At 65.8% G+C, this 56,887-nt stretch carries 53 protein-coding genes (1 of these 53 cut by a window edge); 23 read left to right on the forward strand and 30 right to left on the reverse strand.

The window, feature by feature from the left end:
• The 3 genes from HWN72_RS25485 to HWN72_RS25495 all read right to left on the reverse strand — a co-directional run.
• On the reverse strand, positions 1-655 hold a 655-nt coding region (locus tag HWN72_RS25485), incomplete at its 3' end, for an aldo/keto reductase (RefSeq protein ID WP_211151693.1).
• A 285-nt stretch (positions 656-940) separates the two neighbouring features.
• Complete coding sequence (locus HWN72_RS25490) at positions 941-3,082, reverse strand: TonB-dependent receptor (RefSeq protein WP_155986362.1); 2,142 nt, start codon at positions 3,080-3,082, stop codon at positions 941-943.
• 319 nt (positions 3,083-3,401) lie between these two features.
• Positions 3,402-3,701: a hypothetical protein gene (locus HWN72_RS25495; RefSeq protein WP_155986358.1), complete on the reverse strand. Its 300-nt coding sequence runs from the start codon at positions 3,699-3,701 to the stop codon at positions 3,402-3,404.
• 29 nt (positions 3,702-3,730) lie between these two features.
• Here HWN72_RS25495 and HWN72_RS25500 point away from each other — a divergent pair, with 29 nt between their 5' ends.
• A complete protein-coding gene (locus HWN72_RS25500; protein WP_036527808.1) occupies positions 3,731-4,729 on the forward strand; it encodes a dioxygenase in 999 nt (332 codons plus the stop codon).
• A gap of 133 nt (positions 4,730-4,862) precedes the next feature.
• Here HWN72_RS25500 and HWN72_RS25505 read toward each other — a convergent pair whose 3' ends face one another.
• Together HWN72_RS25505 and HWN72_RS25510 are read right to left on the reverse strand one after the other, a co-directional pair.
• Positions 4,863-6,197 (reverse strand): uracil-xanthine permease family protein, encoded by a 1,335-nt coding sequence (locus HWN72_RS25505; protein ID WP_162177406.1) that lies wholly within the window; start codon positions 6,195-6,197, stop codon positions 4,863-4,865.
• A gap of 17 nt (positions 6,198-6,214) precedes the next feature.
• Positions 6,215-8,596, reverse strand: a complete 2,382-nt coding sequence (locus tag HWN72_RS25510; protein ID WP_051586994.1) for a glycoside hydrolase family 3 C-terminal domain-containing protein — start codon at positions 8,594-8,596, stop codon at positions 6,215-6,217.
• Positions 8,597-8,838: 242 nt separating this feature from the next.
• Between HWN72_RS25510 and HWN72_RS25515 the strand changes: the two genes are divergently transcribed.
• The 6 genes from HWN72_RS25515 (at position 8,839) to HWN72_RS25540 (ending at position 13,459) form a co-directional block, all read left to right on the forward strand.
• Complete coding sequence (locus HWN72_RS25515; RefSeq protein ID WP_081799118.1) at positions 8,839-9,540, forward strand: GntR family transcriptional regulator; 702 nt, start codon at positions 8,839-8,841, stop codon at positions 9,538-9,540.
• A gap of 63 nt (positions 9,541-9,603) precedes the next feature.
• On the forward strand, positions 9,604-10,002 hold the full coding sequence (locus tag HWN72_RS25520; RefSeq protein WP_051586996.1) for a RidA family protein: 399 nt from the start codon (positions 9,604-9,606) through the stop codon (positions 10,000-10,002).
• Between the two features lie 20 nt (positions 10,003-10,022).
• Positions 10,023-10,868, forward strand: coding sequence for an alpha/beta fold hydrolase (locus HWN72_RS25525; RefSeq protein WP_036527830.1), 846 nt, complete (start codon positions 10,023-10,025; stop codon positions 10,866-10,868).
• Positions 10,869-10,904: 36 nt separating this feature from the next.
• Positions 10,905-11,771: a fumarylacetoacetate hydrolase family protein gene (locus HWN72_RS25530; protein ID WP_036527813.1), complete on the forward strand. Its 867-nt coding sequence runs from the start codon at positions 10,905-10,907 to the stop codon at positions 11,769-11,771.
• A 17-nt stretch (positions 11,772-11,788) separates the two neighbouring features.
• Complete coding sequence (locus tag HWN72_RS25535) at positions 11,789-13,051, forward strand: sugar MFS transporter (protein ID WP_211151694.1); 1,263 nt, start codon at positions 11,789-11,791, stop codon at positions 13,049-13,051.
• A complete protein-coding gene (locus tag HWN72_RS25540) occupies positions 13,052-13,459 on the forward strand; it encodes an EAL domain-containing protein (RefSeq protein WP_289357069.1) in 408 nt (135 codons plus the stop codon).
• Between the two features lie 172 nt (positions 13,460-13,631).
• Here the strand turns inward: HWN72_RS25540 and yaaA are convergent, their stop codons facing one another.
• The 5 genes from yaaA to HWN72_RS25565 form a co-directional block, all read right to left on the reverse strand.
• Positions 13,632-14,384: a peroxide stress protein YaaA gene (gene yaaA, locus HWN72_RS25545; protein ID WP_211151695.1), complete on the reverse strand. Its 753-nt coding sequence runs from the start codon at positions 14,382-14,384 to the stop codon at positions 13,632-13,634.
• A gap of 81 nt (positions 14,385-14,465) precedes the next feature.
• The gene (locus HWN72_RS25550) at positions 14,466-15,203 is read right to left on the reverse strand and encodes a FadR/GntR family transcriptional regulator (protein WP_211151696.1); all 738 of its coding nucleotides are present in this window, start codon (positions 15,201-15,203) and stop codon (positions 14,466-14,468) included.
• Positions 15,204-15,244: 41 nt separating this feature from the next.
• Positions 15,245-16,186 carry a sugar kinase gene (locus tag HWN72_RS25555; RefSeq protein ID WP_309141590.1) on the reverse strand — a complete coding sequence of 314 codons (942 nt, stop codon included), beginning with the start codon at positions 16,184-16,186 and terminating at the stop codon, positions 15,245-15,247.
• A complete protein-coding gene (gene manD / locus HWN72_RS25560) occupies positions 16,174-17,382 on the reverse strand; it encodes a D-mannonate dehydratase ManD (RefSeq protein ID WP_211151697.1) in 1,209 nt (402 codons plus the stop codon). Before manD ends, HWN72_RS25555 begins: the two co-directional genes overlap by 13 nt.
• A gap of 304 nt (positions 17,383-17,686) precedes the next feature.
• Positions 17,687-18,580: a helix-turn-helix domain-containing protein gene (locus HWN72_RS25565; protein WP_036526514.1), complete on the reverse strand. Its 894-nt coding sequence runs from the start codon at positions 18,578-18,580 to the stop codon at positions 17,687-17,689.
• Between the two features lie 149 nt (positions 18,581-18,729).
• On the opposite strand from HWN72_RS25565, the gene pobA reads away from it, so the two are divergent.
• The 5 genes from pobA to pcaD are packed head-to-tail and all read left to right on the forward strand — an operon-like array spanning position 18,730 to position 23,678.
• The gene (pobA, locus tag HWN72_RS25570; RefSeq protein ID WP_008833443.1) at positions 18,730-19,911 is read left to right on the forward strand and encodes a 4-hydroxybenzoate 3-monooxygenase; all 1,182 of its coding nucleotides are present in this window, start codon (positions 18,730-18,732) and stop codon (positions 19,909-19,911) included.
• A 42-nt stretch (positions 19,912-19,953) separates the two neighbouring features.
• Positions 19,954-20,670 (forward strand): protocatechuate 3,4-dioxygenase subunit beta, encoded by a 717-nt coding sequence (gene pcaH / locus HWN72_RS25575; RefSeq protein WP_008833444.1) that lies wholly within the window; start codon positions 19,954-19,956, stop codon positions 20,668-20,670.
• Complete coding sequence (gene pcaG / locus HWN72_RS25580; protein WP_211151698.1) at positions 20,660-21,355, forward strand: protocatechuate 3,4-dioxygenase subunit alpha; 696 nt, start codon at positions 20,660-20,662, stop codon at positions 21,353-21,355. The genes pcaH and pcaG overlap by 11 nt, the downstream gene beginning before the upstream one ends.
• Positions 21,352-22,497 (forward strand): lyase family protein, encoded by a 1,146-nt coding sequence (locus HWN72_RS25585; RefSeq protein ID WP_211151699.1) that lies wholly within the window; start codon positions 21,352-21,354, stop codon positions 22,495-22,497. The genes pcaG and HWN72_RS25585 overlap by 4 nt, the downstream gene beginning before the upstream one ends.
• 2 nt (positions 22,498-22,499) lie before the next feature.
• Complete coding sequence (gene pcaD / locus HWN72_RS25590) at positions 22,500-23,678, forward strand: 3-oxoadipate enol-lactonase (protein WP_036526518.1); 1,179 nt, start codon at positions 22,500-22,502, stop codon at positions 23,676-23,678.
• Between the two features lie 369 nt (positions 23,679-24,047).
• Here pcaD and HWN72_RS25595 read toward each other — a convergent pair whose 3' ends face one another.
• The 4 genes from HWN72_RS25595 to HWN72_RS25610 all read right to left on the reverse strand — a co-directional run bounded on the left by HWN72_RS25595 (position 24,048) and on the right by HWN72_RS25610 (position 31,326).
• Positions 24,048-26,816, reverse strand: a complete 2,769-nt coding sequence (locus tag HWN72_RS25595) for a bifunctional aconitate hydratase 2/2-methylisocitrate dehydratase (protein WP_036526519.1) — start codon at positions 26,814-26,816, stop codon at positions 24,048-24,050.
• A gap of 229 nt (positions 26,817-27,045) precedes the next feature.
• The gene (locus tag HWN72_RS25600; RefSeq protein ID WP_036526522.1) at positions 27,046-27,285 is read right to left on the reverse strand and encodes a hypothetical protein; all 240 of its coding nucleotides are present in this window, start codon (positions 27,283-27,285) and stop codon (positions 27,046-27,048) included.
• A gap of 113 nt (positions 27,286-27,398) precedes the next feature.
• The gene (locus HWN72_RS25605) at positions 27,399-30,200 is read right to left on the reverse strand and encodes a TonB-dependent receptor (RefSeq protein ID WP_248006340.1); all 2,802 of its coding nucleotides are present in this window, start codon (positions 30,198-30,200) and stop codon (positions 27,399-27,401) included.
• Between the two features lie 76 nt (positions 30,201-30,276).
• The gene (locus HWN72_RS25610) at positions 30,277-31,326 is read right to left on the reverse strand and encodes a tyrosine-protein phosphatase (RefSeq protein ID WP_036526524.1); all 1,050 of its coding nucleotides are present in this window, start codon (positions 31,324-31,326) and stop codon (positions 30,277-30,279) included.
• A gap of 321 nt (positions 31,327-31,647) precedes the next feature.
• On the opposite strand from HWN72_RS25610, the gene HWN72_RS25615 reads away from it, so the two are divergent.
• Complete coding sequence (locus HWN72_RS25615) at positions 31,648-32,793, forward strand: TetR/AcrR family transcriptional regulator (RefSeq protein WP_051586881.1); 1,146 nt, start codon at positions 31,648-31,650, stop codon at positions 32,791-32,793.
• Positions 32,794-32,904: 111 nt separating this feature from the next.
• Here HWN72_RS25615 and HWN72_RS25620 read toward each other — a convergent pair whose 3' ends face one another.
• The 11 genes from HWN72_RS25620 to HWN72_RS25670 all read right to left on the reverse strand — a co-directional run bounded on the left by HWN72_RS25620 (position 32,905) and on the right by HWN72_RS25670 (position 42,434).
• Positions 32,905-33,105, reverse strand: coding sequence for a hypothetical protein (locus tag HWN72_RS25620; RefSeq protein WP_197524502.1), 201 nt, complete (start codon positions 33,103-33,105; stop codon positions 32,905-32,907).
• Positions 33,106-33,166: 61 nt separating this feature from the next.
• Positions 33,167-34,036: a 3'-5' exonuclease gene (locus tag HWN72_RS25625; RefSeq protein ID WP_051586882.1), complete on the reverse strand. Its 870-nt coding sequence runs from the start codon at positions 34,034-34,036 to the stop codon at positions 33,167-33,169.
• A 49-nt stretch (positions 34,037-34,085) separates the two neighbouring features.
• Entirely contained in the window at positions 34,086-36,428 is a 2,343-nt protein-coding gene (locus HWN72_RS25630) for a membrane-bound PQQ-dependent dehydrogenase, glucose/quinate/shikimate family (protein ID WP_211151700.1), read from the reverse strand.
• A gap of 76 nt (positions 36,429-36,504) precedes the next feature.
• Positions 36,505-36,747 carry a biotin/lipoyl-containing protein gene (locus HWN72_RS25635; RefSeq protein WP_008830797.1) on the reverse strand — a complete coding sequence of 81 codons (243 nt, stop codon included), beginning with the start codon at positions 36,745-36,747 and terminating at the stop codon, positions 36,505-36,507.
• A gap of 9 nt (positions 36,748-36,756) precedes the next feature.
• Entirely contained in the window at positions 36,757-37,749 is a 993-nt protein-coding gene (locus HWN72_RS25640; protein WP_211151701.1) for an alpha-ketoacid dehydrogenase subunit beta, read from the reverse strand.
• A 15-nt stretch (positions 37,750-37,764) separates the two neighbouring features.
• Positions 37,765-38,769: a thiamine pyrophosphate-dependent dehydrogenase E1 component subunit alpha gene (locus HWN72_RS25645; RefSeq protein WP_036526528.1), complete on the reverse strand. Its 1,005-nt coding sequence runs from the start codon at positions 38,767-38,769 to the stop codon at positions 37,765-37,767.
• A 31-nt stretch (positions 38,770-38,800) separates the two neighbouring features.
• A complete protein-coding gene (locus HWN72_RS25650; protein WP_036526529.1) occupies positions 38,801-40,099 on the reverse strand; it encodes a M24 family metallopeptidase in 1,299 nt (432 codons plus the stop codon).
• Positions 40,096-40,554, reverse strand: a complete 459-nt coding sequence (locus tag HWN72_RS25655; RefSeq protein ID WP_036526531.1) for a cupin domain-containing protein — start codon at positions 40,552-40,554, stop codon at positions 40,096-40,098. Before HWN72_RS25655 ends, HWN72_RS25650 begins: the two co-directional genes overlap by 4 nt.
• Positions 40,555-40,582: 28 nt before the next feature.
• A complete protein-coding gene (locus tag HWN72_RS25660) occupies positions 40,583-41,344 on the reverse strand; it encodes an SDR family NAD(P)-dependent oxidoreductase (RefSeq protein WP_036526532.1) in 762 nt (253 codons plus the stop codon).
• Positions 41,341-42,120 (reverse strand): SDR family NAD(P)-dependent oxidoreductase, encoded by a 780-nt coding sequence (locus tag HWN72_RS25665; RefSeq protein WP_036526533.1) that lies wholly within the window; start codon positions 42,118-42,120, stop codon positions 41,341-41,343. Before HWN72_RS25665 ends, HWN72_RS25660 begins: the two co-directional genes overlap by 4 nt.
• Positions 42,117-42,434, reverse strand: a complete 318-nt coding sequence (locus HWN72_RS25670) for a putative quinol monooxygenase (RefSeq protein ID WP_036526536.1) — start codon at positions 42,432-42,434, stop codon at positions 42,117-42,119. The genes HWN72_RS25665 and HWN72_RS25670 overlap by 4 nt, the downstream gene beginning before the upstream one ends.
• Before the next feature lie 20 nt (positions 42,435-42,454).
• Between HWN72_RS25670 and HWN72_RS25675 the strand changes: the two genes are divergently transcribed.
• Entirely contained in the window at positions 42,455-43,942 is a 1,488-nt protein-coding gene (locus HWN72_RS25675) for a tetratricopeptide repeat protein (protein ID WP_036526538.1), read from the forward strand.
• A 212-nt stretch (positions 43,943-44,154) separates the two neighbouring features.
• Here HWN72_RS25675 and HWN72_RS25680 read toward each other — a convergent pair whose 3' ends face one another.
• Positions 44,155-46,485: a TonB-dependent receptor gene (locus HWN72_RS25680; protein ID WP_036526540.1), complete on the reverse strand. Its 2,331-nt coding sequence runs from the start codon at positions 46,483-46,485 to the stop codon at positions 44,155-44,157.
• Positions 46,486-46,736: 251 nt separating this feature from the next.
• On the opposite strand from HWN72_RS25680, the gene HWN72_RS25685 reads away from it, so the two are divergent.
• Together HWN72_RS25685 and HWN72_RS25690 are read left to right on the forward strand one after the other, a co-directional pair.
• Positions 46,737-47,447 carry a TetR/AcrR family transcriptional regulator gene (locus HWN72_RS25685; protein WP_036526542.1) on the forward strand — a complete coding sequence of 237 codons (711 nt, stop codon included), beginning with the start codon at positions 46,737-46,739 and terminating at the stop codon, positions 47,445-47,447.
• Between the two features lie 19 nt (positions 47,448-47,466).
• Positions 47,467-47,946, forward strand: a complete 480-nt coding sequence (locus tag HWN72_RS25690; RefSeq protein ID WP_162177389.1) for a nuclear transport factor 2 family protein — start codon at positions 47,467-47,469, stop codon at positions 47,944-47,946.
• Positions 47,947-47,982: 36 nt separating this feature from the next.
• On the opposite strand, the gene HWN72_RS25695 is transcribed toward HWN72_RS25690, so the two are convergent.
• Both HWN72_RS25695 and HWN72_RS25700 read right to left on the reverse strand, forming a co-directional pair.
• Positions 47,983-48,759, reverse strand: a complete 777-nt coding sequence (locus tag HWN72_RS25695) for a ThuA domain-containing protein (protein ID WP_211151702.1) — start codon at positions 48,757-48,759, stop codon at positions 47,983-47,985.
• Entirely contained in the window at positions 48,756-50,201 is a 1,446-nt protein-coding gene (locus HWN72_RS25700; RefSeq protein WP_008830784.1) for an SRPBCC family protein, read from the reverse strand. The genes HWN72_RS25695 and HWN72_RS25700 overlap by 4 nt, the downstream gene beginning before the upstream one ends.
• Positions 50,202-50,346: 145 nt before the next feature.
• Between HWN72_RS25700 and HWN72_RS25705 the strand changes: the two genes are divergently transcribed.
• From HWN72_RS25705 to HWN72_RS25725, 5 genes are all read left to right on the forward strand, one after another.
• Positions 50,347-51,126: an SDR family NAD(P)-dependent oxidoreductase gene (locus tag HWN72_RS25705; protein WP_036526546.1), complete on the forward strand. Its 780-nt coding sequence runs from the start codon at positions 50,347-50,349 to the stop codon at positions 51,124-51,126.
• Positions 51,123-51,944, forward strand: a complete 822-nt coding sequence (locus tag HWN72_RS25710; RefSeq protein WP_211151703.1) for an SDR family NAD(P)-dependent oxidoreductase — start codon at positions 51,123-51,125, stop codon at positions 51,942-51,944. Before HWN72_RS25705 ends, HWN72_RS25710 begins: the two co-directional genes overlap by 4 nt.
• A gap of 75 nt (positions 51,945-52,019) precedes the next feature.
• The gene (locus HWN72_RS25715) at positions 52,020-52,799 is read left to right on the forward strand and encodes an SDR family oxidoreductase (RefSeq protein WP_036526549.1); all 780 of its coding nucleotides are present in this window, start codon (positions 52,020-52,022) and stop codon (positions 52,797-52,799) included.
• Between the two features lie 16 nt (positions 52,800-52,815).
• Entirely contained in the window at positions 52,816-53,325 is a 510-nt protein-coding gene (locus HWN72_RS25720) for a VOC family protein (protein ID WP_036526677.1), read from the forward strand.
• A gap of 154 nt (positions 53,326-53,479) precedes the next feature.
• Entirely contained in the window at positions 53,480-53,758 is a 279-nt protein-coding gene (locus HWN72_RS25725) for a hypothetical protein (RefSeq protein ID WP_155986283.1), read from the forward strand.
• 34 nt (positions 53,759-53,792) lie between these two features.
• On the opposite strand, the gene HWN72_RS25730 is transcribed toward HWN72_RS25725, so the two are convergent.
• Positions 53,793-54,590 carry an SDR family oxidoreductase gene (locus HWN72_RS25730; protein WP_036526552.1) on the reverse strand — a complete coding sequence of 266 codons (798 nt, stop codon included), beginning with the start codon at positions 54,588-54,590 and terminating at the stop codon, positions 53,793-53,795.
• A gap of 257 nt (positions 54,591-54,847) precedes the next feature.
• Here HWN72_RS25730 and HWN72_RS25735 point away from each other — a divergent pair, with 257 nt between their 5' ends.
• Together HWN72_RS25735 and HWN72_RS25740 are read left to right on the forward strand one after the other, a co-directional pair.
• On the forward strand, positions 54,848-55,375 hold the full coding sequence (locus tag HWN72_RS25735; protein WP_036526554.1) for a VOC family protein: 528 nt from the start codon (positions 54,848-54,850) through the stop codon (positions 55,373-55,375).
• An 18-nt stretch (positions 55,376-55,393) separates the two neighbouring features.
• On the forward strand, positions 55,394-56,344 hold the full coding sequence (locus HWN72_RS25740) for an aldo/keto reductase (RefSeq protein ID WP_036526555.1): 951 nt from the start codon (positions 55,394-55,396) through the stop codon (positions 56,342-56,344).
• 116 nt (positions 56,345-56,460) lie between these two features.
• Here the strand turns inward: HWN72_RS25740 and HWN72_RS25745 are convergent, their stop codons facing one another.
• Positions 56,461-56,887, reverse strand: partial view of a TonB-dependent receptor gene (locus HWN72_RS25745; protein WP_036526556.1) — the 3' portion only. It continues 2,009 nt past the right edge of the window; only the last 427 of its 2,436 coding nucleotides appear in the window; the start codon falls outside the window, past its right edge; it ends in the stop codon at positions 56,461-56,463.

Consider the following 56,887-nt stretch of genomic DNA (forward strand, 5'->3'; position numbering starts at 1 on the left):
TAAGCAACCCTTGCGCGAGAGGAGAGAAAGCGATGCACCCCATCCCCGCATCACCAAGCACCTCTTGCAGTTCCGTTTCAATCGAACGGTTCAGCAAAGAATAATTCGGCTGATGTATGACCAGATGAACACCCATGGCAGAGAGGATACGCACGGCCTCCTTTGTTTGCTCGGCCGTGTAGCTCGATATTCCGACGTAAAGCGCCTTTCCCTGTCGATGCAAGTGAGCCAACGCCCCCATCGTTTCTTCCAGCGGCGTATCCGGGTCGAACCGATGGGAATAAAAGATATCGACATAGTCCAGGCCCATGCGCTTCAAACTCTGTTCGCATGAAGCAATGAGATACTTTCGTCCCCCGCCACCTTGGCCATATGGTCCCGGCCACATGTCCCAGCCTGCCTTGCTTGAAATGATCAATTCATCACGATGCGAGGCAAAATCAGACGCAAGCAGGCGACCGAAATTCTCTTCCGCAGACCCGTATGGTACGCCGTAATTGTTCGCGAGATCGAAATGGGTTACCCCTCGATCAAAGGCTCGCCGCAACATGGCACGGGAGGTCTCGAAGACATCGGTTCCCCCGAAATTCTGCCATAAGCCCAAGCTAATAATCGGAAGATCCAGCCCGGACCGCCCGCACCGGCGGTAGATCATGTGTCCATCGTAACGATCAGGATTGGCATTCCAAGGTGTCGTCAAGGACATAGCGTTATTTCTCAACGTTCGAGCAGTTATCTTTTGCCAATATATCTCGTATATCTTGATACATCGCGAAACCTATTAATGTATGAAAAGTACTTAATCATAAAACCCTTAACATAACGCAAATTTATTGGCATTAAAAACAACCTGCCCTCAATGAAGTGCATCCTCCAAAAAATATCTTCAGGGGCACACCCCTGAAGACTTAGAGGTGGGAATGAGAATGAACTTTCGACTTCAGAAGTCGAAGCTGGCGCGGATCCCATAAGTGCGCGGCGCGGCGTACTGATAGGCAATCTGCGTGCTGGCCGGGCCGGTGCCGGTCAGGATCAGCTTGTCCTCCAGATTGCGGACATAAGCTTCCACCGACCATGCCTTGTCGGCGGGCTTGTAGGTCAGCATCAGGTCGGACTTGGTGTAGCCGCTCTGCTTCTCCGAATCCCAGTTGTAGAAGCTGAAGTAGGACTTGGATTCGATGTGCGTCTGCGCCCGTGCGGTCAGCGTGCCGAAGCCCAGGTCGAAATCGTGGCTGTACCCGAAGTTCGCCGACCAGCGCGGCGCCTGTGGCGGCACGTTTCCGGCAAGCTGGAGATTGCCGTCGCCGTCCGCCACCGCGAAGTCGGTGTACTCGGCGTGGACATAGGCGACATAGGCATCGAAGTGATCGGCCGGGGTCGCCAGCCAGGTCACGTCCGCTTCCACGCCCTTGTAGCGCGACTTGCCCGCGTTGTAGACGTCGATCGAGGAGAAGCCGTCGTCGCGGATGATGAACTGCGAGACCTGCTGGTCCTTGTAATCGTACCAGAACGCATCGACGTTGACCTGCAACGTGCCGCCGAAGAAGCGGTTCTTGAGGCCGATCTCGTAGGACGTGATCTTTTCCGGACCATAGGCCGAATTGTCGGTGAAGCCGCCCGACTTGAAGCCGGTGTCGAACTTGAAGTACGCCATGTTCTGCGGCGTGAACTGGTAGTTCAGCCCGGCGTGGTAGGTGGTGACCTTGTCGCTCGAACGGCCGTACTGGTCGCCGCTCTCGTAATTGATCGCGCCCGTCTCGAGATAGGCATCGCCATCGGTCGAGGTGTACGAGCCGGAGCGATGCTTCTTGTCATGGGTGTAGCGGATACCCCCCTCGACTTCGAGCTGGTCGGTGAGCTTGTAGGCCGCCTGGCCGAACACCGCGCGCGAAGTGGTGACAGTGTCGGGATAATAGTAGCGCGCCAGCAGCACGTAATCGCCGATGACGGCATTCTTGCCTGGATAGTCGCGGAACTGCGCGTCGACCGAGTTCTTTTCGCGGAAGTAGAAGCCGCCGACCTGGAAGCGGAATGGCCCGTCCAGTTGCGAAGTCAGGCGCACTTCATGGTTCCAGGTCACGGGCTTCTCGTGCTGGAAGAAGGTCATGTTCTGGCGATTGCTGCCGTAGACCGGCTCGTCGAGCGCGTTGCGGGTGTAATCGAGGTTGCGGTAGCCGCCGAGGTAGGTGACGGTCGCGAAGTCGAGATCGTAATCCGCGTTCCAGCGCAGGAAGTAGGTGTCGCCCTTCACGTAGGCGCCATCGGTCTGCGACCAGCTCTTGCCGTCGCCGGGGATCGGCGGCTTCACCGTGATGTCCGGCTCGCCGTCGGCGCCGGTGACCGGGGTGATGCCCTGACGCACGGGGCCGACGCCGCCAAGGTGCGAATATTCGCCGATCAGGTCGATGGTGAGCCGGTCGGTCGGCTTGAACAGCACGCTCAGGCGCGCGGCCTTGCTGCGCTCGTCGTCGCCGTCGCGGCCGACCGGGTTGTTGCGGTAGCCGCTGTGGTCGCGGGTCTGGAACGCGGCGCGCACCTGCAGCGTGTCGGTGACCGGCAGGTTCACCATGCCCTGGGTGATGAACGTGTCGTAGTTGCCGATCTCGCCCGAGACGTTGGCCTCGAAGTGGTCGACCGGCTTGGCCGAGACGATGTTGATCGAGCCGCCGGTGGAGTTGCGGCCCAGCAGCGTGCCCTGCGGTCCGCGCAGCACCTCGATCCGCTCGACGTCGAACATCGTCGCGTTGAGGCCCAGCGCGCGCTGGAAGTAGATGCCGTCGATGCTCAGCGCCACGGCCGGATCGCCGATCTCGCTGGTATCGCGGCTGGAGACGCCGCGCACGGTCAGGATCGTCTGCGCGCCGTTGTTGGAGAAGTTGAAGCCCGGCGCCACGCCCGCCAGATCCTGCAGGTTGCCGACGCCGTTGGCCTTGATCGCCTCCGCATCGATGACCGAGATCGCGAGCGGGGTCTTCTGCAGCAGGGTGGGACGCTTCTCAGCGGTCACCACGATGTCGCCGAGGCCGGTTCCGGTGTCGGCGGATGCTTCGGCCGATTGCGCGGACGCCGCCTGCGAGCCCATCAGCGCGAGCGCGCATGTACTTGCCGCGAGCAGAAAATTCCTGGATCGATTCATTGTCGATTAGCCCTCGTGTTGGTGCCGGATCGGCAGCCGCTTTCCCTGACACGCGCTGGCAGCGCGTGATCTCGTGTTGGTCGGAAGATGTTGATGTGTCCGGGCTGGTCCCGGCTCGCTTTTTTCCCGGAAGCCGCAGGCGGCTCCATCGTCCTGACTGTGACCGTGCACGCAGGTTGCCAGCGCAGGCGGCCTGCCTGCCGGTCCTTAATGCCGTCGTCACACTGAATACAATCTACTAATAAAGATCGGTGTCAACCGAAAATCATGGAACTGCAGGAATTCCCGTTAACACCATGATTATATATGTTTTCTGCAATATTTCGTAAAGCGCGGTGCGCAGCATTGGATGCGAATCCGAGCCGATCTTCGCCCTGGAAATCGCGATATCCGACGCCGGATAGCCCGGGAATAGGTCATTTGACGCAACTGTCAGCACCGCTACCGGCGGACGATCCTGCAACAATTGTAGTTTGTATAAAATTCTTGCACTCGCGCGCGTTGTCTGGAAGGTTGTCCCCGCAACGGCCGATCGCTCCGGATGTGTGGCGACCGCCAGGCTCAACCGTTCACGAAATCCCGAGGAAAATTCATATGGCCAGAATCGTTGGTGGTATCAGCATGTCCCACGTGCCGGGGGCGCTCGGCTGGCCCGATGCCCCGCCCACCGACCAGCGCGCGCGGCTTACGGCCATTCACGAAACCCTGCGCGAGCGCCTGGAGGCGGCCAAACCCGATGTGATCGTTGCCTTCCTCGACGACCATTTCGAGAACCACTTCCGCAACCTGCTGCCCTCGCTCGGCGTCGGCATCGCGGATTCGCACGTCGGTCCGGCGGAATACATGATGGAAGCGCTGCGCTTCGACGAACAGCACGCGATCCCCTCGGACCCGGCGATGGGCGAGCATCTGCTGCGCGAGCTGGTGCACCGCGGCTTCGAGGCCGCGCGCATGGGCGCCATCGAATACGGCAACAACCTGATGATGCCGCTGCGCTTCATCCAGCCCACGTTCGACATGCCGGTGGTGCCGGTCTACATCAACGTCTTCTCGCCCCCGCTGATGCCGTACTGGCGCGCCTACGACCTTGGCCTTGCCGTGCGCGCCGCGATCGAGGCGATGCCGGACGACCGCCGCGTGTTCCTGCTCGCCACCGGCGGTCTCTCGCACTGGCCGCCGGTCTGGACCGAAGGCGCGCCCGAGGACGATGAATTCCTGCAGCGCATGAAGCGCTACCAGACCGAGGGCAAGGGCAGCCTGGTCGACGATCCCGGCCTCTATTCGGATCTCGCCAAGTACGAGATCGAGATGATGGGCAAGATGCAGTGGCCGCTCGGCTTCCAGCACCCCCTGCTCAACGAGCACTGGGACCGCGAGATGCTGGAGAAGTTCGAGGAAGGCGATATCGGCTACATGCGCGCGCTGACGTACGACGAAGTCGAGGAACGCGGCGGCCATGGCGGTCACGAAGCATTGAACTGGGTCGCGCTGATGGGCGCGATGAACGGCGCCAAGGCGGATTACATCGCCTACGAACCGGTGCCCGAATGGATCACCGGCATGAGCTACGCCGCTTACGACGAGCCTGCGTGAAGCAACGATGACGGGGCGAAGAGGGAGGAGACCTTCGCCCCGTCATCTCCCGCGAGACCGGTTGCGCGCCGGCCGGTAGCGGGATGGCGAATGCCCGTGCAGCCTTGGCGGCGCGCGGGCTTTTTCCTATTCGTCAGGCAGCGCCCTGCGCTTCGCGCTCGATCAGCGGTCGCACGATGTCGTTGACCAGCAGATTGAGCACGATCAGCAGCATCGAACCGATCACCATCGGCTGCGACAGCAGAGGCAGCAGGTAGGCGGGCAGCCGCGCCTTTACCGGGTCGGGCAGGAACAAGGCTCCCGAAGCGAGGATGAAGGCGGGCGCGGCGACCGCGATGTTGAGGTCGTCCCACTCGATCTCGCGCGCCATCTGGATACCGTTGACGGCGATAATGCCGAACAGGATCGTCGAGACCGCACCGATCACGGGCGCGGGAATGCTTGCGATGAGGAGCGCCAGTTGCGGCAGCATGCTCAGCGCGATCGCCAGCGCACCCGCCGTCATCGTCACGAACCGGCTGCCCACGCGCGAGACGCGGATGATGGCGATGTTCTCGGGATAGGAGGTCGTGCCCAGGCCGCCGAACAGCGCGCCCGCCGCGCAGCCCAGATACTCGACGAACAGCCCCTGGTTGGCGACTGCGCGCGTCAGCGGGCGCCCCGCCCAGCTGCACAGCACGGAATACATGCCCACCGTCTCTATCGAGGCGTGAAGGAACGCGAAGACCATCACGAAGACAGCTGCGGGCACCACTTTCAGCCCGAACGGCGCGAGGGCGGGCAGACCCAGCGGCGTGACCTCGCCCAGCGCCGGAAGCTGCCACTGCCCCATCAGCGCAGCCGCCGCCGATCCGGCAGCGACACCGATGACGAGACCGCCCTTCTTGACCAGCCCCTGACCGCCAAACACGAGGCAGGCGATCACTGTCAGCGCCGAAAACGACGCCAGCAGGAACGACACCAGTTGGGGCGCAGCGGGGTCCGGACCGAACCAGTTGGCCAGCCCGACGCTCGACAGCTGCACGCCGACGATGACCAGCAGCATGGCATAGACGATCGGGTTGGCGGCACTGCGCGTCAGCCTGCCGATAAGGTCCAGCCCCGGTATCGGCAGCGCCAGCAGCGCGAACAGGCACGCCGCCGCCAGCATCGATCCATACACCGCATCGAGCCCGTAAGCTTGTGCGACCGCGATCGTCGTCATCAGGAACACGCCGGTCGGCCCCTGCACCACCGGCAGCCGCAACATCCGCCCCGACTGGAGCAGCGTCACGACGCCGGTGGTGAAGAGGCAGGCCTGGACGATGTGGCTGGTCTGGATCAGCGACAGGCCCAAAATCGTGCCGATGATGGAGGGAAACACCCATACCCCGGTCAGCGCCAGCAGATGCTGTGCCGCAAAGAACAGAGTCGGCGCAAAGCCGATCCTGTCTTCGAAGCCGACTTCCAGCGCTGGCGCGCTGCTCACTGGGGCGCCTGCCATCGTCAGCTCACCGGCTCGGCGGCGGGGGCGGCCATGTCCGGCTCTGCGTTGATGCGCGCGACGATCTCCGCGATCTCCGCACGGTCCAGGTCCTGCCGGAAGAAGTAGTTCAGCGTCGTGCGAATACCGAAGAACGAGGTGCTGGTATAGGCCAGCATCGCTTTCGCCGCGTCGGGGGTGAGGTCCAGTTTCTCGGCCAGAAACGCCTCGAAATGGCGGCGCGCGACCGGGTTGGCGAGGACGTGTTTGGGCTCGCTGTCGATGCGCAGCGGGCGGTGATAGACATGCGGGAGCACCACTTCCGCCTCGCCGGTCACCCGAATATCGCGCGAGGATGCACCCGCCTCGACGCGGATGCGGCCCGCTTCGAGGCGCCACTTGTTCAGCTCCGGATCGAAGAAGCACAAGTCGCGCGCGGCGACGCGCAGGCGAACCTCGCGCGTTTCGCCCGGTGCCAGGGCGACCTTGGCGAAGGCCCTCAGTTCGCGGTCGGCGCGATGAACCTTGCTGTCGGGGAAGCCGAGATAGAGCTGGACGATCTCCTTGCCTGCGACCGCGCCGGTGTTGGTGACGCTGAGACGCACATGAAGGTCCTCTTCGGCATCCAGCACCGGCGTTTCGACGACGAGGTCTGAATAGGCGAACTGCGTGTAGCTGAGCCCGAAGCCGAACGGGAACAGCGGTTCCACCTTGCGGCGGTCGTAATGGCGGTAACCGACGAAGATGCCCTCGACATAGCGGTGCACCCCGCCCTCGCCCGGATAAGTGAGGAAGCCGGGAATGTCCTCCATGCGCTGCGGGAAGGTGACGGTCAGTTTCCCGCAGGGGTTGCGCAGGCCGAACAGAATCTCGGCCAGCGCGCCGCCCATGCCCTGCCCGGCGAAGAAAGTTTCTACCACGGCGTGTACATTACCCAGCCAGGGCATGACGACGGCATCAGGGTTGGTGAGCACGACGACCACGGGCACGCCGGTATCCGCCAGCGCCTGGATCAGCGCATCGTGTCCGGCGGCGAGCGCCAGATCCTTGCGGTCGGCGCCCTCGCCGTCCTCGGTCGAATCGGTGGTCACGAAGACGACGGCAACGTCCACCCCGGCAACGCCCGCGACCGCCTCGGCACGCAGGGCTTCCAGTTCGGCGCCGTCGTGATCGTAGCCGCGCAGGAAATCGACCTGCACGCCCTCACCAGCGATGCGCACGATTTCGTCGAAGGGAATGTCGACGCGGGTCGGCGCGGTGGTCGCCGAGCCAGAACCCTGGATGACGGGCCGCTTAGCCCCCTCGCCGATCACCGCGATCCGGCTCAGGCCTTCACACTGCAGCGGCAGCATGGCGTCTTCATTGCGCAGCAGGACGATCGATTCCGCCGCCATCGCGCGGGCGACTTCGTGGTGTGCATCGGGATCGAAGGGGGTCACCGGCCCGGCCTTTTCGGTCGCCATCTCGACCAGTCGCAACACGCGGGCGCAGGCACGGTCGATCGCCTCGGCGGGCAGGCTGCCGTCCTCGATCGCGGCGAGCAGCGCGCGGTGCCGGCTGGCGTTCTCGGGCATGTCGAGGTCATTGCCCGCCAGCAGCGAGGCGGGACGGTCCTTGATCCCGTGCCAGTCGGAAACGACGACGCCTTCGAAGCCCCATTCGTCACGCAGCAGGTCGGTCAGCAACCAGAGATCAGCAGACGTCTGCACGCCGTTGAGGCGATTGTACGAACTCATGACCGTCCACGGCTGCGCGCGGCGCACGACGCGCTCGAAGCCCAGCAGGTAGATTTCGCGGAGCGCGCGCGGATCGACCACCGAATCCATCGTGGTGCGCTCAACTTCGGAATTGTTGCAGGCGAAGTGCTTGAGCGAGGCGCCCACGCCGTTGTCCTGCAGGCCCGAAACGACGCCGGTGGCGAAATCGCCGCTGACGACGGGGTCTTCCGAATAGTATTCGTAGCTGCGCCCGCCCAGCGGCGTGCGGCGGGTATTGATGCCGGGGCCGAGCAGGATGTTGACGTCGAACGCGCGGCATTCGGCCGCCAGCGTCGCGCCCAGCGCGCGGGCCATGTCGACATCCCAGCTGCACGCGATCGCCGAACCGTTGGGGAAGCAGGTCGCCGGTCGGGTCGTACCGAAAGCGGCTTCCATGTCGCGCGCGCGGGTGTTCACCACGGCAAGGAACTGTTCGAGATCCTGCCCGCCTTCCTGCGCATCGTCGATCTGCTCGGTGGAATAGCGCACGCCATAGGCGCCGTCGGTCATCAGCAAGGCCGGAACGCCGCGTTCGGACAGCGCACGTGTACGCCACATGCCATGGCCCGTCAGCAGCGCCGCCTTGTCGGCCGGGGTCATCGCGGCGATCGTGTCCATCACCGTTTTCGTCACCGTCATCGTGGTCATCGCTGGTCCTGTTTTTGCGTGATCTGGCGGCAATTCCGAAAGGTGGATCGGATCGCTCTTGATTTTGAATACAATCTACCGTAATGATTCTTGTCAAGGGCAAACCACCTAAGTGGCTGCCTCGGCACTCAGGTTGCGAGTGTCTTCGCCCTGAAATCAAGGATTTTCGAGAATATACATTGTCGGTTGACGCTGAACCTCCGCCACGTCATATATGAATACAATCTACACCGGAGAGTTCAGTGGCTACTACATTTGAGGTGGGCGAGAACCTGTCCCTGCCCGAACGCCTCTATCGATCGCTGCGGCATGCGATCCTCGACGGCACTTTTGCGCCGGGTGAGGAACTGCGCCAGGAAGTGCTGGCCAGTCAGTACAGCGTAAGCCGCGTGCCCTTGCGTGAGGCGCTCAGCCGCCTTCAGGCCGAGGGTATGATCGTCCTGCGTCCGCGCCGCGGTTTCGCGGTCAATTCGCTCGACCTGATGGAGATCATCGAGGTCTTCGAATTGCGCATGGTGGTGGAACAGCACGCGATGGAAGTCGCATCGCGGGCCCGCAGCGAAGCGGACGTGCGCGAAGTGGGCGCGTTGTTGGACCAGATGGAAGGACTGGACCCGGCGGAGGAAGGTCATCAGGCGACCTGGCTCGATCTCAACCGCCAGTTCCACAATCGCCTGATCGCCAGCGCCGGACGCGAGCGCATGGCCGCGACGGTCATCAACTTGCGTGATGCCACCGAGCCTTACGTGCGCGTGGAAGTCAACGTCACCGGCCATGTCGATGACGCCGCCGACGAACACCGCGCGCTGTTCGACGCCTTCAAGGCACGGGATTCCATCCGCGCCGGCGAACTGGCCCGCGAACATTGTCTGGGGACGATGAAACGTCTCGTCGAAGGCATGCGGCTGCGTCAGTCCGACGCGAAGCGGCCGGGAAGAAGATAGCAGCGATCCGCAAAGATCGCCTTCGATAACACGCATCAAGAAAGGTTCTGTTTCGTGCTCGATATGACGATCTACAATCCCAAGTCTCTTGGCACGCCGATGGGCCAGTACTCGCAGGTGACGCGGGTGAAGGCGGGCGAATTCCTGTTCATTGCCGGCCAGCTGTCCGGCAATGCCAACGACGAGATCGTCGGCGAAGGCGATTTCGAAGCGCAGGCGACGCAGGTCTTCGCCAATATCCACGCCGCCCTGACCGACGCCGGTGCGGGCTGGGAGAATGTGGTGCAGTTCACCACCTACCTCGTCCACTCGCAGGACATTCCCAATTTCATGGACTTTCGCCTGAAGAACTTCCCGCAGTTCTTCACCAACGGCATCTATCCCCCCAACACGCTGCTGATGATCGATCGCCTGGTCAAAGAGCCGTTTTTGATCGAGGTCCAGACGGTCGCAGCCCTGTGAGCGGGGGAGTGAGCGGCGCGATGAGCACGAAAACGCGCTTCGAAACCACCGGCTTCACGTTCGAGGACATCCACGTTTCCTACCGGGTCGGCGGGGCGGGCTATCCACTCCTGCTGATCCACGGCTCCGGGCCGGGTGCCTCGACCATCGGCAACTGGCGTTCGGTGCTCGAACCGCTGGCACAGCGCTATCACGTCCATGCGATGGACCTGATCGGCTTCGGCGGGTCAGACCGCAAGCCGCAGGGGCCCTATTTCGACTTCCCGCTCTGGCTGCGCCAGTGCCGGGCCATGATCGAGAAGATGCCGGGCGAGAAGATCGGCATCATCGGGCACTCCATCTCGGGCGCGCTGGCGCTCAAGCTGGCGGCCAGCGAGCCGCGCGTCGGGCAGGTGCTGACCACCGGTACGATGGGGGCGCCCTACCCCCTGAACGACGCGACGGTGACGTGCTGGACGTTCCCGGAGGACCGCGAGGCGCTGATCGCGGCGGCGCGCACACTGATCGCCGATGACACGCTCATCGACGAGACGTACCTGCGCAACCGCGAGGCCGTGCTGCGTATGCCGGGCTACGGCGCCTATTTCGGCGAGATGTTCTCCGGCGACAAGCAGCGCTTCATCAATGCCACGGTGCTCACACAGGCGGAAATCGACGCGATCCGTTGCCCGCTTACGATGCTGCACGGGCGGCAGGACCAGGGCTTCCCGATCGAGCCGCTCACCATGGCCTTGTCAGCAAAGCTACCGCACGCCGACGTCCACCTGCTTGCCGGGTGTTCGCACAGCGTCGCGATGGAGCGGCCCGAAGCCCTGCTCAACGCGGCCAACCACCTCTTTCCCCATGAGATTTCCCAGGCGGCCTGACCCGCTGCCTTCCGACATCGCCACAAGGATACAGACATGAAATTCATCACCTTCGCCGTCGGCGGAACGACACGTCTCGGCGTTCTTCAGGGTGACGCGGTGGTCCCCGTCATCGGCGACATCCAGGCCATCATCGCCGGCGGCCCCGCCGCGCTCGCCGAAATCGAAGCGCAAGTCGCAGCCGGCTCCGCCGCTGCCGTGCCTCTCGCCGATGTGGACGTGCTCGCCCCGATCGAGCGGCCACTGCGCAACATCTTCTGCGTCGGCAAGAACTACTACGACCACGCGATCGAGTTCCATTCGAGCGGCTTCGACGCCAGCGCAGGCAAGGATGCGCAGCCCGAATTCCCGATCATCTTCACCAAGGCGTCCACCACCGTCGCCGCGCCGGGCAGCGTCATTCCCGGCCACCTCGATCCGACCGCCTCGGTCGACTACGAGGGCGAACTCGCGGTGGTGATCGGCAAGGGCGGACGCGGCATCGCCAAGGCCAAGGCGATGGAGCACGTGTTCGGCTATACCATCGTCAACGACGTCACGTCGCGCACGCTGCAGAACCGCCATCGCCAGTGGTTCATTGGCAAGAACCTCGACGGCTTCTGCCCGATGGGCCCGACGCTGGTGACCGCCGACGAAGTGCCCGATGTGGGCGCGTTGCAGCTGGTCACCGCGGTTAACGGTGAAGTGCGCCAGAACGCCAGCGTCTCGCAGCTGATCTTCGATATCCCCACCATCATCGAGACGATCTCGGCCACGATGACGCTGGAGCCGGGCGACATCATCGCCACCGGCACGTGCGCAGGGGTGGGCATCGGCTTCGATCCGCCGCGCTTCCTTCAGGCAGGCGATGCGGTAGCCGTTACGATCGAGCCGATCGGCGTGCTCGAAAACTCGGTAGGCTGACGCAGGAAGGGGTAGCGATGCAGGTTTCCAACTCAGGTCCGTTCGCCGCCCCGGCCGCGACGACCCCACTTTCGACCCCGGTTTCGACGGGCGTGCTCGCAGGTGCGATCACGACGGTCTACTTCACCGGCGGCGTGGCGACGGTTCTCGTCGACACGCTGGTTCCCAAGTTCAAGTCGCTGTTCGACCTGAGCTACACGCAGGCGATGCTGACGCAGTTCAGCTTCTTCCTCGCCTATCTCGTCGTGTCCGGCCCGGCCGGAATGATCACCGCGCGGATCGGCTTCGTGAAGGCCGCCGCGCTGGGCATCGCGACGATGGCGGCGGGGTGCCTGCTGTTCGCCCCAGCCGCGCTGATCGGATCGTACTGGGCGTTCCTCGTCGCGCTGTTCGTGCTGTCGGGCGGCACCAACATCTTCCAGCTCTGCGCCAATCCGATCATCGCCTCGCTGGGCAAGCCGGAGCGGGCGCACAGCCGCCTGACGCTGGGCCTAGCGTTCAACTCGCTCGGCACAGCGGTTGCACCGCTGATCGGGGCGGCGACGATCCTTGCGGTCTCTGCCATTCCCGCCGGAAAGATCGACCACCATGACGCCGCCGCCGTCCACGCCGCGCAAGTCGCCGAGGCGCAGATCGTGCAGCGCCCGTTCCTTGCCATCGCGGCGCTGCTGGTGCTGGTGGCGGCGATCTGCTGGGCGCTGCGCGGCAAGATCCGCCTGCCCCTCGACCGGACGGAGAAGACAAAACGCACCAGCCAGCCCCTCATCGCCTGGCTGCAGGGTAATCCCAAGCTGGCGCTCGGCGTCGCGGCGATGTTCCTGTACGTCGGTGCCGAAGTCTCGATCGGCAGCATCCTCATCAACTATCTCGGCCTGCCCAAGACCCTGGGGATGGCCGAGGCATCGGCGGCCGGGTTCGTCGCGCTCTACTGGCTGGGGGCACTGGCCGGCCGGTTCGTAGGCTCCTTCGTGCTGCGGGTCGTCTCGGGCGGGCGGCTGCTGGCGATCCATGCGGGCGTGGCGATGGTGCTCATCGCCTGTTCGCTGACGCTCACTGGGTCGATCTCGGCAGGCGCGCTGGTCGCGGTGGGCCTGTGCAACTCGATCATGTTCCCCACCATCTTCACCCTGTCGATCGAAGGGCTGGGCGAGGAAACCCCGCGCGGTTCGGCGCTGGTTTGCATGGCCATCGTCGGCGGCGCCGTTGTGCCGCTGCTGAGCGGGCTGGTCGCCGATGCGGCAGGCCTGGAACTGGCGCCGATCGTGCCGATGGCCTGCTAAGTGACCGAATCGCTGTCGATCGAGCGGAACACGCGGGCGCTGCTGACGCTCAACCTGCTACGGACTTTGGGCTTCCGCATCGCGCTCGACGATTTCGGCACCGGCTACTCGTCGCTGTCGATGGTCAAGAGCTTCAAGTTCGACCGCATGAAGCTGGACCGCAGCCTCGTCATGGACCTAGGGCAGGACCCGGCCTCGGTGGCGGTGCTGGAAGCGGCGGTCACCATGGCCCGCCACGTCGGCGCCGAAGTGGTCGCCGAAGGGATCAGCGAGGCGCACCTTATCGGCGCGACGAAGTCGGCCGGGTGCACCCACCTTCAGGGCTACTACTACAGCAAGCCGATCGAGGCGGGCGAAGTCCTCGGCTACTTCGCGAATGCGGGGAACGATCTCGCGCAGGTAGCGTGAGAGTCTGTTTGGAAATTCGCTACAGGCGAATTTCGCGGCACCGGCCCGCTCCCCCACCCGACCACCCTCAGGATACTACCGTTGGGTGGTCGGGTGGGGGAGTGGGCCGGTGCCGTAAGGAAATGCCCGGATGGGCATTTTCCATGAACTGCCGAAGGCAGCGGCGCCCCCGTCAGGCGCGCGTGAAGCGCCAGCGGTCGGCCTCGCTCTCCTCGGCATCGAAGCGGTAGCCGTCGGTGTCGAAGCCGCGCATCGCATCGACGTCGGTGATGTGGTGCTCGCACATCCAGCGCGCCATCATCCCGCGCGCGCGCTTGGCGTTGAAGCTGATGAAGCGGGGACCGTTGGGGCCGGGCTCGCGGAACTCGACCTCGATCACCCGGATGCCGGAAAGGCGCCCGGAGACGGAGGCGAAGTATTCCTGGCTGGCGAGGTTGAGCACGACGCCCGATCCTTCCTCCGCCACCTGTTCGCGCAGCAGCGCGGCGATGCGGTCGCCCCACCAGTCGGTCAGGCTCTTGTGGCGCGGCGCCCAGCGAGTGCCCATTTCCAGACGGTAAGGCTTGATCGTGTCGAGCGGGCGCAGCAGCCCGTAGAGGCCCGAGAGCATGCGCAAGTGATCCTGCGCGAAAGTCACGCCCGGTTCGTCCAGCGTATGCGCCTCGAACCCGGTGTAGACGTCACCGGCGAAGGCGAACAGCGCCTGCCGCTCGGGCAGTTCGGGGAAGTCGCGAAAACGGTCGGCGTTCAGCTTCGCCAGACGCGGCGAGATATGCATCAGCTCGGAAAGGCGCTTCTGCGTGAGGTTCGCGGCCGAGCGCGCAAGGCTGGTCGCCTCCTCCACGAAGTGCGGGGTCGAAACGGCGAGCGGCGGGAGCACACGCTCGAAATCGAGCGTCTTGGCGGGGGACAGAAGGGCAATCATCGCGGCTTGCGGTAGCGAGCACCGGCAGGCGCGTCAAATGCCCTTCGATGCCCGCTTCGGCACCAGGCCGCCGCCGGCCGGCTACGCGCGGATGCGGCGGCGTTTTTCGCCGATCTCCTGCCTGGCCTTCTCGATCAACTGGAGTTCGGTGACGGCCAGCAGGTCCTCCGAAACGCGCATCAGATGGGCGCGCATGGCGGAGCGCGCCTGCTCGGGATCGCGCTGGACGAGCGCGTCGTAGACCCGGCGGTGCTCGTCGGGGCGCGGGTTGATGCCGACCTGCCGCGCCTGCTCGAACATGTGGCGACACAGCGGCGACTGTTCGCGCAGGTCCCACAGGTGTTCGACGGTCTGGGCCACCAGCGAGCTTTGCGTGCCTTCGGCGATCGCCATGTGGAACTGCCGGTCAAGCACAAGCTCTTCCGCCGTCGCGGGATCGAGTGCCTCCATCCGTTCGAGGATTTCGCCGACACGCGCCACTTCCTCGTCGGACATGACGGTCGCGGCGAGCGCGGCGGCCTCACCCTCGAACATGATGCGCGCCTCGATCAGTTCGAACGCGCCGACGTTGAGTTCGGCCGGAGTGCGGTCGGCAGGGATTTCCTCGGCCACGTAGACGCCCGAGCCATGGCGCACTTCCACCAGTTGCCGAATCTCGAGCGCGATCATCGCTTCGCGGATCGTGGGACGGCTGACCTGGAATTGCTCGGCAAAATCACGCTCCGCAGGCAGCCGGCTGCCGGCCGCATATTGCCCGCTTCCGATGCGCTGTTCGATCTCTTGCGCCACGCGCTGATACAGTTTCAAGCGTTCCGCCATCCCCGATGAATGTCACAAGCCGCGGGCGCCCGCAACATGTCTTACCAATTTTCCGGTGCGATATAGGGCGCTGCCGGGTCCCGCGGGGGGATCGCGCCGCGTCGCATGACGTTCCAGCCTGCCATCCGGTGCCCGGCGAGTGCCGCCTCCGCAACCGGAACGCCCCGCATGCGAGCATCGAGGTAGCCGCCGTTGAAGGCGTCTCCGGCGCCGCTGGTATCGACCGGGCTCAGGGCGTTCGGCACCGGGCAAACCGTTGCGTCGGGCAGGAGGCAGCCTTGCGCGCCCAGCTTGACGACGACCTCGCCGCAACCGAGCCGCCGCCAGTGCGCAGCGACCGCCTGCGGCGAGGTTGCGCCGTCCAGCAGCGCCTCGTCCTCGAAAGTCGGCAGGCCGATGTCGGCAAGGCCGATCGCCTCGTCACGCATGCGCGCCGCTGCCTCGGGAGATTCCCATAAGCGCGGGCGGTAGTTGCCGTCGAAGGCAACCAGACCGCCGCAATTGCGCACCCGCCCGGCCAGGGCGAGCAGGTCCCGCCGCCCCTGCGGCGGCAGGATCGCCAGCGAGATCAGCGAAAAGCACAGAAGATTGGCTGTTTCGGCAACGTCCATCGCGGCATCAACGGCTTCCAGTTCGAACAGCGCCCGCGCCGCGCTGGTTTCCCGCCAGTAAGTGAAACTGCGCTCGCCCGCAGGGTCGGTGGTGATGGCGTAGAGCCCGGCCTGCCGCGAGGGATGCGTCAGGACGAGACCGCAATCGACCCCCTCCGCCGTCCATGCCGTGCGCAGTCCATTGCTGAAGGCATCCGTGCCCAGCGCGGTCATGTAGGCGACGTCATGCCCGGCGCGGGCGAGATGAATGGCGGTGTTCAGCGTATCGCCGCCAAACCCCACGCCCCATGCTCCCGCCGAGCCGGACAGTTCCACCATCGCCTCTCCGAGGCAGACGATCCTTGCCACGCTGCCGGCTCTTACCAGTTCCACATCGTCCCGTCCTCGAGCCGGGCGACCGGCAGGTAGGCGGGCTTGTAGGGGTATTTCGCCGCCAGTTCCTCGTCGATGTCGACGCCGTGGCCGGGGGTCTCGCCGCAGAACAGCTCGCCCGCCGCGAAGCGATAGTCGTGCGGGAAGACCGCGTCGGTTTCCTCGGTGTGGCGCATGTATTCCTGGATGCCGAAGTTCGGAACCCAGGTGTCGAAGTGCAGCGCCGTGCCCATCGTCACCGGCGAGAGGTCGGTCGCGCCGTGACTGCCGGTGCGAATTTGGTAGAGCGCGGCAAGATCAGCGATGCGGCGCAGGTGCGTGACGCCGCCCGCGCTGACGATCGTGCAGCGGATGTAGTCGATCAGCTGGTTCTGGATGAGGTCCTTGGCGTCCCAGATCGTGTTGAAAATCTCGCCCACCGCCAGCGGCGTCACCGTATGCTGGCGGATCAGCCTGAACGCCTCCTGGTTCTCGGCCGGGGTCACGTCCTCCAGCCAGAACAGCTGGTACGGCTCCAGCATCTTGCCGAGGTTCGCGGCTTCCTGCGGGGTGTAACGGTGGTGACCGTCATGCAGCAGGTGATGGTCGAAGCCGTACGTCTCGCGCAGCTTCTCGAACAGCTTGGGCACGTAGTTCAGCGCCTTGCGCGTGTCCCAGCCGGTGACCGACGGAAGCGCGGCGTCGGCCGGCTCGTAGAACAGCTTGCCGCGCCCGACGCCGTAGGCATCCTTGATGCCCGGCACACCGGTCTGCGCGCGGATCGCCTTGTAGCCGAGATCGATGTACTGGCCGACCGCATCGACCGTCTCGGCAATGTCGGCGCCGTTGGCATGACCGTAGCACATCACGCCGTCGCGGCTGCGGCCGCCGAGCAGCTGATAGAGCGGCATGCCCGCCATCTTGGCCTTGATGTCCCACAAGGCGACGTCGACGGCCGCGATCGCGCGCATCGTCACCGGGCCGCGGCGCCAGTAGGCACCGCGATAGAGATACTGCCAGATGTCCTCGATCCGGCGCGGGTCCATGCCGATGATGCACGGAACCACGTGATCTTCGAGATAGGCGACGACGGCCTTTTCGCGCCCGTTCATGGTGGCGTCGCCGATCCCGTACACGCCCTGATCTGTCGTGATCTTCAGCGTCACGAAATTGCGACCAGGGCAGGTCACGATGACCTTGGCCGAAATGATCTTCACAACGTTCTCCCTTGAGAGCCGGGAGGAGCAACGCCCCCTGACTCGCCTTGCTTCTCTTCCATATTGGCCCTACCTCATCGACGCAATACATCAGATAACTAGCTTGCGTGGAATAATGCCGGGGCGTTAGCCGTCACGCCATGCCCGGCATAAGGAATACCATCAGGCGCTTTTCCTTCGGCCGAAAAATGACCTGACCAATATAAAGGCTTCTTCCGGCTGCAATTCTGAATGCACTCCTCGATCGCTGCACTCGCAATGAAAATCGAGGATCGTAGCGCCGTCATTCCCGCGAAGGCGGCATTCAATCGAGCAGGACCACGGCCCGGGAAGCAAATTTCGTGCGGTAGGCGCGCGGAGACAGGCCGAGCTTGCGCTGGAAGAACCGGCTGAAATAAGCCGGATCCGCGAAGCCGACCGAGAACCCAATCTCCGATATGGACAGGTTCGTGTAGAGCAGCGCCCGCTGCGCCTCCAGCAAGGCCCGCTCGTCGAGCATCTCGCCGGGCGAGCGTCCCGCCACTTTGGCGCAGGCAGCACGCAAGGCGGTCTCGCTCACCCCCAGCGCGGCGGCGTGGCTCGAGATCGGCTCGCGCAGGCGGAACCGCCGCTCGATCCGTTCGCGCAGGCGCGCGACGGTCGAGGCGTGGACACCTGCGCGCGCTCCCGCTGCCGCCGGCGCGTCCATGCTGCGGATGGCGACCACTAGCAGGGAGAGCATCGCCGCGCTGACCGCCGCGCGGTGCCCCACCGAAGCCCAGTTCAACTCGCGCACGAGGTCGGCGACGATCCGGCGCACGTGCTCGACTTCCCCGGCCGCGAAGCCGACCGCCCTTGGCCGCGCGAAGAGGTCGGCGAGGGTTTCGTCAGCAGCGTTGAGGTCGGCGACGTAGCTGCTGCCCACGGTCACGACGAAGCCCTCGCTGTCCTCCAGCCATTCGAAGCCGTGCACGGTCGATGCAGGCACAAGCAGGAAGCCCGGCGCCTCGATCCGCAGCAGGGCGCCGTCCGCCTTCATCGCTCCGCCGCCGGAGAGTAGAACGAAGATGTGGTTCAGCTCGAAATGCGCGTGCGGTTGGATCGTCCATTCGCTGGGGCGTGACCGGTCGACCAGCGCTTCGACGTGGACGAAGTCCTTGTGCACCAGCCTTGGCGCTTCTCCGTAGAGGTAGAAGGAAGGGACCGTATGCTTGCTCAAGAGCGCTTACCTTGCGGGCTGTCGTTTCATCCAAGTAATATGTCGGCGCTGCCATGTCCATCGGGGCCCGCGGGAGTAGGATGGCGGCACAGCACGGAGCTGCAGCGGCCCACGTCAACAAGCCCCTGACAGCTCAGGAGAGGATTTTCATGCGCACCAGCGTTGCCATCATCGGCGCCGGCCCGGCCGGTATGTTTCTCGCACATCTGCTTGCGGCAGAGGGCATCGACGCCATCGTCATCGAGCGGCGGGACCGGGCCTACGTCGAAGGCCGCGTGCGCGCGGGCGTGCTCGAACAGGTCACCACCGACCTGATGCACCGCCTCGGCCTCGGCGAGCGGCTCGATCGCGAGGGCCTCGTCCACGGCGGCACGCAGATCTCGCTCGACGGTTCGCTGTTCCGCATCGACATGGCCGAACTGACCGGCGGCAGCGCGGTGACCGTCTACGGCCAGCAGGAAGTCATGCACGACCTGTTCGAAGCCGCCCCCGCGCGCGGCCTGCGGATCGAATGGAACGCCGAAGACGTCACGCTGGAGGGCCTCGACACGGATGCCCCCGTGGTCCGCTGGCACAAGGACGGCGAGGCGCACGAGTTGCGCTGCGACTTCGTGGCCGGGTGCGACGGCTACCACGGCGTCAGCCGCGCCAGCATCCCCGCCGATGTCCTGCGTACCTTCGAGCGGGTCTATCCCTTCGGCTGGCTCGGTATCCTTGCCGACGTGCCACCCGCCGACCACGAACTGATCTACGCCAACCACGAACGCGGCTTCGCCCTCGCCTCGATGCGCTCGGCCACGCGCAGCCGCTACTACATCCAGTGCGGGCTGGACGAGAGCATCGAAGACTGGCCCGACGAACGCTTCTGGGACGAACTGTGCCTGCGCATCGGCCCCGAGGCGGCGTCGCGCGTGACGCGCGGAGCCAGCTTCGAGAAGTCGATCGCGCCGCTGCGCTCCTTCGTGTCGGAGCCGATGCGCTGGGGCCGCCTGTTCCTTGCCGGGGACGCCGCGCACATCGTCCCGCCGACCGGGGCCAAGGGTATGAACCTCGCGGTTTCCGACGTCATGTTCCTGGGTGAAGCGCTCGTCGAGCACTATCGCGGCGGCAGCCAGGCCGGGCTCGACGGCTACTCCACCCGCGCCCTCGCCCGGGTGTGGAAGGCGGAGCGGTTCTCCTGGTGGTTCACCTCGATAACCCACCGCTTCCCGGAAATGGACGGCTTCGCCCGCCGCATCCAGGCCGCCGAACTCGACTATATCCGCGGCTCGCGCGCCGCCCAGCGCACGCTGGCGGAGAACTACGTCGGGCTGCCGATGGGCACCGCCTGATGACAGCCCCTTCCAATCAACCCCGTTCCGGAGCCATGACCCGTGACTGAAGTTCTGCCCTATGCCCTTGAGGATGCTGGATCGCCGCCATCGCTCGTCCCGGATTACCGCTCGACGGGCCTGCGCAGCCCGTCGCTCGCGCCGCTTCCCCTGCAGCAGACGCTGACCGAGACGACCGGCCCGACCGGCTGCTGGGACCAGCTGATGGGCGGCGCGATGGCCGACCTCACCGCCCAGCACGAGGCGCCGCCGCAAGGCCAGCGCATCGTTGTCTCGGGCCGCGTGCTCGACGATCGGGGGCGGCCGGTGCCCAATACCGTGATGGAGATCTGGCAGGCCAATGCCGCCGGGCGCTACATCCACGGCAAGGACAACTGGGACGCGCCGCTGGACCCCAACTTCACCGGCGCGGGCCGCGTGATCACCGACGATCAGGGCCGCTACAGCTACACCACGATCCGTCCCGGCGCCTATCCCTGGGGCAACCACAAGAATGCATGGCGCCCGGCGCACATCCATCTCTCGCTGCTTGGCCCGGCCTTCTCGACGCGGCTCGTGACGCAGCTCTATTTCCCCGACGATCCGCTGATCGAGATCGACCCGATCGCCAACGCCGTGCCGATGCCCTACCGTAATCGCATGGTCTGCCGTTTCGACATCGCGACGACGGTGCCTAACTGGGCGCTCGGCTACCTGTTCGACGTGGTGCTCAAGGGCCGCGACCAGACCCCGTTCGAGGATGACCACCATGACCACTGATCTCGAAACCCGCAACGCCGCTCCCCGTAGCGACAACCTCGATCCCGCGCTGTTCGGCCAGACCCCCTCGCAGACGGTCGGTCCCTTCTTCCACTACGGTTTGCCGTGGAAGGGCGGCGCGGACCTCGTCGGCGCGTCCGAGATGGGCGCGCGGCCCGAGCTGTTCCCCGAGGCGCACTATATCCTGGGCGTCAGCGCGCCCAAGGACGCGCCCGAGGGCGAGGTGATCGCGCTGGCGGGCTGCGTCTACGACGGCAACGGCGATCCGGTCAGCGACGCGATGATCGAGATCTGGCAGGCTAACGCCGCCGGTCGCTATTGCAGCGCCGACGACCCGCGCGAAGACCTGGCGATCGACCCGAACTTCACCGGGTTCGGCCGCGCATCGACCGACGAGAGCGGCGTCTACCGCTTCCGCACCGTCATGCCCGGCCGCGTTCCGGGACCGGGCATGACGGTGCAGGCGCCGCACATCGCGGTTTCGGTGTTCGGGCGCGGGGTGCTCAAGCGCCTGCCCACCCGCCTCTATTTCGAAGGCGCGGAGGGCAACGAGACCGACCCGGTGCTCGCTCAGGTCCCCGAGGAGCGCCGCGACACCCTGATCGCCCGCCGCCGCGAGGACGGGACGTGGTGGTTCGACATCGTCATTCAGGGCGAGCGGGAAACGGTGTTCTTCGACCTGTGAGCGGCCTCATCGCCCAGCGCGCCGCCGCCACGGCATCGATGCTCGCCGTCCATGACGACGCGGCGGTTATCGCCCATGCCCTCGCCTTCGAAAGCGCTTTGGCGACGGCGCAGGCGGTCGAAGGCGTGATCCCTGCCGGGGCCGCGCAGGCCATCGCGGCGGCCTGCGCCGCGCTGGAGATCGACCCGGCGGCGCTGGCCGAAGAGGCCGCGCTTGCCGGAACCCTCGCGATCCCGCTGGTGGCGCGCCTGCGCGCGGCGCTCCCCCCTGACGTGGCCCCGCTGGCGCACAAGGGCGCGACCAGCCAGGACGTGGCCGATACCGTGATGATGCGGCAGGTCGTCGCCGCGCATGCGCTGCTGCAGGCCGACGCCACGCGCATCGATGCCGCACTGGCGGCGCTGGCGCAGGCCGAGGCGGAGCGCCCGGCGATCGGCCGCACTTTGCTGCAGGACGCTTTGCCGATCGGCTTCGGCCTGCGCATCGCCCACTGGCGCGCCGGGATCGTCGAGGCCGCCACGCGCCTTTCCGCCGAGATCGCCGCGCATGCCTGCGTGCAGTTGGGCGGAGCCGCCGGAACCCGTGCCGGTATGGACGGCAAGGGCGAAGCGGTCGCGCGCCGCATGGCCGCCCAGCTCGGCCTGACGCCGTCGCCGCCGTGGCACGGGCGGCGCGGCGGGGTGGCCGCCATCGCCGCTTCGCTCGGCATCCTGATCGGCGCGGCGGGCAAGATGGCGCGCGACGTCGCCCTGCTCGCCCAGAACGGCGTGGGCGAAGCGCGCGAGCCCGCCATTCCCGGGCGCGGCGGCTCATCCGCCATGGCCCACAAGCGCAATCCCACCGGCTGCCAGGTCGCCCTTGCCGCCGCCACCCGTGCGCCCGGCCTCGTCGCCGGCGTGCTGGGCGGCTTGCCGCAGGAGGAAGAGCGCGGCCTCGGCGGATGGCAGGCCGAAGCGCCCGCCCTCGCCGAACTGTTCTGCCTCGCCTCAGGCAGCCTCGATGCGCTGGCCGTGGTCGCCGAGGGGCTGGAAATCGACGCAGGCGCCATCGCCCGCAACCTCGACGCGGCCGGACCCGGCCGCGACATCGGCGAGAGCGCGGGCATCACCGCCGCGCTGCTGAAGATCGAACGGAAAGGATAGACATGCCCTTCGCAATGCATGACGGGCTCCGGCTCTACTGGAAGCTGGACGGCCGCGCCGACGCCCCCGCGCTGGTGCTGCTCAATTCCATCGGCACCGACATGGGCCTGTGGGACACCGCGCTGCCCGCGCTGCTCCCGCATTTTCGCGTGCTACGCATCGACACCCGGGGCCACGGCGCCTCGGACGCGCCCGATGGCGACTATACGCTGGCCGGGCTGGCGGCCGACGTCGCCGCGGTGATGGACGCGGCGGGCATCGCGCGCGCGGCCATCGCCGGTGTCTCGCTGGGCGGGATGATCGCCATGCAGATGGCGCTCGACGCCCCGGACCGCGTGGAGGCGCTGGCGCTCGTGTGCACCTCGGCGCACATGGACGCGGCCTCGTGGAACACCCGGGTGGAGACCGTGCGCGCGCAGGGCACGCAGGCCATCGCCGAACTCGCGATGGGGCGCTTCCTCTCGCCCGGCTTCGTGCGCAGCCATCCCGCGGTTGCGCAGGGCCTGCGCGCGAACCTCGTCGCCATGGCGGACGCGGGCTATGCGGGCTGCGGCGCGGCGATCCGCGACATGGAACTGGCGGAGCGCCTGCCCGCCATCGCCGTGCCGACACTGATCGTCGCGGGCGACCGGGACACCTCCACCCCCTTCACCGGCCACGGCGAGCATCTGGCAAGCGCGATCCCCGGCGCCGAGGTGGTACATCTGGATTCCTCGCACCTCCCGCCGATCGAGAGCCCGGCCGCGCTGGGCGCCGCGCTCATTCGCTTCCTGACCGACACCGCCGAAGCCGACACCGCCGCCCAGTCCCTGTTCGAGGCGGGTCTGCTCAACCGTCGCCGCGTGCTGGGCGACGCATGGGTGGACCGCTCGCTGGCCGCGCGCACCTCGTTCAACGCCGAGTTCCAGTCGATGATCACCCGCATCGCCTGGCAGGAAATCTGGAGCCGCCCCGGCCTCGACGACCGCACCCGCCGTCTGATCGTGCTGGCCATCACCGCCAGCCTCGGCCGCTGGGAGGAGTTCGCGCTCCACGTCCGCTCCGGACTGCAGCAGGACGGCTTCACCCGCGAGGAGCTGAAGGAAGTGCTGATGCAGACCGCGATCTATGCTGGCGTGCCCGCCGCCAACACCGCTTTCGCCGAAGCGGGCCGGATCATCGCGGAGATCGACGCAGCCTAGGGTGTAACCCCAGATCGTCATTGCGAGCGCAGCGAAGCAATCCAGAGCTGTTCAGCGCCGCCCTGGATTGCTTCGCTACGCTCGCAATGACGAGGGGTGAGTCCATCCGATGCCATCACAAGCTACCACGATCGTCATCCCCGCGAAGGCGGGGACCCAGCTGATGACGGTCCCACCCGTGAGGGTAGGAGATGGGTTCCCGCCTTCGCGGGAATGACTGTCTCGATCAGCACTCGACGTTTCGGAGCCAACTGTCCCTACGATTACGGCACAAAAAAATGGCGGCGCATGCGAGGTGCATGCGCCGCCATTTTCATAACCAATGCGTCCGGTCCGGCTTGGTCAGCCGGACCTTCGACACTACGCCGATCAAGCCGCCGTCTGGGCCGGGGCGAACTTGGTCAGGTCGATCCCTTCGACGGCCGCCTTGTACTCGTCCGCGCTCGGCGTGCGGCCGAGGATGGTCGAGAGCACGACCACCGGGGTCGAGGCGAGCAGCGATTCGCCCTTCTTGTTCGCGGTGTCCTCGACGACGCGGCCCTGGAACAGACGGGTCGAGGTGGCGAGGACGGTGTCGCCCTTCGATGCCTTCTCCTGGTTGCCCATGCACAGGTTGCAGCCCGGACGCTCGAGATAGAGGATGTTCTCGTATGCGGTGCGGTTGGCGGTCTTCGGGTTGATGTCGTCGAATTCGAAGCCCGAGTACTTCTGGAGGATTTCCCAGTCGCCCTCGGCCTTGAGTTCGTCGACGATGTTGTAGGTCGGCGGGGCGACGACGAGCGGCGCCTTGAATTCGACCTTGCCCTCGGTCTTCTCGATGTTCTTGAGCATCTGGGCGATGATCTTCATGTCGCCCTTGTGCACCATGCACGAGCCGACGAAGCCGAGGTCCACCTTCTTGGTGCCGCCGTAGTACGAGACCGGGCGGATCGTGTCGTGGGTGTAGCGCTTGGAGACGTCCGGGTTGTTGACGTCCGGGTCGGCGATCATCGGTTCATCAATGATGTCGAGGTCCACGACCACCTCGGCGAAGTACTTGGCCGAAGCGTCCGGCGACAGCGCCGGCTTCTCGCCCGAGCGGATCTCGGCGATGCGGGCGTCGGCCTTGGCGATCAGGCCCGCTAGGGTGCCCGTCGCGTTCTCCATGCCCTTGTCGATCATGATCTGGATGCGCGACTTGGCGATTTCCAGCGAGCCTATCAGGGTCTCGTCGTCCGAGATGCAGATCGAGGCCTTGGCCTTCATCTCTGCGGTCCAGTCGGTGAAGGTGAAGGCCTGGTCGGCCAGCAGCGTGCCGATGTGGACTTCGATGATGCGGCCCTGGAACACGTTCTCGCCCGCGCACTGTGCCAGCATCTGCTGCTGAGTGGCGTGGACGACGTCGCGGAAGTCCATGTGGGGCTGCATCTTGCCCTTGAAGGTCACCTTGACCGACTGCGGGATCGGCATGGTCGCCTCACCGGTGGCCAGCGCCAGCGCGACGGTGCCCGAGTCCGCGCCGAAGGCGACGCCCTTCGACATGCGGGTGTGGCTGTCGCCGCCGATGATGATCGCCCAGTCGTCCACGGTGATGTCGTTGAGCACCTTGTGGATCACGTCGGTCATCGCGTGATAGACGCCCTTGGGGTCGCGCGCGGTGATCAGGCCGAAGTTGTTCATGAAGGACATGAGCTTCGGGATGTTCACCTGGGCCTTCTTGTCCCACACCGAAGCGGTGTGGCAGCCCGACTGGTAGGCGCCGTCGACCAGCGGCGAGATGACGGTGGCCGCCATCGCTTCCAGTTCCTGCGCGGTCATCAGGCCGGTGGTGTCCTGCGAACCGACGATGTTCACCTTGACGCGCACGTCCGAACCGGCATGCAGCACCTTGCCCGGGGTGACGCCCACGGCGTTGCGGTTGAAGATCTTCTCAACAGCGGTCAGGCCCTGGCCCTCGACGGTGAGTTCCTTGTTCGGAGCGAACACGGTGGGTGCCTCGACGCCCAGCGTTTCAGCCGCGAAGGTCTGGAGCTTCTTGCCGAAGACGATGGCGTAGGAACTGCCCGCCTTCATGAACTCCATCTTCTGCGGGGTGAACGCAGCGGCGACATCGACCAGTTCGTTGCCGGCCTCGTCGGTCAGCTTCTTGTTCTTGACGTCGATCTTGAGGATCGTGCCGGTCTCGACCGAGAACTTCTCTTCAAGCACCGGGTTGCCGTCGTTGTTGAGGATCGGCTTGCCGTCCTCGCCGATCTGCTTGACCCAGTTCTTGAGGTTGATGCCGATGCCGCCGGTCACGTCCACGGTGGTCGCGAAGATCGGCGAGATGCCGTTGGTGCCCGCGACGACGGGGGCGTAGTTCACGAAGGGAACGTAAGGGCTGGACTGCTTGCCGGTCCACAGCGCCACGTTGTTGACGCCCGACATGCGCGAAGAGCCGACGCCCATCGTGCCCTTCTCGGCGATCATCATCACGCGCTTGCCCGGGTGCGCGGCCTTGAGCGCCACGATCGCCTGCTGGCCTTCGGGCGAGATCATGCACTGGCCGTGCAGTTCGCGGTCCGAACGCGAGTGCGCCTGGTTGCCCGGCGAGAGCAGGTCGGTCGAGATGTCGCCTTCACCGGCGATGAAGGTGACGACTTCGATCTCGTCCTCGACGTCGGGCAGCTTGGTGAAGAATTCGGCCTTGGCGTAGCTTTCCAGCACGCCCTTCGCCACGGCGTTGCCGGCCAGAAGCGCGTCGCGCAGGCGGAACATGTCGGCGTCGTAGAGGAACACCTGGGTCTTGAGCACTTCGCCCGCCTCGGCGGCGATGGCCGCGTCATCGCCGAGCGCGATGTCGAGCAGCACCGAGATCGAAGGACCGCCCTTCATGTGCGAGAGCAGTTCGAGCGCGAAGGCCGGGGTGATTTCGGCGACGGTGGCTTCGCCGAGGATGATCTTCTTGAGGAACGCCGCCTTCGCGCCGGCCGCGCTGGTGGTGCCGGGAAGCGTGTTGTAGATGAAGAACTTGAGAGCGTCGGCGCGGTATTCGCTGCCGGTATCCTCGATGAGGGTGATGATTTCCGCGATGAGCGCGCCGTCGTCGATCGGCTTGGGCGCGAGCCCCTGATTTTTCCTGCTTTCGATTTCGGCGAGGTAATCTAGGTATAGGCTCATCGTGATCCCTACGTCATGGAGTGGGCGGGAGCCACCATGACAGGTATCGTTGACCGGCCTAGTGGCTGATGGCGCCCCGGTACGCCAACAGGGACCGACTGGCAAGGCACTGGATGACGGCAAAAGCGCCGTTTTTTGCATCTGCACAGTACATTTGAAAAGCAGGAGCCCGGTTGAACGGGTCAACCGGGCTCCTGCTCCCTGTCTTCAAGGTCTGTCCGGCCCTCGATCAGGCCGTCGGCGGATAGGGATGATGGCCGAAGACCCACTGCGGCCGGGGCGAACTATTGCTTTCGATCAGAAGGACCTGCGCCTCGCTGCCCTGCATGCCGATCTGGTGCGCGGCGTCGATCGCGCGGTTGAGCGCGGCCTTCTGGCTGGCGAAGACGTCGAGAGCGACCCCGTGCAGGCTGACGGCCCATTCGAGACCACGACGGAAAACATGGAAATCGTTGCGGGACGTGGGCATCCGAGCTTCCTTTCGCATATTTTCGATCGAAACCCAGCCGCGCGACTGCGACGGAATGACGACCTGAGATATTCTCAAGTTATTTGATTGAGAATATCTGTCAAGCCCATGTCTCAGAAGATGCGCCGCAGCGACAGCAGGATCGTGCGGCCCATCGGATCGAGATAATCGCGTTGGTAGGCGTAAGGCGTCGCGCCGGTGTCGTCGGTGACCTTCTGGCGCTGGTTGAAGAGGTTCTCCACCGACAGGCTCACCCGCGTGCCCCGTGCCCAGTCCTTACCCCGGAAGCGGTTCTGGAGATTGGCGAACACACGCAGGTCCACCGTCGCCAGCGAGGCGAAATGCAGGTTGCCCGAGGCCGAGCTGCTGCCGGTGACGTCCGCCGAACTCTGCCAGTTGCCCTCCAGACGCAGGCCGAGGCCGTTGTCGATCAGGCCGAGGCTGCCCTGCACCTTGTGACGCGGCGTGGACGAGCCGGTAATCGTGCCGCCATCAAGCAGATCTATGGTCGGGCTGCCTTCCGTAAGCTGGACGTCCTGACGCAGCACCCAGGTGTGGTAGAGCGAGGCGAGCAGGCGCACGCCGTTGTCGCCGCCACCACCGAAGCCCCTGCCGCCGGGACCACCGGGACCGCGCGGACCACCTCCAAAGCCGCCCGGACCGCCGCCGGGACCTTCTCCCGGGGGAGGCCCCATGCCGTCAGGCGGCGGGCCCATGCCATCGGCCGGCCCCATGCCATCGTCGCCGCGGTCGCCCGGCGGTCGCCCGAAGCCCGGAGCCTCGGCGGCGCGTTCACGCTCGCCGTTGACGGTGATTTCGTTGCCGGTGCCCTCCTCGGGGCCGCGCCCCTCGGCCAGACGCTCCTCGCCGGAGGGCGGTGCAGGCGGTGCCTCTCCGTTCGCTTCGCTTCGGCGGCCCGCCCCCCGCGCGCCCCACGTACCCGCAGGCGGGCGCGGCGGACGCGTAGGCTTGCGCAGCTGCGCCGAAAGGTTGAAGCCCCAGCGCACCTGCTCGCTGCGCTGGCGGTAGACGTTGACCGGCCGCGCATCGACCGACAGCAGGTTGCCGTCCTCGTCGCGCACGAAGCGGTCGGGATAGGCGTCCTCCACCGCCTGCGTCACGCCGCCCAGCGATAGCACCGCGTTGCGGTTGCGGCTGTTGACGTAAGTGGCGCTGAAATTGAGCTTGGGCGTGCTCATCACTTGCGCGTTGAGCCCCAGCTTGAAACTGCGGCGGTCGTCGGCCTTGAGGTTCGGGTTGCCGCCGGTGATCGCGGTCACCAGCACGGTCTGGCCGGTCACGTAGTCGTAGACGCGCTGGTTGCTGGTGGTCACCGTCGGATCGCCGAGGTTGGCGACGCTGGGCGCGCTGCGGTCCTGGTTCATCGCCGCGATCACGGTGATCCCGTCGCGCGGGCGCCAGTTGAGGCCATAGCCGAAAGTCGCAACGCTGCCGTAGTCGGATACTTGCGTCACCCCCGCATTGAGGTTGACGCTGAGCGTCCCGATCGCGCCGAGCACGCCCCTGCTGCGGCTGGTGAGCGGAATGTCGACGCTCAGGCGCGCGCTGCCGTTGGTGCGGTCGGCATCGCCGCTGCTCGCCATGCCGTCCCGCACGCTCGTGGAGGACTGCGCGGTGAAATCGCCCCCCAGCTTCAGGCTGACGCCAAGGTCGCCGGCGGGCAGCGGCAGCACCTTGCCCGAGACGAGCATGCTGGCGCTGCCGGTGTCGGAGTTCGACTTCGCGCGATTGACGATCATGTTCCCCAGCAGCGCGGGCGAAAGCGTGCCATAGGGATCGACGCCCGCGCTTCCCGCATCGAGGGCATCCTGCAGCGTCGTCACGTCATAGCCGTTGTCGGCCCGCGTCTCCGATTCCGAATGTGCGTAGCTGCCGATCACCGAGAGCTTCCAGCGGGTCGAAAGATCGACGTTGACCGTGCCGCCCGCCGAGACACCGCCGGTGTTCACCGCCTTGCGCAGCGGGTCCTGCGAGAGATAGCGGGTGAACGTGTTCTCGGTGCCGTCCGCATAGGGGCTGTCCGCGGGGACCGTCAGCTCCCCGGTCGCCAGCCCGTCGAGCGAGCGGCTGGTCTGGTACGTGCCCTTGACGTTGAACGAGGCGGTGGCGTTCGAACTCAGCTGGTGTGCAAGGCTGGCGCCCAGCGCGTAGCTGCGGGTGGATGCCTGGACGGTGCGGTAGTCGCTCTCGCCCGGAATGGAATCGACAGGGGTGACGGTGCTGTCCGGATCGGCGGTGATGTCGCGGTCACTCTCGCGGATCGCGGCCTGGCTGGTCGCCTTGCCGGTGATGTTGAGGCGGTCGTTGTCGCGGATCTTGGTATAGGTGAAGGCCCCCGTGCCCTGCCCGCCGCCGCCCTCGCCCGACATGCCTCCGCCCAGGTTCACGACCTTGGACTGGAAGCGCCGCTTGAGGATGATGTTCACGACCTTGGACTGCGCGTCGTAGCCGTACTTGATCGCGACTTCCTCGGGCAGGATATCCACGCGCAGCACGGATTCCACCGGCAGGTCGCCGACTTCGTTGACGCCCGAGATGCGCTTGCCGTTGACCAGCACCACCGGCCCGCTCGAGGCATCGCGCCCGGCGATGCTGGTGGTCTGGTCGGCCAGTTCGTCGAGCAGTTCGGCGATGGAATCGACGCCGTAGGAGGCGATCTCGGCCTGACCCAGCTTGTTCTCCGGAGGAATGTCGCCAATCACCGCGCCCGGCAGGGCCTGCCCGGTAACGACGATGTCATCCCCGTCGCCGGAACTCACCTGAGCCGGCGCTCCCCCGCCCGCCTGAGCAGCCTGCTGCTGCGCCTCGGCTCCCTGCGGCGCCATGATCGCGGCGGACGTAAGCAAGGCGCCGAATGCGCGGTGACGGAGCGGGATGCAAGGTGCGGATGCCATGCACTGCGGTTAGGGCGGCGCAGTCACGCCGCCCATCCGCAAATAGTGAGAAATTGTAATCAGCCGTCGCAGGTCATCAGTCCAGCATTGTCTTGCGCAGCTTCGCGAAGTCCGCATCGGTGAAGCCGAGCGTGCGCAAGTAGGCTTCCGAACCGCCGTACTGCTTGTCGAGGTACGTGAAGAACTGCGCCAGATGCGAGGCACCGGAGGGCGTATAGAGCGGCTCCGCCTTGCGCGGTTTTCCGTCCTCGCCCGCAACGTAATACTTCAGGATCGGGTTGTTCGGATAGTCCTTGGGGTCCACCTTGGGCATCTCGAACTGCGTGCGGCGCAGCTCGGTGGAGAGATGGTAGTCCTTCAGGATCGTCTCGCGATCGACGCCGAGCACGTCGTAGAGCAGCGCCGTCGCCATGCCGGTGCGGTCCTGCCCGGCCGAGCAGTGGTAGACCACCGCGCCCTCGTCCGCGATCAGGCGGCGGAACAGCGAGCGGAACTGCGGCGCCAGCATCTTTTCCATGCCCGCATACATGTTCTCGCCGCCGCCCTGGCCCATTTTCGCCATCAGCGGCTTCAGCGAATAGTCGTTGGCGATGAACAGCGCGCCGACCTTATCGTCGAGCTGGTCCGGCGCGATTTCGCGCTCCTCGATCGAGCGCAAGTCGACGACGTTGCCGATGCCTAGCTGTCCGAGCAGCGCATAGTCCGCATCCGTCAGCAGCGGCATCGCGCCCGAGCGGAACGCCTTGTCCCACTTCACCATATGCCCGTCCTTGGTGACGTAGCCACCGACATCGCGGAAGTTGCTGCCCTGCTCCAACGGCAGCACGCGCTCGGCGACGACGTTGCGGCCTTTACCGCCTTTCCCTTCGAGAATCACGTAGCGCCGGTCCGTCGCCGCGATCGGCAGCTTCAGCACGCCGTCCTTGCTGGCGGCGGCAAAGCGCTGGTCGCCCTTGTCCAGCACGGTGTCGGCGCTGATCCACACCGCTACCGGAGCAGTATCGTCGCGCTTCAGTTCCACGGTCGAAGCATCAAGGCGGGTCAGCGTCGCCAGCTCCCGCGCCACGACGGGCGAGCCTGTCAGTAGCAGAGCGGTCAGCAAGACAGTCGCGGTGATCTTTCGCATGGTATTTGTCCCGGTCAGTAATGGAGGAGGACGCCGAACAGGTAGCGCGCGCCGGAAGGCGGAATCTCTTGTGGAACAGCGTGCCGATGCCGACGATGTCTTCCTCGGTCGTGACAGATAGAACGAATGTATGTCCGTTGAATGACACTTTTCCGGCAATACCACAACGGCCGCAACACGCGGGTATCGCTCGATCGCAGGCGCGTTGTCTGCTACGGGAGCGGGACAGCCAGTCGGGCCTTCACTATCATGAGCGCCATGAAAGCCGCGGAATCATCGTCATTCGACCGGTTTATCACCGTAGTCACAGGGCAATGGGAAATGCTCGGCGCAGCGGGTATGTCCGCCCGCCGGATCAGTGGGCTGACCAAAGCGCCGGTCTCCTCGATCTACCATCACTTCGGGTCTCTGGAACACTTGTTGCTGGCCTCGCAGCGGCAGTGTCTGGTCGAGGCGAAGCTGTGGTGCGACCGCCAGTGCCGCCAGTTCGACGGGCTGGACGCGTCGCCCGCCGCCTTCGCAGGATTCTTTGCGCAGATCACCGACGGTTGGTGCGAGGAGCAGCGCGGGCTGGCCTTCGCCTGGCGCGAATGCCAGCTGCTTGCGCACCAGTCCCCGCTCTTCGGCGATGCGGCGCGGGAATGGGCCGCCTTGTGGCAGCGGTTCTGGAGCGAGGCGAGCCGGCGCTTCGGCCTAGGTGCAGACAGCATCGTTGCGCAGCGCGTGTTCGAGAACGAGAGCTTCTTCCACATGATCCGCTGGCGGCGCCTGGTCGACCGCGCCGCGCTCGACGAAACCGCCCGTACGCTCGGCGCATGGCTGACCGGCACTGCCCTGCCCGCTGCGCCCTGGCGCGAATTCGCGCGCGAGGCGGCCCTGCGCTCGATGCCCGTGCTGCCCGACCGGGACGAGACGGCCGCCCGCATCGTGGAAACCGCCGCAAGGATCATCGACGAGGACGGGCTCGCCCGCCTCACTCACCGCGCCGTCGCCGAACGCACCGGGCTGACGTTGGGCACGGTGTCACACAAGTTCCGCACCAAGCCCGCGCTGCTCGAAGCGGCGTTCGAGGGGCTCTACCGCGCCAACGTCGAGCGCCTGCAGGCCGAAGCCCCCGCGCGCGACACGGCTCGTGATCTGGCCGACGCTCTGGCCCGCGACCTGGCCGGGATGATGCAGCGCGGCGGCAATGCCCGGGGCCGCGACGAACTTCTGGTCGCCACCGCGCGCGATGCTTCGTTGCGCCAGTTCGGCGCCCAGCTGCGCTACTTGCGCGGCCGCACTTCACACGGCGCGCTGCAGGACCTTGTCGGCGCGCGGCGGCGGGTCGGCGTCACCGAAGCAGCACTGTTCTCCGGCTTCCTGACGTCGCAACTGCGCGCCCATGCCGGGCATCCCGAAGAGATCGCTCCGCAAATCCGCAGCGAACTCGGCGTGATGGTGGGACTGGCCCGCGACGTGGCCTAAAGGCGGATTTCGAGCCTGTCATGCATGTGGATTTATGTCGGTCCATGTCGCCGCTTGCGGATCATGCCGCGATGACCGGCGCGATCCATTCCCCGCAGCGCGCAGCCTCGATCAGGCCTTGGGCGTTACCCACACCTCGACGGGCGCGATGAACTTGCCCGGCGCGGGCTTGCCGACATGGACGCGGTCGGCGGTGACCTGCTCTCCGCTTTCCAGGTGCAGGGTAACCCACGGCTTGGGCATCCGCTCGAACTTCATCTTCTGGATCGGCTGACCCGTGCTCGAATTCATGATGGTGGCAATGATACTCATCGGCGGCCGTTAACCGCCTGTCCCTGCATGCGTCCATCCGCGAGGCGGGGTTATGCCCGCTTCAGGTTGCCCGGCCGAGCCTTGCCCGCAGCGCGTCCTCGGACACGACGGCAACTGGTCGACCGGCCTCGCGAAGCTCCTGCGCGCGGCGATGCATCGGGCTGGCCTCCACCCAACGGCCGTAGGGTTGCGCCTTGGCGATCACCAGCAAAGTGGTGGTCATGCCCACCGACCGCACGACCCGACCACCCGCCGCCGCCACGGCAGCGGCGAGCTTGCCGTCGAGCGCTTCACCCAGGATTGCGACCCGCTCCCCGCTCAAGGGCCCCTCCGAGGCGGGCAGGGGCGGCTTGGGCTTGGCGCGCGCAGGCCTGGTCATCCAGCCCTTCAGGTCGATGCCGGTGTGCTCGATGGCTTTCACGATCACCATCCCGGCGGCGCGGGCATCGCTCAAGGCATCGTGATGCCGGTGCTCTATCCCGAGAAACCGTGCGAGCACGTTGAGACGATGGCTCGATAGCTGCGGCCAGGCCTGCTTGGCCACCCGGACGCTGTCCAGCCATTCGGTCTCAATGAGCGGATGCGCGCTCAGCCGGCATGCGGCGGCCAGAGCCCCTTTGTCGAAAGCCGAGTGTGCGACCGCAATCCGGCCGCTCAGATGCCCGTCGAGCACGGCATGGATTTCGCCGAAGGTCGGCTGCCCGGTAACATGGCCTGCGGTGATGCCATGGATGCCGACATTGAATGGGGAGAACTCGTCACGAGGATCCACCAATGTCTCGTAAGCCATCACCTCGCGCCCGTCGCGAAAGCCCACGATGCCGACCTGGCAGATGCTGCTGACGCGCGAACAAGCCGTCTCCACGTCGATAACGACGAAGTCGGGGGCATCCGGGACGGCAGTGGGCAGCGATGGGATCGGCGAGGTCATGCCTCCACCCTAGCAAACCGGTGCCTCCTGCGCGAGACACCCCCGAGCCCTATCGCGCTTTCGGCAATGCGAAGGCGACCACGCTGTCTCCCGGCGTCGTACCCATGTAGGCATGTCCGCCTGCCGCAATGACGACATACTGCCGTCCGGTCCTACGCGAAACATACGTGATCGGCGTCGCCTGCCCGCCTGCCGGCAGGCGGCCGCGCCACAACTCCCTGCCCGTCGCGGTATCGAAGGCACGCATGTAGTTGTCGAGCGCAGCGCCGATGAAGGTCACCCCGCCCGCGCTGTTCGCAGAGCCGCCCAGGTTGAACGCCCCCGGCACCGGAATGCCCAGCGGTGCGGTATCGGCGGACGTGCCGAAGGTGCGGCTCCACGCGATTCTGCCGGTCTTCAGATCGACGGCGGCAATCTTGCCCCATGGCGGCGCCTCGCACGGAATGCCCAGCGGGGAGAGCATCGGCAGCAGGCTGACACCGTAGTTCGTGCCGTATTGCGGCAGATAGCCCGGCGCGTGCGAGTCCTTCGCCAAGGCTGGACGGTCGGTATCGGCTCCATGGCGGAACAGGCGTACCTCCTGAGGGATCGCCGCCGAATTGACGATCATGATCTGGCGCGCGGGATCGATGCTGACGCTACCCCAGTTGAGAATGCCAAAAGTGCCCGGCCACTGGATCATGCCGCGCTCGGAAGGCGGGGTGAACATGCCCTTGTAGTCGAGCGAGCGGAAACGGATGCGGCACCACATCTGGTCGATCGGCGTCGCCCCCCACATGCCCGCCTCCGTCAGCGGCGGCGGCGCGAAGGAGGCGAAACCCTTCACGTAAGGCTGGGTGGGCGAATAGCGCTCCCCCGGGATGCCGCCGCGAGGCACGGCGCGCTCCTCCACGCCTGTCAACGGACGGCCGGTGGCGCGGTCGAGGATGAAGATCTCGCCCCGCTTGGTCGGTGCAGCAAGCGCGGGTATCTTGCGGCGACCGACGGTGTAGTCGAACAGCACCGGCTGCGCGGGCATGTCATAGTCCCAGATGTCGTGGTGTACCGTCTGGAAATGCCAGCGCATCCGTCCCGTCCTGACGTCGAGCGCGACGATGGAACTGGCGTAGCGCTCCAGCATCGGTGAACGGTGCGTACCGACATGATCGGGCGTGGCGTTCCCTGTCGGCAGGTAGACCAGCCCCAGCGCGGGATCGGCGCTGAACACGCTCCAGGCGTTGACCGAACCACGCGTCCAGCTTTCGCCGGGGCCGGGCATCGGGGCATCGTCGGGCCGTCCGCTGTCCCATGCCCAGAGCAGCCGCCCGCTCTTCACGTCGTAGGCCCGCACCACGCCCGATGGATCGTCCTTGGTGTAGTTGTCGCGCACATAAGAGCCCAGCACCGCAACGTCGCCGACGATGACGGGGGGCGAGGACGAGTAGGACCGCAAGGGATCGACCTGGCCGAGCCCTTCGTCGAGGTTCACGGAGCCATCCTTGCCGAAATCGGCGCAAGGCGCACCCGTGCCGGCATCGCTGGCAAGCAGGCGTCCGTCCACGGTCATGCTGATGATCCGTTTGGCGCATGATCCTGTGCCAGCGGGAGCGGCGTGGTAGGATACGCCGCGGCAGTTGAGCATCTGCGCATTGCCGATGTTAGTGCGGGGGTCGCGCAGCCAGATTTGCCTGCCCGTGTCCGCATCCAGCGCGAAGACCTTGCCGGTAGGCGAACAGAAATAGACCTTGTCGTCCACCATCAACGGCGTCGCCATGAAGGAAATGGACTTGATCTCCGGTCGTTTCGCCTTGGTGTCGCCCGTCTCGAACGACCACGCCTTTTCCAGCTTCGCAGCGTTGGCCGGGGTGATCTGTGCAGCCGGGGAATGGCGGGTGCCGGACAGGTTCGCGCCGTAATCGGTCCACTCCGCGCTGGCCGGGCTTGCCGGAGCAGACTTGGCCACGCTACCGGCGGAAACATCGAAGACCGGCACCGTAAGGAAGGTTCCCGTCAGCGCTAGAGCCGCGACCAGCACGACCGAGCCCAGCCCCCAACGCGTACCGGCATCCGAAGCGGCGGTCAGTCGGCGGCGCAGCCACGGCAGCGCGAGAAAAGCGCCGATCACGGTCGGCCCCGCAAGGCGCGGCAGGAGTTGCCAGAACTGCGCCCCAACCTCCCAGAAGGCCCAGATCAGCGTGGCCAGTAGCATCGCCGCGTAAAGCCAGAGCCCTCGCCGGTCGCCCCTCCAGAGCAGCACGCCCGACACCGCGCAGGCCACCCCGGCAGCCAGATAGTAGGCCGATCCGCCCAGCGTCAGCAGTTTTATCCCGCCCACGGCCAGCACCGCCCCGATGGCGAACAACACCGCCCCAGCCGACCAGCACAGCCAGCGGCCTTCCTTCCCGTCCTTCATCCCTCGCGTCCTCTCCCGGAACGTCTGCGTTATCCCGGGCCTTGCCCGGTGCCGTTGATCGCCTTTCGGACGTGGATCACCCCGTCTCGATCACCGCGATCGGTTCGCGCACGTCGATCGTTTCACCTTCTCCGGCGATGATGCGGAGCAGCGTGCCGGAGACAGGGGATGGCACTTCCACCGTGGTTTTCGCGGCTTCCACCTCGACGAGATTCTCGCCTTCCTCGACCGCGTCGCCCGGCTGCTTGAGCCAGCGGACGATCTCGCCGTCCTGCATCCCCATGCCGTATTGCGGCAGGACCATCGTGAATTCGGCCATGTTCGCTCCTCAGGCTGACTGGAACTCGGCGGCACCTACGAGGCGACTGGCGGCACTCACGATGCGCTCCACCGAGGGATAGAGCGGCTTTTCGATGAGCGGACTGAACGGCAAGTGCGTATCGGGAGTCGTGATCCGAACCACCGGCGCGCGCAGGGCCTCGAACGCCTCCTCGACGATGGTGGCGGCGATCTCGCTGGCGGCGCTGCAGGTCCTGTTCGCGGGATCGACGCAGATCGCGCGGCCGGTCTTGCGCACCGAACGCAGGATCAGATCGCGGTCGAGCGGGACCAGCGTGCGCGGGTCGATCACTTCCAGCGAGATGCCCTCGCCCGCCAGTTGCTTCGCCGCTTTCAGCGCGACGTTGACCCCGCCGGCGATGGCGACGACGGTGATGTCGGTGCCTTCGCGCTTGATGTCGCCCTTGCCGATGGGGATCAGGAAGTCGGGATCGTCAGGTACGTCGGCCTTGTTCATCCAGCAGGTGCCGTCCTCGAAACTCATCACCGGATCGTCGTCGCGGATCGCGGACTTGAGCAGGCCCTTCATATCGGCGGCATCGGAGGGGCAGATGATCTTGAGGCCCGGCATGTTCATGAACATCGGGTAGGGCCGGTCCGAATGCTGCGCAGCATTGGAGTTGCCGTAGAACATGCAGGAGCGCAGCACGAGCGGCAACTTCGCCTGCCCGCCGTAGATATAGCGGGACTTGGCGATGATCGAGCAGATCTGGTCCATCGCCGGATAGAGGAACGAGGACAGCGTCGCATCAACGATGGGCCGCATGCCCACCATCGCCGCGCCGCCTGCCGCGCCGATGAAGCCGTTCTCGGAGATCGGCGTGTCGCGGATGCGCTCCTCGCCGAAACGCTCGACGAAGCCGGTGGTGGTGCCGAAGACGTTGCAGCGAATGTCCTCGCCCATCATGAAGACACGGGCGTCGCGCTCCAGCTCTTCGGCCTGGGCCTGCTGGATGGCTTCGAGGAAAGTGATCTTGGCCATGGTTGCGGTTCCTTCTCAGGCGTGCGCCAGAACGTCGTCGGGGATCGGCAGGCGATCGACGAAGACGTGGTCGAAGGCCTCCTCGAAGGCCGGGTATGCGCTCTCGCGCGCGAAGTTCAGCGAGTCCGTCACTTCGTCCGCGATGGCCGCGTCGATGGCGTCGAGATCGCCCTCGGCCACGCCATCGGCCAGCAGGCGCGCGCGGTAGAGCGTGATCGGATCGCGGGCGACCCAGTCATCATGCTCCGGCCCGCGGGGGGTGAGGTCGCGGCCCATGTTCACCGCGTGGTCGCGGTAGCGGTAGGTCTTGGTCTCGATCAGCGTCGGCCCCTTGCCCGCGCGGGCGCGGTCCACCGCATCGCGCACGGCCTCCTCGACGGCGTCCACGTCCTGCCCGTCGACGATGACGCCGGGGATGCCGTAGCCGTGCGCGCGGTCCGCGACATTGACGCCCGCCACGGCGGCGGAGGTCGGCGTGGACATGCCGAAGCGGTTGTTCTCGCACACGAAGATCGCGGGCAGCTTCCACACGGCGGCAAGGTTCATGCCTTCATGGATCGCCCCTTCGCTGGAGGCGCCGTCGCCAAAGAAGCACAGCGCCACACGGTCCAGCCCCTGCAGCTTCGCGCCCAATGCTGCACCTGCGGCAACCGGGCCGCCGGAGCCGACGATGCTGGTTTCGCCCAGGCTACCCATCGCGAAATCGGACAAGTGCATCGAGCCGCCCTTGCCCTTGCACACGCCCGTCGCCTTGCCGAGCAGTTCGGCCATGAGCGGGCGCAGCGTCGATCCCTTGGCGATCGGATGGCCGTGGCTGCGGTGCGTGCCGACCATGTAGTCGTCGTCGCGCAGCGCCATGCAGGCGCCGACGCCCGAAGCCTCCATCCCCGCATAAGTGTGCAGAGCGCCGGGGATTTCGCCCGCAGCATGGATGGATTCGGCCTTGGTCTCGAACTGGCGGATGCGCTGCATCCGGCGGTACTTCTCAAGCCTGCGGTCGTTGTCGCCGATGGCGGTCATCGCTCTCTCCTTGTATGCGCAAATCGGGGGGTCATGCTGCGTTCGCAGGCTCGGGCGTCACCGCCTCGAACAGTTCGAGCGGGGCCGCGTACATCGGTTCGGGAGCGCCCGCGGTGATCGCGTAGACGTTCTCCATGTGGCACGGCCCCAGCTTCGCGCCGAAGTAGAGGCTGTCGAGCGAGATCAGCATCCCCTCCTCCATCACGAAGCCCTGCTTGACCCCGGCCAGCCCCGCTGCCGGGAAGGGCAGCGGGATTTCCAGCGGCATCAGGCCGATGCCGTGCGCCACGACCAGCAGCTTCTCGGGCGTGGCGATGCCGCCCGCCTTCAGGTGCTCATAGCCGATCGCGGGCAGGCTGGCGGTGGAGACGCCGGGGCGCAGGTGGTCCACCATCTTCAGGAAAGCATCGCGCAGGACGTCATGCTGGTGGCGGTACTCGGCGCTGGCCTTGCCGACGACGGCGGTGCGGTTGATATCCACCCAGAAGCCGTCGTGGATGCCCTGCGTCTCCAGGATCACGATGTCGCCGCGCCGCAAGGCCCGGTTGCCGCGCGTGCGGAACAAGTCGGGGATGAACTCGTCCGCTTCGTAGGCGCCGCCGAACAGCATCGCGCCCTCGTCCACGGGGATGACTTCGTTGCGCACCATGAAATCGCAGATGCGCGCCTGCACGTCGTTCCAGTCCGCGCCTTCGTGGAGCAGCGATCCGGCGTGAGCGATGATGCGGTCCGCCAGCTTGCCCAGCTTGCGATAGCGTTCGAGTTCACCGGGGGTCTTCACCACCCGCACGCGCATCATGAAGTCGAGCACGTCGGAATATGCATGCGGCACGGCGGCCGTGATCCGCGCGGAGACGCGGTGCTCGTCGAAGCCGATCGCCTTGCCCGCCATGCCGTGATCGGCAAGGCCCGAAGCAATGGCGGCGGCGATGTCGGGCTGGCAACTGCCCCTGATCGCACCCATCATCCCGGCGGCGTCCTCGGCCAGCTGACCGCCGTTGCGGTCGGGGTCGATGTAGCGGCTGACCTCGCAGAAGTTGAGCATGTCGAACGTCCGCACCTCGCCGAAGGTGCAGGCGTCGCCGTCCTTGTTGAGCACCGCGACGAGGCCGAGGTTCGCCTCCGGGATCACCAGCGTCAGCGGCTTGGCCGGATCGGCATAGACGATCGCGGCAGCCATCGGCTCCATCTGCTGCCAGCGTTCGAGGATCGAGTGATAGCCCACCGCATAGCGCACATCATGCGGGTGGCTGAGCACGACCGCGTCGAGCCCTTCCGCCGCCATCATCGTGCGCAGCCGGTCGGCGCGGGGGTTGGAGGGTGCGGTCATGCCGCTTCCTCCAGCCCCTCGTTGGCGACGTTGGAGATCACTTCGCCCTTGGCCACGTCGCGCAGGAATTCGTGGTTGAGGATGAAGCGGATCTCGCCCACCTCGTCGAGGAAGGCGACGGCGCCGTGGCCCATGAAGAGATATTCGGTCACTTCGTCGCAGCGCGCCTCGTTGTGGCGCGAGCCGATCGGTTCGTAGCCGTAAGTCCCCGCAGGCGCTGAGCCGACGTCGTAGATCAGTTCGCCCTTGGTCACGAAATACTGCCCGTGGCCAAGGTGCCAGTGCGGGGCGAAGGTCGCGCCGGGCTCCATGTGGACCCACAGGACCCAGTCGCCGGTCTCCTCGCTGTAGCGCAGCAGCCGGATCGTGGTGCCGGTGCCGAGCGCGACTTCGTGGCAGTCGTTGATGTTGACGATGAGGTCGCCGAGTTTTCCGGCATCGTGCAAAGCGGTCATGGTTGTTATCCTCTCGTAGCGGGTCGGGTTACATCGTTGCGGTAAGGCCTTCGTCGGCGGGGATGACCGCGCCGTGCAGCGCGCTCGACTTGTCATCGAGCAGGAAGCAGACGAGCTGGGCGATCTGCTCGGGGTCCATGAAGAACTGGCGGCGCGGGCTGGGATGGCCGTCCATCAACGCGGCGATGGCCTGCTCGCCCTCCGGCGTGCGCAAGTTCGCGGTCAGCGGCGTCGCCACCGCGCCGGGGCACACGCAGTTGATGCGGATGCGTTTCGGGCCCAGCTCCGCCGCCAGCGTGCGCGCCAGCATGGCGACCCCGGCTTTGGAAGCGCTGTAGGCGCTGTCGCCCGCGCGGCCCGCCGTGCCGCTGACCGAACCGATGAACACGATCGTCCCGCCGCCCGCCTCGATCATCGCGGGCAGCACGGCTTGCGTGACGTAGAAGCTGCCCTTGAGATTGACGTCGATATGCCGGTCGAACAGCGAGAGGCTGCTTTCGGGCACCGGGTTGGGCGCCCAGATCGCCGCGTTGTTGACCAGCAGCGTGACCGGACCGAGCGCCGCTTCGATGCCCTGCACAGCCGCCGCGACGGCAGCGGCATCGGCGATGTCCACGTGCGCCGCATGGGCGAGCGTGCCGCTTGCCACCGCCTTGTCGAGATCGGCCTGCGGCACCTCGGACAACACCGCGACCTTTGCGCCCGCCTCGGTCAGCAGCTTGGATACGGCGGCGCCGATGCCGCTGGTGCCGCCCGTCACCACGGCGACTTTTCCGCTGAGCCCACTCATTGCGCGGTGAACCCGCCATCGACGATCAGTTCCGAGCCGTGCATGTACCCGGCCTCGTCGGAGGCGAGGAAGCGCACGGTCTTGGCGACGTCGATGGGATCGGCCATGCGCCCGATCGGGTGCGCGGGGGCGAGCCCGGCGGCGGCTTCCTCGACGCTGGCGGCGAAACCGTTGTCGACGATGCGCTGGAGGATGTGGTCGACCATGCCGGTCTTGACGCCGCTGGGGTGCACCGAGTTGACCCGCACCTTGTAGCCCAGCGCGGAGAACTCCATCGCGCAGGCCTTCACGAACAGCGTCACCGCGCCCTTGGAGGTGCAGTACCCGACGTGCAGCGGCGAGCCGATCTTGCCCGCGACCGATGAGATCACGATCACCGAAGCCCCGTGCGGCACGCTCTCGCCCGAGCGCCGGAGGAGCTGCGCCGCCACCTTGGTGCCGAGGAACGGGCCATCGACGTTGACCGCCATCTGTTTGCGCCACTGCTCGATGGTGGTGTTCTCCATCTTCTCGACGACGACAATGCCCGCGACATGGACCAGCACGTCGAGCCGCCCGTGCTGCGCCTCCACCGCGCCGATCGCCGACTGCCAGGATACCTCGTCGGTCACGTCGAGCGAGAGATAGGAATCGCCCTGCCAGCCCCCTGCCTCGGCGGGGAGGTCGGCGCCGATGACGGTCGCACCTGCCTCGGCCAGTTGGCGCGATATCTCACTGCCGATGCCGCCGGTGCATCCGGTGACGAGGGCGATGCGTCCTTCAAGCGAACCGGTCATGCGTGAACTCCTGCCTTGGCGGCTTCACCCAGAAGGTCGAAGACGCGGATGTCGGGGTCGCCGTCGAGGCAGGCGTAGCCCTCCGCCGACATGGCGACGTGGTAGGGCCGGTTCGCATGCGCTTCCTTGGCGGCGATGTCGGTGAAGATCTCGGTGAAGCCGAAGGCGTTCGGGTCCTCGCGCGATTGCATGACCTGGAACAGCAGCGTATCGGCCTCGTTGGCGCGCACGTCCTTCTGCAGTTGCGTGGTCAGTTCGATGAAGCGCTGCGTCTTGTCCGGCTTCGTGCGGACATGCATGATGACACCAATCATATCGGAGAGGACCTTTCGTCATGTGGGGGGAAATGCTGGCCGAAGCGGCGCGCGTCGCGCAGGGGCCGGACCCGGTGGCGGCCCGGCCCCTGGTGGACCGCCTGCTCTCCGCGAAGCCGGGAGATGCCGATGCGCTGACACTGGCCGGGATCGTCGCCCAGCGTACCGGGCGCATGGAAGATGCGGTGCGCGCCTTCGGCGATGCCTGCGCCGCCGATCCGCGTGATGCCGGACGCCGGCAGAACCTGGGCGTCGCGCTCAAGAACGCAGGCGCTTACGAGGAGGCGCTGCAGGCTTTCGCCGCCGCGCTGGAACTGCGCCCCGGACATGCCGCAACGCTGGCGAATCTCGGCTCCTGCCTGATCGCGGCGGAGCGATACGACGAGGCGCTGGAGATGCTGACGCAGGCCGGAGACAGCGCCGATGCGCTCAACAATACGGGGGTCGCGCTGGCGCGGCTCGGACGGCACGGCGAGGCGGTGAGCCGTTACCGGCGCTCGCTGGAACTGCGGCCCGGGCACCTCGACACGGCGCTGAACCTTGTCGATGCGCTCGCCGCCTGCGGTCAGGGGGGCGAGGCGGAAAGCCTCGTCGGGCAAATCCTGCGCGTACAGCCCCGCAACCCACGCGCGGCAAACCAGCTTGGCCTCATGCGCGAGCGGGCCGGCGATTACACAGGTGCGGTGAATGTGCTGCGCCGCGCCTTCGATCCGGCACAGCCCAACCATGCGCTCGGCATCAATCTGGTACGGGCGATGATCCGCGGCGGGCAGGAGCGCGATGCGCTGGGCGTCTGCGGTAAACTCGTCGCCACGCAGCCGAGCGTCACCACGCCGGTGGCGCTGGCCCTCGCCGCCTTCGAGAAGCTCGGCTGGACCGGCGATCGCGAACGGATCATGGCGCTCGACCGCTTCGTCACCGTGCATGACATCGACGCCGCGCCGGGCTTCGAAGACCTCGCGACGTTCAACGCCGCGCTGGTGGAGGAACTGCGTGCTCACCCCTCGCTGACGTTCGAGCCGGAGGGCCTCGTGACCCGCCAGGGACGCCAGAGCGCCGACCTCGTCGATGCGCGGAGCCCGGCGATCGGCGCCCTTGCACGGATCGCCCGCGATCATCTCGCCAGTGCCCATGCACGCCTTGCCGAGGAACCCGCCGACCACCCCCTGCTCCACGCGTTGCCCGAGGAATGGAGCCTGACCCTGTGGGGCACGATCCTGCGCCCCGGCGGCGAAGTCGGCTCGCATATCCATGCCCCCAACTGGCTCTCGGGTGTCTACTATCCACAGTTCGAGGGTGAAGACGGTGCCTTCGCGATCGGCCTGCTGCCGGAGGAACTGGGCGGCGGCGGCACGCCCGTCACCTACCAGCCCCGAGCGGGCCGGATGATCCTGTTCCCCTCGTATCTCTGGCACGCCACGCTGCCCTTCGGCGGCGACAAGGAACGCATCAGCTTCGCCTTCGACCTCGTCCCCAAGGGCATCGGCCGCGCGCACAAGCTGCCCTGAAACTCCACCTTCGTCATTGCCAGCGGAGCGAAGCAATCCAGCGCTGCGCAAACCGCCCTGGATTGCTTCGCTCCGCTCGCAATGACGGCATGGGGGGGCGTCATCACGAAGCGAGAGCAGGCTAACCTTCCCCTGCGGCGCACGAAACCGCAGGGGAAGGCCGGCTCGGCGCAGGCCCGCACCTGCCCGTGAGGAGAGCGCCGCCACCATCGTCAGAACTTCACCGAGCCTTCAACGCCGAAGCTCCTCGGCGGGGCGTAGTTGGTGAAGTTGAACAGCCCCGCGACCGAGTTGGCCGAGACGCGGTAGACCTTGTCCAGCAGGTTGCGACCGAACACCGCGACGCGGAAGCGCTCGTCGGGATCGGTCCAGCCGATGCTTGCCCCCACCAGTGTGCGCGCCTGACCTTGCGAATAGTCGGCGTTGAGCGTCGTGGATTCGTACTGTGCCTGATAGTTGACGTCTGCGTTGAGCGAGACGACGCCCCAGTCGGTCGGCGGGAACTCGTAATGCACGTTCCCGCTGGCCGTCCACTTGGGCGCATTGCGCAGCTTGAGGTAGGAGGCATCGTCGTTCACGCCGTCACCGTTCACGTCGGTGCTGAACTCGTCGTACTCCGCCTTCTGCCAGCCAACCGAAGCGCCCATCGTCAGGCCCACCACCGGTGCGGCGGAGATTTCGAGTTCGATGCCCTTTACGTGGGCCTTGCCCGCATTGGTCGTCCGCGTCTCCTGCCCCGGCAGGCCTGTGATCGGATCGATGAAGGGGACCACCGCGTCGCGCTGCAGATCGTTGTACTTCACATAGAACGCCGCGATGTTGACGCGCAGCTTGCGATCGGCCGTCTCGGTCTTGAAGCCCAGTTCGAAGCTGTCGGCGGTCTCCTCACGAAACGGCAGCGCCGACGTAGCGGACATCGCCTGCTCGTTGTAGCCGCCCGACTTGTAGCCCTGGCTGTAGGTGAAGTAGTTGTTGATCCCCGGCGCGATCTCCCAGCGATAGCCTGCGCGCATCGTCGGCTTGGAGAACTTCGCGCTGTCGCTGTACTCGGGCCAGAACCCGGTCGCGATCGTCGAGCGGCGCACTTGCGGACGCACCGCGAAGTCCTTGCTCTCCTTGGTGTAGCGGGCGCCGACGAAGACCGAGAACGGGTCGGCGACCTTGTATTCCGCCTCGCCGAACACGGCGTAGCTGTCGACCTTGTAGTTCGCGGTGGACTGGTTCGGGTCGGTCAGCGCGGTGGGGTCTCCCAGGAAGCGCAGGAAGCCGAGGAAGCTGGTAGCATTGGCGTCCAGCTTCTGCCCCCAGTACATGCCGCCCACGGTGAACTTCAGGACGTCCGAGAAGTCGGAGCTGAACCGTGCCTCGAGACTGTACTGCTTGCGCACGTCCTCACGCGTAGAGACGAACAAGTAGGCGTTCTCACCCGTATAGTCGGAAGGCAGCTTGGACTGCACCCGCCGCCAGCCGCCGACGACGGTGATCGTGCCGACGTCATCGACCGAATGCTCGCCGCGCAAGTAGACGCCGTCCACATCGACGCGGTGACCATCGAGCGTACCCACGCAAGTCGGCGCAGTGGCCGAACCTTCGCACAGTGTGGTGCCGGTCTTGTAGGGGCTTTGCCCGGTCGTCTGAATGCCGGGGAAGCCGACCACGTCGATCAGGAAACCCGGAGGCGTCTCGTTGACCGAAGGCGGACTGTCGCCACGATCGCGCAGCAGTTCGTAGGTGAGCAGGATGTTGGTGTCGTCGGTCGGCTCCCACAAGAGCTTGGCGCGGGCGCTGAAGTAGCGCGATCCGCCCCAGCGCTGGCCGCGTCCGGGCACGCCCTCGAAGCCGTCGACGTCGTTGTTCTTGGTCAGACGGTAGTAGCCGTCGCTTTCCTGGAACGATCCTGCCGCGCGGAAGTAGAGGTTGTCGGCGAGCGGGATATTGATCGCGGCCTTGACGTCCTTGGTGTTGAAGCTGGAATAGCCGAGCCGCACTTCGCCGCTGAAGCCGGGCTCCGGCTTCTTGGTAATGACGTTGACGACGCCGCCCACGGTGTTCTTGCCGAACAGCGTGCCCTGCGGTCCGCGCAGGACTTCGATGCGCTCCACGTCGAACAGGTCGAACAACTGGGTCTGGACGTGGGCGAGCACGAAGTCGTCCACCACCACGCCGACGGCGGGCTCGAAGGTCAGGATGATGTCGCCGGTGGACTGGCCGCGAATGCCGATCGAGGCGGCGTTGAAGCCCGGGACGTTGGTTATGACGACGTTGGGCACGTCGCCCGCCAGCGCGCGGATGTCGGTGGCGAACTTGTTCTGGATCGCCGTCTCGGTGAAGGCGGAAACCGCCACCGGCGTGTCCTGCAGCGATTCCGAGATGCGCCGCGCGGTGACGACAATGTCCTCCAGTCCGCCCTGCTGCGGCGGCGGATCGGCCTGCGGCGGCGCGGAAGCCGGAGCGCTTTGTGCCATCGCGGTAGTGCTGACGCTCGCCAGAAGCCCCATGGCGAAAGTCGTGAAGACGCAATTCAGGTGTCGTTTGCCGATCATGTTCTTCCCCTCCGAGCCGACTGCCTTCGTTTGGTCATGGGCAGTTCGAATCACGTGCCGACTTTTTCGCCGGACAGGCATAAATGAGTACAGATGATCATTTTTGTGAAGACATAAAAAACATTCATGTATGATTTGTTTTACCGCAGTGCAGCGGTGATGGAGCGGAGGGGATTGTCTTGGAGAGCGGCGAAGTTCACGTTTCTCCCGGTAATGAAAAGAGAACCACCACGCCGGGGGGCATTGCTGCGATGCAAGACGTGATCGCGAAAAAACCGCCGGTGATTCGCCGCCGCTACACCAGCCCGGCGATGACCGAGCGCCGTGCGCGCATCGTCGACACCGCGCACCGCATCCTCGGCGAAGGCGGAGTCGCGGCGCTGACCATCCGGCGATTGTCCGAAGACGCCGGGGTGGCCCAGCGCACGCTCTACCGCCTATTCGGCGACAAGGACGGCGTCATCAGCGCCACCGTCGTCGATCGCATGGTCGAGGTGCGCGAACACATCGCCCGGCGCGGTGCGACTTACACGCTGGAGGTGGTGTTCCGCGAACTCGACTGGATGGTCAGCGAGCTTGAGCGCGACAGTCTCTACGCCCGCGTCGTGATCGACTTCGTCTTCGCCCCCGAGCCGCGCGAACTGGAAGTGCGGGAACTGACCTCGGTGGCGCACACGCGCTTCTCGGGGTGGCTGAACCTTCAGCGCGCCAAAGGCCACGTCCGCGATGATCTCGACCTACCGACGCTGGTGGACACCCACGTCATGCACGAATTCGTGGTCTACCGCCGCTGGGCGCTGGGCCAGTGCGCGGGCGACCAGTGCCGCGCCGAACTGCACGCCTGCTTCCTGCAGAGCGCGGCGCTGCTGCTGACCGGCGACATTCGCGAGACCTACATGCGCAAGCTGGCAGCGATCCAGAAGAAGATCGCCCGCCTCAAGCGCGCCTCGACCAAGGAATAATAACAAGCGGGAGAAGATGATGACTCTTGAAGACCTGATCGCACGCGAGGAAATCCGCCAGCTTCGCGTGGATTACTCGACCGCCTTCGACTCGATGGACGAGGCTGCGGTGCGCCGCAATTTCGCCGACGACATCCTATGCGAGTTTCCGGAGCCCTACGAAGGCGTCGAGGCGGTGCTCGGCCTCTATCGCCAGCACTGGAAGCACCTGCGCGCGCCGCTAGAGACGCTGCATTACGTCGCCAATCACGCCATCGAGCTGACGGGATCTGACACCGCTCACGGGCATTGCCTGTTGCTGGACCTCGTCACCCGCCAGCATGCGGGCTCGGCCATCGTCACGCCGGGCGGGGAGGCGAACCCGCTGCTGCTGATTGGTCGCTACGACGACCATTACGTCCGGCAGGACGGCCGCTGGAAGTTCGCACGGATTGCGCTCACCATCCTGTGGCCGACGCGGTCGGATAAAACCGGAGCGCTTCCGTTCAAGGTCGATTGAGCGGGGCTGCGCCGGGGCAGACCCCGGCGCCGCGTCTCACTTCCCGCTCTGCTTGAGCCAGGCGATGCCCCGGCGCAGCAATTCGTAGAACACCGGGAGATCCCAGGCGCAGCGGTCCACCGTAGGCCACCAGTCGAGCATCGGCTGGAGGTCGTAGTGCCCCCGGCAGTGCCCCAGCGTGTTGTAGAGTACGGCGCCCTTGCCGTGGTCCTTGAGGTACATCACCGGCTGCTTGCCCAGCGTATCGGCCGCCTCGACGAAGCCGGTGCCCTCGACCGTGCAGTCGGTCTCCAGCAGGACGTGCAGGTGACCGTGCGTCTCCATGTGGTAGAGTTCGTCGGTCGTCTCGAACGGCTCGATGCCCGCCACCAGCGGATGGCCGGGATCGGCCACGGTCACCGTGTAAGGCGCGATCGGCGGGTGCGAGATGAACTGCGAACCCAGCATGTCCATGAACAGCGGTGCCCAGCGCGGGGCGTCCCACAGGCCCTTGTCCGGCCCTTCGGACAGCAGGCGCAGCACCGAGTTGGTGCCGTGCAGCGCATGCCAGCGCCCGCCCGCCTTCAGCCAGTCGCGCAGCACCTCCTGCGCCGCCAGCGAGGGCGTGACGTCGCAGGTATAGGTGATGAGGATGTCCGCCTGCCGCAGTGCGTCGAGGTTCTCATAATCCTCGAACACGCGGGTGCGCACGCTGGGGTCTTCGGCGAGGAGCTTGAGAAGCTCCAGCCGCGCGAAGTCCATGTCGTGCCACACGCCGCCGCAGATGAGGACGCAGTTTATGCGCGGAGGATGCGCGCCTTCAGCCTCACTCATGCCTTCGGAGCCCCGCCGAGGTCGCCCCCAAGGTCGCCGACGATGTACTTCATCATCGTGTCCTGGAACTGACGGATGCGGATTTCCTGATAGTTCCCGAGGTTCACCTTGCCGTTCTTCGAGGCATGAAGGCCGTCCTGCACGTAAGGCAGGTTGTCCATGTCCTGCTCGAACACGTCGCCCAGAATGCCCAGTTCCGGCGCCTCGGTCCACTTCTGGTCGAGCCGCAGCATCTTGAGCGGCGCGCCGCGCGGGATCGGCTGGCCCTTGGGAATACGCGCGAGGATGCGCACTTCCATGATGCAGGTGTCGGGCGTCTTGCCGGGCAGCCAGTTGTAGACGATGTTCGGCATGTACCCGCCCCAAGGCGCGAAGTTCGGGAACACGTTGTAGACGAGTCCGTCGAGCAGTTCGGCGTCGGTCGCGCTCTCGTGGTCGTAGCCGGTGCTCTCGGTATAGGCCGCGCGCATGGCGGCGCCCAGCGCCGCGCGGGCGGTCATGCCCTCGGGCACTTGGATCGCCATCGGGTTGGCGTGGGCCTCACCTTCGTAGTTGTCGCCAGAGCGGCCGTTGTACTTGATGAACTCGTCGACGATCCACTGCTCGCCCTGCCCTTCCGCGATGTGCGGGCTCATCACGCCGAAGGGGACGAGGTTGACGTTCACATTGTCGCCCCAGGTCCAGTAGGCGGCGTTGGAATCGCCAGTGAACGGCAGCAGCTGCGGGTGCGTGACGATGGTGTGCCAGGCCTCCATGAAGGCTTCCATCACCACCTTCCAGTTCGCCGGGACTTCCTTGGCCACGCGCATGACGCTGGCGCATTCCTCGTGCCGCCAGCGCTTGAAGTGCTCGGGCAGCGGGGCGAGAAATTCCTCGAGGCTCGGGCCGCCCGATTCCTCGCGGATGAAGACGTAGCCCGACCAGCGGCCCACTTCGGCGGCGGGCAGGTCGAGGTCCTTTTCGGCCAGATGCGGGAAGTCCCACTGGCAGGGCATCGAATCGAAGCTGCCGTCCTTCTTCCATGCGAAACCGTGGAACGGGCAGACGAACTTGTCGGCGGCGCCTTCCTCGGTGCGCAGCTTGCGGCCACGGTGGAGGCAGACATTGTGCATCGCCCGGATCGAGCCGTCGTCCTGACGGCTGACGAGGTACGAACGGCCCGCGTTCTCATAGACGATGAAGTCACCCGGATCGGGCAGGTCTTCCTCGCGCGCGACGAACTGCCACACGTAGGGCCACATCCGCTCGCGTTCGAGCTTGGCGAATGCCTCGCTGGTGTAACGCTCGGCGGGAATCGCCTCCGAACCGCGGTACGTATAGCTCTCGTCAGTCAGAATCGCAGGCGGAGTGCGCGAATCCTGCGCCATCAGTTCCGCCCAGCTTATGCCTTCGCTGCGGTCTTCACCCAGCTTTCCGGCGATTTCCGGATCTCGATCGGCCATGGTCGTTCAATCTCCCAAGAACGCATTTCCCTGTTTGTCGCCATTTCTGCACCCCGCTGCACCACAAGTCACCTTGCTCAAAATCATAGGTTGTGGAGCGGCGCGGATGGGCCATGTTGGCCGGGATAGTAATCGGGAGAATGCCGTGAAGCGGCTTGAAGGCAAGGTGGCGCTGGTCACCGGAGGAACCTCCGGCATCGGCGCCGGCACTGTCGAGCGTCTGTGCGCCGACGGGGCTAAAGTCATTTTCACCGGCTCCAACCAGGCGGCGGCGGATGCGCTGTGCGCCGCGACCGGGGCCGAGTTCGTGAAGCACAACGTCACCGACGCGGCGGCGTGGGACGGCCTGATCGCACAGATCCTCGAAAAGCACGGGCGGCTCGACATCGCCTTCGCCAATGCCGGGACCGAAAGCGGCGACGGCAGCATCGAGAGCATCTCGATCGAGGGCTGGAACAACGTCATGGGGGTAAACCTCACCGGCGTCATGCTCACCGTGCAGCACGCGATGCGGGCCATGGCGAAGAATCCGGAAGGGCCGGTCGGCTCGATCATCGTCAATTCCTCGATGAACGCGCACCGGGCGATGGGCAACTTCGTGGCCTATTCGGTGTCGAAGGCCGCCGTGATCGCGCTGGTCAAGGCGTCGGCGGTGCATTCGGGCAACCAGAAGTACGGCATTCGCGTCAACGCCGTGCTGCCGGGCGTCGTCGAGACCGCCCTGATCGTCAACCTGATCGAGAAATCGGGCGACCCCGTCGCCACCCGCGCCGCCTACGAGGGCCTGTCTCCGATGGGCCGCATGGCCGCTGTGGAGGAAGTCGCCGGCATGGTCGCATGGCTTGCGAGCGATGAGGCAAGGTTCTGTTCTGGAAGCGAATTCACCATGGACGGCGCGTCCACTGCAGGGATGAACGGCGTATGAGCGAGGAACTGGGTTCGCAGCGGCTGAAGGGCCGCGTAGCGCTGGTTTCCGGCGGTCTTCGGGGCATCGGCCTCGCCTGCGTCGAGCGGTTCCTGGCCGAAGGCGCCGAAGTGGTCCTGACCGACCTCGAGGCACCGGACACTGAGTATGCCAGCGCCACGCTCGCCCGTCTGGGGCAGGCCGCCAGCTATGTCAGCGCCAATGTCGCCAGCGAGGACGACTGGGCCAAAGTGCTCGCCGCCGTGACCGAAAGGCACGGAAAACTACACATCCTGGTCAACAATGCGGGCATCGACCTGACCGGCCCGGTGGCCGAGACCTCGCTTGAAGGCTGGCGCCGGATCATGAGCATCAACGTCGACGGCGTGTTCCTCGGCGTGCGGACTTTCGTGCCGCTGATGGCCGCGAGCGGGGCAGATTTCCGGGGCGGCGCCTCGATCATCAACGTCAGTTCGATCATGGGCCTGGTCGGCATGAGCGAGGTTTCGGGCTACAACGCCAGCAAGGGCGCGGTGCGGCTGTTCACCAAGTCGATCGCGCTGGAATTTGCCGAAAAGAAGATGCCGATCCGCGCGAATTCGCTGCATCCCGGCTTCGTTCTGACCCCGCTCCTCAAGGAAGGCTTCCAGCGCTGGGTCGACAAGGGCGTCGCCAGCAAGGCGCAGGATCTGGTCGATCTGATGTCCAGCAAGACCCCGATCGGACGGCTGGCGGACCCGGCGGAACTGGCCAGCGCGGTCTATTTCCTCGCGTCTTCGGACAGTTCGTACATGACCGGCGGCGAGCTTGTCGTCGATGGCGGCTGGACCGCGCAATAGCGGCACAAAGCGGCACCTAGCGATACCATAACCCCACTACAGCGGCACACAGAGGCCCTTGGGAGAGACAAGACCATGACCATCGCCCTTCCCGACGTGATCGCCGTCGTCACCGGCGCTGCCGGCGGCATCGGCCGCGAGATCGTCAAGGCCATGAAGGCCGCCGGCGCCACCGTGATCGCCACCGACCTCAAGGACAGCGCAGACATCGAAGGCGCCGACCACTACCTCAGGCACGATGTCACCAGCGAGGCCGACTGGCGCGCGGTGGAGGCGCTGGTGCGCGAAAAATATGGCCGCCTCGATGCACTGGTGAACAACGCGGGCTTCTCGATCGTGACCAAGTTCGAAGACACCCCGCTCTCCGAGTTCCACAAGGTCAACGCCATCAACGTCGACTCGGCTATCATCGGCACGCAGGTCATGCTGGGTCTGCTTCAGGAAGGCGGTAAGGCGCGGGCCTCGGGCTCCTCGGTCATCAACTTCTCGAGCGTCGGCGGCCTGCGCGGCGCGGCGTTCAATGCCGCCTATTGCGTCAGCAAGGCGGCGATCAAGATGCTTTCGAAGTGCCTGGGCGCAGAGTTCGCCGCGCTCAAATACAACATCCGCGTCAACTCGGTGCACCCCGGCGGGATCGACACGCCGATGCTGAACTCGATCATGGACCGCTACATCGAGCTTGGCGCTGCGCCTTCGCGCGAAGCCTCGATCGCGGCGATGAACGTCGCACACCCGATCGGCCGCCTCGGCAAGCCGGAGGAAATGGCGGGCGGCGTGGTGTTCCTCGCCTCCACCGCCTCCAGCTTCATGACCTGCGACGAACTGGTGATGGACGGCGGGTTCAGCCAGGTCTGAAATGGAGGAGCGGAGCATGGCCCAGAAACTGCCCGGCGTCATCGGCGTCCACCATATCGGCGTATCGGTGCCCGATCTGGGCAAGGCACGCGAATTCTACTTGGACATCCTCGGCGCGGTCGAGGAGGTCGAGCCGCTGAGCTGGTCCGACAACCCCTTCATCGATCAGGTCGTCGGGCTGGAGGGCAGCGCCGCCCGGCAATTCTTCTGTCGCCTCGGCAACGTGCAGATCGAAGTCTTCGAATATCTCGCCCCCAAACAGGCACCGCAGGACCCGCGCCGGGGCGTCAATGAATACGGCTATACCCATGTGGCGCTGCAAGTGGAGGACGTCCTTGCCGTCCACGAACGGATCGTCGCGGCGGGCCTGCCGGTGCACACGCCGCCCGCGATGGAGGGCATCACCGTCGATGCGAGCGGCATGAAACACGGCTATGCCGGAACCTATTGCCGCGACTTCTTCGGCAATGTCTTCGAGATTCTGGAGATCCACGAGACGCCGGAAATCCTGCCGATCCACGCCTGACTTTCCGCGTTCACATTTGAACGCAAAGGAAAAATTTCACTCGGCAGTGCAAATTCGGCGGATGAACCGAAACTTAATCGGCCCGGCCGTGTTCCCGGAATGAGAGACAGCGCGGTATCGGTCGCGATGCTGCCCCCGCCCGGGAGCCTGAAACGTGGATATGAACACCCTCAACCGCAGCCGTGCCCAGCAGGTGGCGCGCGTCATCGAGATTCGTGCCGTCGAAAGCGGCGCAGTGGACGCTGATGTCGTGCCGGCCGCCCTGCTTCGCGATGCGGTGCGCGAAGCCGGGTTGTTCCAGCGTTCGGTGCTTGGTCACCTCGACCACAAGGAATGGCGCGACCGCGTTCGCGCCGACGGCCAGCGGCTTATGGACCTGCTCGCCGAGATCGGTTTCCGTCCCAGCGAGCGCGCAGCCCGCAAATCCGCCTGACGCCGCTCCTGATGGCAAGGGCGGCGCTCACATTCTAGCGGTCTCCGTCTACAGAAAAGTACGCCGGAGTTCGGGCATAATAGTCCGATCCCAGTCGGCAATCGACAAGCCCGGCATCGACTGCGAGCACCTGCCCTGTAACGTTCAGCCCGTCGTCGCCGGCCAGATAGGCGAAGGCCCCCGCGATTTCGTCGGCTTCGACGACGCGGCGCAGCGGGTTGCGCGCCTCGGCGGCCTTGCGCATCGCGGCGGCATCGCCATAGGCAAGCTCGGTCATGCGGGTCGGCACGTTTCCGGGCGCGACGGCATTGACCCGGATACCGTCGGCCGCCAGTTCCGCTGCGACCGAGCGGGTCAGTCCGATCACTGCATGCTTGGCCGCAGTATAGGCATGCGGCCCCAAGGGTGCGAGACCGGCGGCGCTGGAGGTCGAGAGGATCACGCCCGCCCCCTGCGGCCGCATGACGCGCGCGGCGTGCTTCATGCCGTAGAACACACTGTCGAGCAGCACCGCCAGCGTATTGCGCCACGCCGCCGCTTCGATCGCCTCGACGCGGCCCACTGCGCCGAGTTGCCCGGCGTTGTTGACCATGCAGTCCAGCCGACCATGCAACACCATAGCCTGATCCACGAGGGCGGCGACGTCCTCCTCGCGGGTGACGTCGCAGGGAACGAAAGCGGCGGAAAGCTCGTCCGCCAGCAACTGGCCCGCGTCCTGCCTGATATCACCAAGCACCAGCACGGCGCCCTCCCGCGCGAACCGGCGCGCGGTCGCTTCGCCAAGCCCGCTTGCCGCTCCGGTTATTACCGTGACCTTACCCTCAAGCCGCATCTTCGCTCTCCATTATTGGATTCATTGATGAATGTTTCATATGCACAATTCGCCGATGCTCAAACGTCTCATGCTGGCCGCCGCGTGGCTGGGCACGCAAGCGTTCCATTCGATTATCTCGAATAATCCTTGATCTTATGGTTCCGCCCTGCACCACCGCGATCGCCTGCGCCCTCGTGCGCGAGCCATGAATTTTGCAGTCTTGACTGCTTGTTTTTATAACCCGACAAGAACAACGAAGACAGCGAGAGAGGGTCATGAGCAGGTTCTACGGCGAGGCCATGCAGGCAGGCTATCTGGTCGAGGCTCTGGAACCCGCAATCGCATATTGGACCAAAAGTCTCGGTATAGGTCCGTTCTTCGTCATGCCGCGGCCCGAATTCATCTGGCTGCGCAATGGCGGCGAGGATGTGGACGATACCGCGATCATTTCCCAGGTCGCCCTCGCCCACAGCGGAGCGATGCAGATCGAGCTGATCGTGCCCGGCCCCGCGCCATCGACTTATCGCGATTTCCTCGCCGCAGGCGGGCGCGGCCTGCATCACATCGGTATGGCGAGCGACGATTTCGACGCCCAGCGGCAGGCGGCGCTTGGCGCGGGTCTGACCGTGGCGACCGAAGGCGCCTCGCAGCGCACCCGCTTCGCCTACATGCAACCTGCGGCAGGAGCGCCCGGACCGATCGTCGAACTGATCGACATGGTCCCGGTGATGCGCGAGATTCATGCCCACGTGAAAACCGCCTCGCTGGGCTGGGACGGGAGCGACCCTGTCCGGCACCTCTGACATTCGGGAGACAGCGAAGTGACCCCATGTCCGCTCGGCCGCACCGGCCTCACCGCCGCCCCGCTGATGCTGGGCGGCAACGTCTTCGGCTGGACCGCCGACCGCGAGGAAAGCTGCGCCATCCTCGACGCTTTCGTCGATGCAGGCGGCGCACTGATCGACACCGCCGACGTCTATTCCGCCTGGGTCCAAGGCAATGCGGGCGGCGAATCCGAAACGCTGATCGGCGAGTGGCTGCGCCGTAGCGGCAAGCGCGAGCAGGTCCTGATCGCCACCAAGGTCGGGCTGCTCCCCGGCGCTGGCGGCAAGGGCCTTTCGGCCTCGCGCATTGCCGGGGCCATCGAGGAATCGCTGCAGCGGCTCGGCACCGACCGCATAGACGTCTACTTCGCTCATCGCGACGATCCCGAAACACCGCTGGAAGAAACCCTTGAGGCCCTCGACCGGCTGGTGAAAGCCGGGAAGGTGCGGGTGCTCGGCGCTTCCAATTACGCGCCGGACCGCCTCGATGCGGCGCTGGCGGTCAGCGACGCCAATGGCTGGGCGCGTTTCGCGGTGATCGAGCCGCGCTACAATCTGCTGGAGCGCGATACCTACGAAGGGGCGCTGCAGGAGATCGCCCTGCGCGAAGGGCTTGGCGTGGTTCCGTTCTACGCGCTCGCCAATGGACTGTTGACCGGCAAGTACCGCAGCCTCGACGACATCGCCGGCCATCCCCGCGAGGTCTACCTCCGACCGATCTTCTTGCGCCCGGAGGTGCCCCGCCTGATCGCCGCGATGGAGCAGGTGTCGCGGGAGACGGCCGCCTCGATGGTGGCCGTCGCCATTGCGTGGATGCTGGCGCAGCCGGGCGTCACCGCTCCGATCGCCAGCGTATCGCGCCCCGAACAGCTCGGCGACCTCGTCGCAGGCACGCGCCTGACGCTCGATGCCACGCATCTGGCCGTGCTGGACAAGGCACTCGCCTAAACACACGCGAACGCTCCTGAAACAAGAGGCCGGCGCGCGATTGGAGGATCGCGTACCGGCCAGGAGAGGATGGGTGTCCTGCAAACCGGGAGGACGAACCGGAAAATTCGTTGCAATCAGTAGTGGTAAGTGACCTGCACCTGCACCGTGCGCGGGATGTTGGCATAGCCGCGCTGGTCGCCCAGCACGCCGCCATCGGTCCCGGTGCCGCGACCGGTGCCCGGCGCATCCAGCGCGCCCGAGATGACGAACTGGTTGGTCAGGTTCTTGCCGATGACCGCCAGATCCCAGCCCGCTTTCGAACTGAGCGTCAGCGACGCGTCGAGGTTCACGTACTTGGGCTGCGTCGCGATCGGGTTGTTGAACGGCGATGCATTGTAGCTGCTGGAATAGCGCGCATCGGCCGAGAGCGTCAGCGACATGTCGGGGCTGAGGTCTGCCTCGTAGCTGGTGCCCAGCGCCGCCGTCCAGCGCGGCGCGTTGGCCGTCGGCTTGCCGCTCAGATCCTGCACGAAGAGGCCGCCGTAAGGGCTGCTCGCGGTG

Origin of the sequence: Novosphingobium sp. HR1a (genome assembly GCF_015594425.1) — a bacterium.
Taxonomy (GTDB): Bacteria; Pseudomonadota; Alphaproteobacteria; order Sphingomonadales; family Sphingomonadaceae; genus Novosphingobium; species Novosphingobium resinovorum_A.

Bases quoted from the DNA above. Each gene is read 5' to 3' on its own strand.
- HWN72_RS25490 (WP_155986362.1), bottom strand. From the start codon at position 3,082: ATGGGCTCGCAGGCGGCGTCCGCGCAATCGGCCGAAGCATCCGCCGAC.
- HWN72_RS25500 (WP_036527808.1), top strand. From the start codon at position 3,731: ATGGCCAGAATCGTTGGTGGTATCAGCATGTCCCACGTGCCGGGGGCG.
- HWN72_RS25510 (WP_051586994.1), bottom strand. From the start codon at position 8,596: ATGACCACGATGACGGTGACGAAAACGGTGATGGACACGATCGCCGCG.
- HWN72_RS25520 (WP_051586996.1), top strand. From the start codon at position 9,604: ATGACGATCTACAATCCCAAGTCTCTTGGCACGCCGATGGGCCAGTAC.
- HWN72_RS25525 (WP_036527830.1), top strand. From the start codon at position 10,023: ATGAGCACGAAAACGCGCTTCGAAACCACCGGCTTCACGTTCGAGGAC.
- HWN72_RS25530 (WP_036527813.1), top strand. From the start codon at position 10,905: ATGAAATTCATCACCTTCGCCGTCGGCGGAACGACACGTCTCGGCGTT.
- HWN72_RS25535 (WP_211151694.1), top strand. From the start codon at position 11,789: ATGCAGGTTTCCAACTCAGGTCCGTTCGCCGCCCCGGCCGCGACGACC.
- yaaA (WP_211151695.1), bottom strand. From the start codon at position 14,384: ATGATTGCCCTTCTGTCCCCCGCCAAGACGCTCGATTTCGAGCGTGTG.
- HWN72_RS25550 (WP_211151696.1), bottom strand. From the start codon at position 15,203: ATGGCGGAACGCTTGAAACTGTATCAGCGCGTGGCGCAAGAGATCGAA.
- pobA (WP_008833443.1), top strand. From the start codon at position 18,730: ATGCGCACCAGCGTTGCCATCATCGGCGCCGGCCCGGCCGGTATGTTT.
- pcaG (WP_211151698.1), top strand. From the start codon at position 20,660: ATGACCACTGATCTCGAAACCCGCAACGCCGCTCCCCGTAGCGACAAC.
- pcaD (WP_036526518.1), top strand. From the start codon at position 22,500: ATGCCCTTCGCAATGCATGACGGGCTCCGGCTCTACTGGAAGCTGGAC.
- HWN72_RS25595 (WP_036526519.1), bottom strand. From the start codon at position 26,816: ATGAGCCTATACCTAGATTACCTCGCCGAAATCGAAAGCAGGAAAAAT.
- HWN72_RS25600 (WP_036526522.1), bottom strand. From the start codon at position 27,285: ATGCCCACGTCCCGCAACGATTTCCATGTTTTCCGTCGTGGTCTCGAA.
- HWN72_RS25605 (WP_248006340.1), bottom strand. From the start codon at position 30,200: ATGGCATCCGCACCTTGCATCCCGCTCCGTCACCGCGCATTCGGCGCC.
- HWN72_RS25610 (WP_036526524.1), bottom strand. From the start codon at position 31,326: ATGCGAAAGATCACCGCGACTGTCTTGCTGACCGCTCTGCTACTGACA.
- HWN72_RS25615 (WP_051586881.1), top strand. From the start codon at position 31,648: ATGCTCGGCGCAGCGGGTATGTCCGCCCGCCGGATCAGTGGGCTGACC.
- HWN72_RS25620 (WP_197524502.1), bottom strand. From the start codon at position 33,105: ATGAGTATCATTGCCACCATCATGAATTCGAGCACGGGTCAGCCGATC.
- HWN72_RS25625 (WP_051586882.1), bottom strand. From the start codon at position 34,036: ATGACCTCGCCGATCCCATCGCTGCCCACTGCCGTCCCGGATGCCCCC.
- HWN72_RS25630 (WP_211151700.1), bottom strand. From the start codon at position 36,428: ATGAAGGACGGGAAGGAAGGCCGCTGGCTGTGCTGGTCGGCTGGGGCG.
- HWN72_RS25635 (WP_008830797.1), bottom strand. From the start codon at position 36,747: ATGGCCGAATTCACGATGGTCCTGCCGCAATACGGCATGGGGATGCAG.
- HWN72_RS25640 (WP_211151701.1), bottom strand. From the start codon at position 37,749: ATGGCCAAGATCACTTTCCTCGAAGCCATCCAGCAGGCCCAGGCCGAA.
- HWN72_RS25645 (WP_036526528.1), bottom strand. From the start codon at position 38,769: ATGACCGCCATCGGCGACAACGACCGCAGGCTTGAGAAGTACCGCCGG.
- HWN72_RS25650 (WP_036526529.1), bottom strand. From the start codon at position 40,099: ATGACCGCACCCTCCAACCCCCGCGCCGACCGGCTGCGCACGATGATG.
- HWN72_RS25655 (WP_036526531.1), bottom strand. From the start codon at position 40,554: ATGACCGCTTTGCACGATGCCGGAAAACTCGGCGACCTCATCGTCAAC.
- HWN72_RS25660 (WP_036526532.1), bottom strand. From the start codon at position 41,344: ATGAGTGGGCTCAGCGGAAAAGTCGCCGTGGTGACGGGCGGCACCAGC.
- HWN72_RS25665 (WP_036526533.1), bottom strand. From the start codon at position 42,120: ATGACCGGTTCGCTTGAAGGACGCATCGCCCTCGTCACCGGATGCACC.
- HWN72_RS25670 (WP_036526536.1), bottom strand. From the start codon at position 42,434: ATGATTGGTGTCATCATGCATGTCCGCACGAAGCCGGACAAGACGCAG.
- HWN72_RS25675 (WP_036526538.1), top strand. From the start codon at position 42,455: ATGTGGGGGGAAATGCTGGCCGAAGCGGCGCGCGTCGCGCAGGGGCCG.
- HWN72_RS25680 (WP_036526540.1), bottom strand. From the start codon at position 46,485: ATGATCGGCAAACGACACCTGAATTGCGTCTTCACGACTTTCGCCATG.
- HWN72_RS25685 (WP_036526542.1), top strand. From the start codon at position 46,737: ATGCAAGACGTGATCGCGAAAAAACCGCCGGTGATTCGCCGCCGCTAC.
- HWN72_RS25690 (WP_162177389.1), top strand. From the start codon at position 47,467: ATGACTCTTGAAGACCTGATCGCACGCGAGGAAATCCGCCAGCTTCGC.
- HWN72_RS25695 (WP_211151702.1), bottom strand. From the start codon at position 48,759: ATGAGTGAGGCTGAAGGCGCGCATCCTCCGCGCATAAACTGCGTCCTC.
- HWN72_RS25700 (WP_008830784.1), bottom strand. From the start codon at position 50,201: ATGGCCGATCGAGATCCGGAAATCGCCGGAAAGCTGGGTGAAGACCGC.
- HWN72_RS25710 (WP_211151703.1), top strand. From the start codon at position 51,123: ATGAGCGAGGAACTGGGTTCGCAGCGGCTGAAGGGCCGCGTAGCGCTG.
- HWN72_RS25715 (WP_036526549.1), top strand. From the start codon at position 52,020: ATGACCATCGCCCTTCCCGACGTGATCGCCGTCGTCACCGGCGCTGCC.
- HWN72_RS25720 (WP_036526677.1), top strand. From the start codon at position 52,816: ATGGCCCAGAAACTGCCCGGCGTCATCGGCGTCCACCATATCGGCGTA.
- HWN72_RS25730 (WP_036526552.1), bottom strand. From the start codon at position 54,590: ATGCGGCTTGAGGGTAAGGTCACGGTAATAACCGGAGCGGCAAGCGGG.
- HWN72_RS25735 (WP_036526554.1), top strand. From the start codon at position 54,848: ATGAGCAGGTTCTACGGCGAGGCCATGCAGGCAGGCTATCTGGTCGAG.